General features: G+C 69.5%; 47 protein-coding genes. 34 read left to right on the top strand and 13 right to left on the bottom strand.

Going from position 1 to position 57,671, the window contains the following annotated elements:
- From G6O54_RS25105 to G6O54_RS25140, 8 genes are all read left to right on the top strand, one after another.
- Positions 1–1,028: nuclear transport factor 2 family protein (locus tag G6O54_RS25105; RefSeq protein WP_205679034.1), on the top strand; the 1,028-nt coding region annotated here is incomplete at its 5' end.
- Between the two features lie 290 nt (positions 1,029–1,318).
- A complete protein-coding gene (locus tag G6O54_RS25110) occupies positions 1,319–2,644 on the top strand; it encodes a hypothetical protein (RefSeq protein WP_165229287.1) in 1,326 nt (441 codons plus the stop codon).
- A 1,446-nt stretch (positions 2,645–4,090) separates the two neighbouring features.
- Complete coding sequence (locus G6O54_RS25115) at positions 4,091–4,873, top strand: hypothetical protein (protein ID WP_165229289.1); 783 nt, start codon at positions 4,091–4,093, stop codon at positions 4,871–4,873.
- Between the two features lie 190 nt (positions 4,874–5,063).
- Entirely contained in the window at positions 5,064–6,122 is a 1,059-nt protein-coding gene (locus G6O54_RS25120; protein ID WP_165229291.1) for a diadenylate cyclase, read from the top strand.
- A complete protein-coding gene (locus G6O54_RS25125; protein WP_250847072.1) occupies positions 6,119–6,901 on the top strand; it encodes a serine aminopeptidase domain-containing protein in 783 nt (260 codons plus the stop codon). Before G6O54_RS25120 ends, G6O54_RS25125 begins: the two co-directional genes overlap by 4 nt.
- A 680-nt stretch (positions 6,902–7,581) precedes the next feature.
- Positions 7,582–8,889, top strand: a complete 1,308-nt coding sequence (eno, locus tag G6O54_RS25130; RefSeq protein ID WP_165229293.1) for a phosphopyruvate hydratase — start codon at positions 7,582–7,584, stop codon at positions 8,887–8,889.
- Between the two features lie 190 nt (positions 8,890–9,079).
- Complete coding sequence (locus G6O54_RS25135; RefSeq protein ID WP_165229295.1) at positions 9,080–9,406, top strand: hypothetical protein; 327 nt, start codon at positions 9,080–9,082, stop codon at positions 9,404–9,406.
- The gene (locus G6O54_RS25140) at positions 9,399–9,983 is read left to right on the top strand and encodes a hypothetical protein (protein ID WP_165229297.1); all 585 of its coding nucleotides are present in this window, start codon (positions 9,399–9,401) and stop codon (positions 9,981–9,983) included. Before G6O54_RS25135 ends, G6O54_RS25140 begins: the two co-directional genes overlap by 8 nt.
- Positions 9,984–10,058: 75 nt before the next feature.
- Here G6O54_RS25140 and G6O54_RS25145 read toward each other — a convergent pair whose 3' ends face one another.
- Complete coding sequence (locus G6O54_RS25145) at positions 10,059–11,300, bottom strand: PcfJ domain-containing protein (RefSeq protein WP_165229299.1); 1,242 nt, start codon at positions 11,298–11,300, stop codon at positions 10,059–10,061.
- A 304-nt stretch (positions 11,301–11,604) separates the two neighbouring features.
- Here G6O54_RS25145 and G6O54_RS25150 point away from each other — a divergent pair, with 304 nt between their 5' ends.
- Together G6O54_RS25150 and G6O54_RS37430 are read left to right on the top strand one after the other, a co-directional pair.
- Positions 11,605–12,252, top strand: coding sequence for a DUF4291 domain-containing protein (locus tag G6O54_RS25150; protein WP_165229301.1), 648 nt, complete (start codon positions 11,605–11,607; stop codon positions 12,250–12,252).
- A 144-nt stretch (positions 12,253–12,396) separates the two neighbouring features.
- Positions 12,397–14,856 carry an alpha-amylase family protein gene (locus G6O54_RS37430; protein WP_205679035.1) on the top strand — a complete coding sequence of 820 codons (2,460 nt, stop codon included), beginning with the start codon at positions 12,397–12,399 and terminating at the stop codon, positions 14,854–14,856.
- Between the two features lie 76 nt (positions 14,857–14,932).
- Here the strand turns inward: G6O54_RS37430 and G6O54_RS25160 are convergent, their stop codons facing one another.
- The gene (locus G6O54_RS25160; protein WP_165229303.1) at positions 14,933–16,297 is read right to left on the bottom strand and encodes a carbon-nitrogen hydrolase family protein; all 1,365 of its coding nucleotides are present in this window, start codon (positions 16,295–16,297) and stop codon (positions 14,933–14,935) included.
- A 183-nt stretch (positions 16,298–16,480) separates the two neighbouring features.
- On the opposite strand from G6O54_RS25160, the gene G6O54_RS25165 reads away from it, so the two are divergent.
- From G6O54_RS25165 to G6O54_RS25180, 4 genes are all read left to right on the top strand, one after another.
- Positions 16,481–17,044 (top strand): hypothetical protein, encoded by a 564-nt coding sequence (locus tag G6O54_RS25165; protein ID WP_165229305.1) that lies wholly within the window; start codon positions 16,481–16,483, stop codon positions 17,042–17,044.
- Positions 17,045–17,078: 34 nt separating this feature from the next.
- Positions 17,079–19,910, top strand: coding sequence for a PSD1 and planctomycete cytochrome C domain-containing protein (locus tag G6O54_RS25170; protein ID WP_165229307.1), 2,832 nt, complete (start codon positions 17,079–17,081; stop codon positions 19,908–19,910).
- A gap of 55 nt (positions 19,911–19,965) precedes the next feature.
- A complete protein-coding gene (locus tag G6O54_RS25175) occupies positions 19,966–22,026 on the top strand; it encodes a S9 family peptidase (protein WP_250847073.1) in 2,061 nt (686 codons plus the stop codon).
- 166 nt (positions 22,027–22,192) lie between these two features.
- Entirely contained in the window at positions 22,193–23,845 is a 1,653-nt protein-coding gene (locus G6O54_RS25180; RefSeq protein ID WP_165229310.1) for a SpoIIE family protein phosphatase, read from the top strand.
- Between the two features lie 21 nt (positions 23,846–23,866).
- Here G6O54_RS25180 and G6O54_RS25185 read toward each other — a convergent pair whose 3' ends face one another.
- A complete protein-coding gene (locus G6O54_RS25185) occupies positions 23,867–27,232 on the bottom strand; it encodes a protein kinase domain-containing protein (RefSeq protein WP_165229313.1) in 3,366 nt (1,121 codons plus the stop codon).
- Entirely contained in the window at positions 27,229–27,816 is a 588-nt protein-coding gene (locus G6O54_RS25190) for an RNA polymerase sigma factor (RefSeq protein ID WP_165229316.1), read from the bottom strand. The genes G6O54_RS25185 and G6O54_RS25190 overlap by 4 nt, the downstream gene beginning before the upstream one ends.
- 518 nt (positions 27,817–28,334) lie before the next feature.
- Between G6O54_RS25190 and G6O54_RS25195 the strand changes: the two genes are divergently transcribed.
- Positions 28,335–29,258 carry a sigma-70 family RNA polymerase sigma factor gene (locus G6O54_RS25195; RefSeq protein WP_165229319.1) on the top strand — a complete coding sequence of 308 codons (924 nt, stop codon included), beginning with the start codon at positions 28,335–28,337 and terminating at the stop codon, positions 29,256–29,258.
- A gap of 163 nt (positions 29,259–29,421) precedes the next feature.
- Here the strand turns inward: G6O54_RS25195 and G6O54_RS25200 are convergent, their stop codons facing one another.
- Positions 29,422–30,042: a dCTP deaminase gene (locus G6O54_RS25200; protein ID WP_165229321.1), complete on the bottom strand. Its 621-nt coding sequence runs from the start codon at positions 30,040–30,042 to the stop codon at positions 29,422–29,424.
- Entirely contained in the window at positions 30,039–30,332 is a 294-nt protein-coding gene (locus tag G6O54_RS25205; RefSeq protein WP_165229324.1) for a hypothetical protein, read from the bottom strand. Before G6O54_RS25205 ends, G6O54_RS25200 begins: the two co-directional genes overlap by 4 nt.
- 372 nt (positions 30,333–30,704) lie before the next feature.
- On the opposite strand from G6O54_RS25205, the gene G6O54_RS25210 reads away from it, so the two are divergent.
- The gene (locus G6O54_RS25210) at positions 30,705–32,297 is read left to right on the top strand and encodes an ArnT family glycosyltransferase (RefSeq protein WP_165229327.1); all 1,593 of its coding nucleotides are present in this window, start codon (positions 30,705–30,707) and stop codon (positions 32,295–32,297) included.
- A gap of 50 nt (positions 32,298–32,347) precedes the next feature.
- Here the strand turns inward: G6O54_RS25210 and G6O54_RS25215 are convergent, their stop codons facing one another.
- From G6O54_RS25215 to G6O54_RS25230, 4 genes are read right to left on the bottom strand one after another with little or no spacing between them, the layout of a single operon-like run.
- Positions 32,348–32,605, bottom strand: a complete 258-nt coding sequence (locus tag G6O54_RS25215) for a type II toxin-antitoxin system RelE family toxin (protein WP_165229330.1) — start codon at positions 32,603–32,605, stop codon at positions 32,348–32,350.
- Positions 32,602–32,805 (bottom strand): hypothetical protein, encoded by a 204-nt coding sequence (locus G6O54_RS25220; RefSeq protein WP_165229333.1) that lies wholly within the window; start codon positions 32,803–32,805, stop codon positions 32,602–32,604. The genes G6O54_RS25215 and G6O54_RS25220 overlap by 4 nt, the downstream gene beginning before the upstream one ends.
- 56 nt (positions 32,806–32,861) lie before the next feature.
- Positions 32,862–34,295, bottom strand: a complete 1,434-nt coding sequence (locus tag G6O54_RS25225; protein ID WP_165229336.1) for a sigma-54-dependent transcriptional regulator — start codon at positions 34,293–34,295, stop codon at positions 32,862–32,864.
- Positions 34,296–34,301: 6 nt separating this feature from the next.
- Positions 34,302–35,753, bottom strand: coding sequence for a sensor histidine kinase (locus G6O54_RS25230; RefSeq protein ID WP_165229339.1), 1,452 nt, complete (start codon positions 35,751–35,753; stop codon positions 34,302–34,304).
- A gap of 315 nt (positions 35,754–36,068) precedes the next feature.
- Here G6O54_RS25230 and G6O54_RS25235 point away from each other — a divergent pair, with 315 nt between their 5' ends.
- Positions 36,069–37,121 carry a DUF1559 domain-containing protein gene (locus G6O54_RS25235; protein ID WP_165229342.1) on the top strand — a complete coding sequence of 351 codons (1,053 nt, stop codon included), beginning with the start codon at positions 36,069–36,071 and terminating at the stop codon, positions 37,119–37,121.
- 119 nt (positions 37,122–37,240) lie between these two features.
- On the opposite strand, the gene G6O54_RS25240 is transcribed toward G6O54_RS25235, so the two are convergent.
- Entirely contained in the window at positions 37,241–37,432 is a 192-nt protein-coding gene (locus tag G6O54_RS25240; protein WP_165229345.1) for a YegP family protein, read from the bottom strand.
- Between the two features lie 791 nt (positions 37,433–38,223).
- On the opposite strand from G6O54_RS25240, the gene G6O54_RS25245 reads away from it, so the two are divergent.
- From G6O54_RS25245 to G6O54_RS25260, 4 genes are all read left to right on the top strand, one after another.
- A complete protein-coding gene (locus G6O54_RS25245; protein ID WP_165229348.1) occupies positions 38,224–38,946 on the top strand; it encodes an HAD family hydrolase in 723 nt (240 codons plus the stop codon).
- A 272-nt stretch (positions 38,947–39,218) separates the two neighbouring features.
- Entirely contained in the window at positions 39,219–40,319 is a 1,101-nt protein-coding gene (gene lpxD, locus G6O54_RS25250; RefSeq protein ID WP_165229351.1) for a UDP-3-O-(3-hydroxymyristoyl)glucosamine N-acyltransferase, read from the top strand.
- A 15-nt stretch (positions 40,320–40,334) separates the two neighbouring features.
- Complete coding sequence (locus tag G6O54_RS25255; RefSeq protein ID WP_250847074.1) at positions 40,335–41,297, top strand: LpxI family protein; 963 nt, start codon at positions 40,335–40,337, stop codon at positions 41,295–41,297.
- A 483-nt stretch (positions 41,298–41,780) separates the two neighbouring features.
- Positions 41,781–42,242, top strand: coding sequence for a type II toxin-antitoxin system VapC family toxin (locus G6O54_RS25260; protein WP_165229354.1), 462 nt, complete (start codon positions 41,781–41,783; stop codon positions 42,240–42,242).
- Between the two features lie 111 nt (positions 42,243–42,353).
- Here the strand turns inward: G6O54_RS25260 and G6O54_RS25265 are convergent, their stop codons facing one another.
- The gene (locus G6O54_RS25265; protein ID WP_165229357.1) at positions 42,354–43,718 is read right to left on the bottom strand and encodes a Gfo/Idh/MocA family protein; all 1,365 of its coding nucleotides are present in this window, start codon (positions 43,716–43,718) and stop codon (positions 42,354–42,356) included.
- A 163-nt stretch (positions 43,719–43,881) separates the two neighbouring features.
- Entirely contained in the window at positions 43,882–44,814 is a 933-nt protein-coding gene (locus G6O54_RS25270; RefSeq protein ID WP_165229359.1) for a cytidylate kinase-like family protein, read from the bottom strand.
- A 387-nt stretch (positions 44,815–45,201) separates the two neighbouring features.
- Between G6O54_RS25270 and G6O54_RS25275 the strand changes: the two genes are divergently transcribed.
- The 13 genes from G6O54_RS25275 to G6O54_RS25335 all read left to right on the top strand — a co-directional run bounded on the left by G6O54_RS25275 (position 45,202) and on the right by G6O54_RS25335 (position 57,481).
- On the top strand, positions 45,202–45,450 hold the full coding sequence (locus tag G6O54_RS25275) for a hypothetical protein (protein WP_165229361.1): 249 nt from the start codon (positions 45,202–45,204) through the stop codon (positions 45,448–45,450).
- A gap of 148 nt (positions 45,451–45,598) precedes the next feature.
- Positions 45,599–46,405, top strand: coding sequence for a glucosamine-6-phosphate deaminase (locus G6O54_RS25280; RefSeq protein WP_165229363.1), 807 nt, complete (start codon positions 45,599–45,601; stop codon positions 46,403–46,405).
- Between the two features lie 174 nt (positions 46,406–46,579).
- The gene (locus tag G6O54_RS25285) at positions 46,580–47,821 is read left to right on the top strand and encodes a DUF3466 family protein (protein ID WP_165229365.1); all 1,242 of its coding nucleotides are present in this window, start codon (positions 46,580–46,582) and stop codon (positions 47,819–47,821) included.
- Between the two features lie 184 nt (positions 47,822–48,005).
- Positions 48,006–48,338, top strand: coding sequence for a hypothetical protein (locus G6O54_RS25290; RefSeq protein WP_165229367.1), 333 nt, complete (start codon positions 48,006–48,008; stop codon positions 48,336–48,338).
- Between the two features lie 476 nt (positions 48,339–48,814).
- Positions 48,815–48,961 carry a hypothetical protein gene (locus G6O54_RS25295; RefSeq protein ID WP_165229369.1) on the top strand — a complete coding sequence of 49 codons (147 nt, stop codon included), beginning with the start codon at positions 48,815–48,817 and terminating at the stop codon, positions 48,959–48,961.
- Positions 48,962–49,164: 203 nt separating this feature from the next.
- Positions 49,165–49,665 carry a DinB family protein gene (locus G6O54_RS25300; RefSeq protein WP_165229371.1) on the top strand — a complete coding sequence of 167 codons (501 nt, stop codon included), beginning with the start codon at positions 49,165–49,167 and terminating at the stop codon, positions 49,663–49,665.
- Between the two features lie 143 nt (positions 49,666–49,808).
- Positions 49,809–50,918: a TlpA family protein disulfide reductase gene (locus tag G6O54_RS25305; RefSeq protein WP_165229374.1), complete on the top strand. Its 1,110-nt coding sequence runs from the start codon at positions 49,809–49,811 to the stop codon at positions 50,916–50,918.
- 246 nt (positions 50,919–51,164) lie between these two features.
- On the top strand, positions 51,165–52,004 hold the full coding sequence (locus G6O54_RS25310) for a hypothetical protein (protein WP_165229377.1): 840 nt from the start codon (positions 51,165–51,167) through the stop codon (positions 52,002–52,004).
- 87 nt (positions 52,005–52,091) lie between these two features.
- Complete coding sequence (gene selB / locus G6O54_RS25315) at positions 52,092–54,062, top strand: selenocysteine-specific translation elongation factor (protein WP_165229380.1); 1,971 nt, start codon at positions 52,092–52,094, stop codon at positions 54,060–54,062.
- A gap of 51 nt (positions 54,063–54,113) precedes the next feature.
- Positions 54,114–55,616, top strand: coding sequence for an L-seryl-tRNA(Sec) selenium transferase (gene selA, locus G6O54_RS25320; protein WP_165229383.1), 1,503 nt, complete (start codon positions 54,114–54,116; stop codon positions 55,614–55,616).
- 44 nt (positions 55,617–55,660) lie between these two features.
- Positions 55,661–56,626: a fumarylacetoacetate hydrolase family protein gene (locus G6O54_RS25325; protein WP_165229386.1), complete on the top strand. Its 966-nt coding sequence runs from the start codon at positions 55,661–55,663 to the stop codon at positions 56,624–56,626.
- 168 nt (positions 56,627–56,794) lie between these two features.
- Positions 56,795–57,040 (top strand): type II toxin-antitoxin system Phd/YefM family antitoxin, encoded by a 246-nt coding sequence (locus tag G6O54_RS25330; RefSeq protein ID WP_165229389.1) that lies wholly within the window; start codon positions 56,795–56,797, stop codon positions 57,038–57,040.
- Between the two features lie 12 nt (positions 57,041–57,052).
- On the top strand, positions 57,053–57,481 hold the full coding sequence (locus tag G6O54_RS25335) for a type II toxin-antitoxin system VapC family toxin (RefSeq protein WP_250847075.1): 429 nt from the start codon (positions 57,053–57,055) through the stop codon (positions 57,479–57,481).
- Positions 57,482–57,671 lie beyond the last annotated feature (190 nt).

The following is a 57,671-nucleotide window of genomic DNA, read 5'->3' on the forward strand; positions in this document are numbered from 1 at the left end:
GCCCGATCTACCGTAGGGTCGATGACGCGAGCTTCGCCCTGTCTGTCCATGCGCCAACCAACGATCAAATCAAGGTGCCGACCAGGGGCGATGTGGCATCGATCAAGGTCAGCGGCGATGTAGGAATTCGTATTGAGTACGCCAGCGATGAACCGAAGGAGATCGGCGAGAGTGGCCTGTGCGACGGCATCGTGAGCTGGAAGACCAACAATCCCAATATTTTCGTGACAATTTCCTGGATCACCAACGATCCCGGCGTACCCGATCGGCTGCTGGCGATCGTCCGCGAGGAACTGGGGCGCGAGGGCCTCCGCCTGCTCCCGATGCACAAGCTGGATTGGCCCGCCGCCACGCCCGCCGAGCGGCTCTCTCAGCTCATCCCGCCCGATGCCCGGCCGTCCGAGGCACCCGTGCCTAGGATAGTAGCCGCCCCGCCTCGGAAGTCCGGGGGAGTTTTCGCATCCCCCCAAGATGTCGCGGCCGCATATCTTCAGGCGAGGGCGAAGAAGGACCTGCGGGCGTACTTACTTTGCCTGACGCCGGCTTCGCAAGGCTCGCTGTTCCGAGAATTGCTTTTCGTAATGCATATGAGCGGGACTGTCGAACCCGCAAGGACCATTGAGGAACGCCTGAAATTCAGATTGTTCGATTCTGGAAACCATCTGCTACCCAGCAAGGAACTCGACGAGCTTTTTACTCCTCCGGGAAAGCCGTATGAGGGACTCAATGAAGGCACGGATGCGTGGGTGTGCGCTTACGTGCAAAAGCGCGTCGGCGACGTATCGGCGTTCCTAGCCGTCTGCATGCCAGACGTTCCGGAGCCGCCTCTCGGCGATGGTGTCCCGGTTCGATGTGAGGGGATCCGTGTCGATGGGGACAGGGCCTCGGGGTATGTCATCCGAAGGGGACCTACACCCTCCCTCGAGGAAGTCGAGCAGCATCGGGTAAGCCGTTATCTCCCACGATGTGTCCCCATACGATTTCGACGGATCGACGAAAGGTGGCTCATCGCATCGACGCGGCCATGATGAGTAGCTCAAGCATGATCGGCAACGGGTCCGCGCCCGCCTGCCAGCGGCCCTGCGTCGGGCTACCCTGGGTGGTTCCATCAGAACATGATGCGGACACGTCGACTTTGGCCACGGAGTGAAGCACTCTTACGCGAGACCAAAGCACCAGCGAGGATCTTCGATTGCGGATCTCGCCTGGCGTCGGGTTAGTATCGGAGCCATCGTCGGCCTGGGGCGCAGCTTCGCCAGTCGTGCCAATTACGCCGTTCCGCAGGGGCAATAGTATCCATCCGAGCAGGAGGATTCCGATGGCCTGCCGAAGCATTCACTTTCCGGCAATCGTCTCATGGTTGAGCTTCGTTGCCGGCGTTTGCCATACGGAAAGATCTGCGGCTCAGGGACAGGATGTCCCCGCAATCGGTCACGCCCTGAAACAAGAAAAGCGTGACGTCGAAAACGTCGAAGGAGAGCGGTCGGAGAGCGGTCTTCTGCCGATCGAGCGCGCATTGCATGCCATCCAGCGTCGTGCCGCTGGTGACCACGCGCTCAAACATCTGGCAGACGAGCCGATTGTTCCCATCAACTACGCCTTTCTCGGGGGGAAACCCATAGATTATCGGCGTGCCATCAGCGCGCCTACCGACGATCAGATCGAGATTCCGACGAAGGGCGATGCGGCATCGATAAGGCTCCCAGGGAGCGTTTCGGTTCATATCGAAGTCATCAGACAAGGTGTTGACGGAGAGGTATTGAGCGGCCGCTATAACGGGGCCGTTACTTGGAAGACTGACAATCCGCATGTCTTCGTGAAGTTGTTCTGGTGCAGCAAAGATCCCGACGTACCCGATCGGCTGCTGGCGATCGTCCGCGAGGAACTGGGGCGTGAGGGCCTCCGCCTGCTCCCGATGCAAAAACTGGATTGGCCCGCCGCCACGACCGCGGAACGGCTCTCTCAGCTCCTGCCGCCCGATGGACTGCCCCCAGTTGCACCAGGGCCCGATGTGGAGGTTGCTCCGCCTCAGGCTCCCGCGAGAGACTTCGCCTCCCCCTACGACGTCGTGGCCAGGCACAACCAGGCCGTGGCCAAGGAGGATTGGGAGGCGTACGCCCGTTGTCTGACGCCGGCCTCGCAAGGAGTCGTCATCCGGGAGGTGCTCTTCCTCGCGGCGACGGGCGGGAAGAAGTGCCCAGAATTGATCAAGAGCATCGAGAAACACCTCAAGTTCAAGCTGATCGACGCCAGCGACTTCCCCGGCGCATTCGTACAAAGCAAGGAAGCACAGAAATTCCTCGAATCTCTGGCGATGCAGCCCGACGAGGACTCCGAGGCGGCGGACGCCCGGCTGTGCGAGATCTTCCGGCGACGGGTCGGCGACGTCCCCGCGTTCCTGGCCGACTGTTTCCGGCAGCTCCCCGGTCCGCCCGAGGGCTACGGCAAGCCGATCGAATGCGAGGGGGTCCGGATCGAGGGCGACAAGGCTTCGGGGTACTTAATCGATAGGCCTCCAGCACCCGATACCAAGGAAGCCGAGAAGCGAGGTGTCCTTCGTTACCTACCGCGATACTTCCCTATTCGTTTTCGACGTATCGGTGGGAGTTGGCTTGTCGCGTTTGCATACGAGCAGCGACAGTGAGGAGTTGGGCAAGGGAGTGCCGCGGGAGTAGGGGGATTGTCGCAATACGCAATGGCGAATGTGGACAGGCTTTACTCCGACGCAGACCCTCCGGGTGGCCGTGGTGGAACACCACGGGACAGCCTCGGTCTGGGTGAAGAGCCAGTCCACCCACTCGGCCTGCCCCCCGTGGTGTTCCACCACGGCCACCCCGTGCCATCTGTCAATCTCTTCGCATCCCGAAACCCCGCCGTGTGCGACAATCCCGGAGTAGGCCTTCCGGCAGGTCCGCAAGAAAAACGGGGCCACTCCTCCCCTTCGGGACGGCTTCGCCTGCCTGGCCGGCCGATCGCAAACGGGGACGTTCCCTCCCCCGATCTGCAAGGGTTTCGCAAGTCGCCGGACAACCATCTTCCTCCGCTGCGCTCCGTGCAGATGGCCCGTCGCCCCTTGACTGAGGAGCAGCGCGGGCGAGCCTTCGATGTTGCTCACCGGATGATCAGAGCTTACCTCGACTATCTCGCTTCTCGCTCGTGAACAGACGAGCCGGAGAGCGTTTGTTTTCTGGCCGTCCCGGATTTTGGGGCAGGTGGCTCAGAAAGCCTGAAAAACAGGCGATTTCTGTGGCGAGAGGTCACTTGGTCACATCAGGATAATCAATGATGATCAATGGCCAGGCACCCAAGGGCGGGATCGACCCACCTGCGCTCGGTTGGTCTCTACGACACCGAGGTGACTCCGGAGGCGGCGGAGCGGCTGCGCAAGTCTCTCTTGGATGCGACGATCAGCCCCGGGCGGACGAAGAGGCGATGAGCCTGGCCGCGCCTCCCGGTGTCCTTTCTCGGGTTCGCTATGTCGGCCGAGTCCATTGCGGGACTGTCGCAACGCGATGAGAACCCGAAGCCCAACCGTTGACGGTGAAATCGATTCGGCATGCATGAGTGGCCACGATCGTTAGATCGTCGTTCAGACGGCGAGGCCCCCAACCTCCGGCCTGAGCCGGACTGCCCTGGAATCAGCGATGGCCGCCTCGCGGATCGCACACACGTGCGAGGGTGGTGGCTTCGCCCGTCTGAACCACCCGCTTACTATGATGTTCGTGCGTTCATGATCTCCTCCGTCGAGCGTCAGGTCCTTGAACCAGCGTTTGCGACAATCCCCGGTAATGCATGCCTCGATTCGGCGAGATCGACCTTTCGATCTTTTCCCGACGGTGGGGATGCGGCAAAAGGCGTCGGCGGAAGCGGGCGAACTCTGGCCTTGCGAACCCGCCGATCCCTGGCAACGACCGTGCCCGGGCGGTAAACTCATCCCCATGATCGTCTTCCGGACGCCGTGCGAGGCGTGGACGTCCCCGGGGAGATGGGGGCGGCCAGGCCGGATGGCGAGAGGATGCCGCGCCCGGCAGGCCGCGGGGAAGCGGCCTCGCAAGGTCATTCCAGAACGCATAGCAAAGGAGAATTGCTCGTGGTCCGTCGCCGACTCCCGTTCGCACTGTCCCTGGGCCTGGCCTTCACCATGACGGCCGCCCTGGCGACTCCCGCCGCAAGAGCTCAGGACGCCAAGAAGGAAACCCCGAAGGCCGAGGCCAAGCCCGCCGAGCCCAAGAAGGAAGAACCCAAGGCCGCCGAGCCCGCCAAGCCCGCCGAGCCCAAGAAGGACGAGGCCAAGCCCGCCGAGCCGGCCAAGCCGGCCGAGATCCCGGCTCCGGTCGTCCCCAAGGCCGTCGAGGAGAAGCTCGAGGCCGCCCGCCACGCCGTCGCCGAGGCGATCGTCGCCGCCCAGGACGCCGGGCTCGTGGACTCCTCGATCGACCCGCCGCCGATCCTCGACATCCTGATCAAGGGCTACGCGATCGACGCCAAGATCCTCAAGAACCCGGCCGCCAAGAAGGACAACATCTGGGCCGTCACGCCCGAGGTCTTCTGCGGCTGGTTCACCGGCTACGGCAAGCTCGACGGCTCGACCATCAACCCCCAGGACGAGCTCCGGATCGTCAACCCGAGCGCCGGGCTGAAGGAATGGTACGACCAGCGGGCCAACATCCTCAACCGGCACATCGAGGCCGTCCGCAAGGCCAAGGGCCCGGCCCCCGCGCCGGCCGCCCCCGCCGCCGCCCCCGCCGCCACCAAGCCGGCCGAGCCGGCCAAGCCGGCCGAGCCCAAGAAGGAGGAGGCCAAGCCGGCCGAGCCGAAGAAGGACGCCCCCAAGCCGGCCGAGGTGAAGAAGGAAGAGCCCAAGAAGTCCTGACGAGATCGGCCGGCCTCGAGGCCGGTCGTGACCTTCGCCTTCCGCCGCGGCCCGCCTCCCCCGTCGCACGCCGACGAGGGGGAGGCGGGCGCCGCGGCGACCGTCGACCCGATGCGATCGATCCCCGGCCCCGGTCCGGCCCTTCGTCCTTCACCTCCCGCCATCCTCTCGATCCTCGAGGCCGTATCGAGTGACGCCGAACGCTGCCCCCAAGAACGGAGCCCCGTTGCAGGTCCTCTCGCTGGCCTGCGAGGCGGCCCAGCGGCTGGGCGCGTCGGCCGTCCTGATCCTCCCCGACGGCCCGCTCGATTGGGACCTCGTGCCGTCCTCCTGCGGGGGCGTGCCGGTCCTCGCCGCGTCGGCCTCCGACCGCCAGCTCCAGGCCATCCGCGACCGGGGCATCGAGGCGATCGAGGTCGAGCCGAGCGAGGCCACCATCGCCGAGCGGATCACGCTCGCCCTGATCGAGGCCGTCGCCAACGACCTGCTCAAGGCGGGGGCCCGCGTGGTGGTCGTCTACTCGGGCTTCGAGGCCGAGGCCCTCGACTCGCTCACCGTGATCCGCCTGGGCGAACACCTCGAGCGGCTCACCGCGCGCGACCTGCGGGCGCTCGAGGAGTGGGTTCCGTTCGAGACCCTCAAGGCCGTGGTCGACACGGCCGTGGAGATCGGCCGCGAGGGCCGCGAGGGGAAGGCGGTCGGCTCCCTGATCGTCGTCGGCGACGCCCGCAACGTCATGGCCCGCACCCGGCCGCTGGGGTTCGACCCGTTCAAGGGATATCGCCGCAAGGAGCGGAACGTCCGCGACCCGAGGGTCCGCGAGGCGATCAAGGAGATCGCCCAGATGGACGGGGCCTTCGTGGTGGGCCGCGACGGCACCGTGGAAGCGGCCTGCCGGCTGATCGACGCCCCCATGGCCGGCCTCACCCTGACCAAGGGCCTGGGGACGCGGCACTGGGCCGCCGCCGCCATCACGGCCGTCACCAAGGCCCTGGCCGTGGTCGTCAGCCAGTCCAACGGCACCGTCCGCCTCTTCCAGGACGGAGAGGTCATCCTCCGGATCGCCCCCATGCGGCACGCCCGCGCCATGAAGTGGCAGGATGCCGAGTCCGAGCCGGCCCCCCCCCGGCCGGAGCGCGAGAAGGATCGCGACCGAGATCGGGACCGCGACCGAGATCGGGATCGCGAGAAGGAGAAGCTGGTGAAGCCGACTGAGCCGAATCCCTCGGCGCCGTCGAGGTCGGGTTGACCCGCCGAGGCGAGGAGAGGGCCGGCTCCCTTCGGCGGCTGGCGGGCCTGCTGCGACGCGTCCTCCGCCTCCGGGGCCGGCCGCGGGATGATTCGACCGCCGCGGATCCCGGGCCGCCGCGGGGCCTGGTGATCGGCATCGGCGGCGTGGGGGGGCTGGACTTCTGCGGCCCGGCGCTCCGCCATGTCCTGGCCGAGTCGGGCCTGCCGTACGCCCTCCGGATCTTCCCCTGGGGCCACGGCTTCGGCCGCTGGTATGCCGACCTCTCGCGGGTGGCCGATCGCGACGCCAAGGCGGCCCTCCTGGCCGATACCGTCCGCAAGTTCCGCGCGGATCGGCCCGGCGAGCCGGTCTTCCTCGTGGCCAAGTCGGGGGGCACCGCCGTGGCGGTGAGGGCGATGGAGCTGCTGCCGCGGGATTCGGTCGAGACCGCGATCCTGCTGGCGCCGGCGCTCTCGCCCGGCTACGACCTGACCTCGGCCCTGGACGCCGTGGCGCGGGAGATGGTCGTCTTCTGGTCGCCGCTGGACCTTATCATCCTGGGGGCCGGGACCGCGCTCTTCGGCACGGCCGACCGCGTCCGAGGCGCCAGCGCGGGGCTCGTGGGCTTCCGGTCGCCGTCGGCCGGCCCGTATCCCAGGCTCCGGCAGGTCCGCTGGACCCCCGGCATGGCCTCCACGGGGAACCTCGGCGGTCACGTCGGGCCGGATTCTCCGGTCTTTCTGAGGAAGTACATTGTACCCCTGCTGCGCCCCGCCCCCGCGGCCGACTCTTGTTGAATCGCGGGCCGTCATCAAGCCCGCCGCGCGCCGGGCCGATATCGTAATGGCCCGGGCGTGATGCCCGCGGGCCATCCCCCCGGCGGGGCCTTCCGAAGCCCCCGCCCCCGACCGTCCGGCTTCGAGCCGGAAGCTTGAAGGATTGGAAACGCGTGAACTTGCTTGTTCTCGAACGCTCGCATGCGAACGTCCCGACCGCGGCCTTCGGCCGTCGCCGACCCCGGGTCGCAGGCCCCGGTCCGGGCGTTCGCCCTCGCGAGGGGGCTGCGTCCCCGGGGGATCATCCCCGGGCCTCGTCGCGGCGCCCCTCCGCCCTCGAGAACTGGCTTCCTTGAAGCCGCACCGCGTGGCGGTCTCCGCCTTTTCAACAAGGAGACGCACCCCAACCCCCTGATGCCCACTGCACCGGAGGGGCGGGGCCGCCCGCACTGATCCTCGCTCGACGGGGCAGGGCGGGGCCGAGGGCGAGTCAACTCGCCACCGGCCTCGTCCCCGCCTCGTCGAGCCGCTCCGCCGCGCGGAGCCTAACGTGTTCGGGGAGATGGCCTTGCGGGGCGACGGCGGGCCCGCCTCGCCCCCCGCCGGCCGGCAAGAGGCTTGACCCGGCCCCGCGCGCGCCGGATAAGTGACGATTGGAACATGCGCGTGGTTTTTCGATTTTGTGGAGTCTGATGAACGCCATGAGTAAGTCCGTTGCGACGATCGCCCGGGTTCACGGGCGCGAGATCCTGGATAGTCGCGGTAATCCGACGGTGGAAGTGGACGTGGTGCTGGCCGACGGGACGCTCGGCCGGGCGGCGGTCCCGTCCGGGGCGAGCACGGGGATTCACGAGGCCGTCGAGCTTCGCGACGGCGACAAGAAGCGGTATGGCGGCAAGGGGGTCTCCAAGGCGGTCGCCAACGTCAATGGGGCGCTCGCCAAGGTCGCGATCGGGCGGGATCCGAGCGACCAGGTCGGGCTCGACAAGGCCCTGATCGCGGCCGACGGCACGCCCAACAAGGGGAAGCTGGGCGCCAATGCCATCCTCGGCGTCAGCCTGGCCGCGGCCAAGGCCGCCGCGACGGCCCACGGCCTGCCCCTCTATCGCTACATCGGCGGCGCCAATGCCCGCGTGCTGCCGGTGCCGATGGCCAATATCGTCAACGGCGGCAAGCACGCCGACAACAAGATCGACTTCCAGGAATTCATGGTCATGCCCGTCGGCGCGAAGTCGTTCGCCGAGGGCATCCGGATGGTCGCCGAGATCTTCCATCAGCTCAAGGCCGTGCTCAAGAAGGCCGGCCACAACACCAACGTCGGCGACGAGGGGGGCTTCGCCCCGAACCTCGACAACGAGGAGGCCATCAAGTTCATCCTCGACGCCGTCGACAAGGCCGGATACAAGGCCGGCCGCGACCAGGATATCGCCATCGCGCTCGACTGCGCCAGCTCCGAGCTCTTCGACGAGGGGGACAAGAAGGGATACAAGTTCTGGAAGTCCGCCCCGGACAAGGTCCTCTCCAGCAAGGCGATGATCGAGCTCTTCAGCGAGTGGGTCGACAAGTACCCGATCATCTCGATCGAGGATCCGCTCGACCAGGACGACTGGTCCGGCTACGTCGATTTCACCAAGGCCCTGGGCAAGAAGGTCCAGATCGTCGGCGACGACTTCTTCGTCACCAACACCGAGCGGCTGGCGAAGGGCATCGCCCAGGGGGCGACCAACAGCATCCTCATCAAGGTGAACCAGATCGGCAGCCTGACCGAGACGCTCGAGGCCATCGAGATGGCCCACCGCGCCGGCTACACGTCGGTCATCAGCCATCGCTCCGGCGAGACCGAGGACGCGACCATCGCCGACATCGCCGTCGCCACCAACGCGGGCCAGATCAAGACCGGCTCCGCCAGCCGCTCCGACCGCGTCGCCAAGTACAACCAGCTCCTCCGGATCGAGGAAGAGCTCGGCGCCGACGCCATCTACGGCCCCGGCCCCAAGGTCCGCGGCTGAGGCCGGCTCGCTTTGCCATCACCGTTGATCCTCGCGGCCGTGTCCGACTCCCGCAGTCGGTCACGGCCGCTTGCTTACCCCGGGATCGCCTGCGAGCCCCGGTTTTGCCAGCCCTGGGCTCCTGCGTTATGCTAGCGGATGGGACCACGCAAGGGGCTATCTCCAATCACGGTTGGCAGGTCTTACCAGGATGAACATCGCTCTCGCAGACGACCTGCAGCGGCTCCTCAGGAAGAAGGTCGAGAACGGCCAGTTCCCGAACGAGGAGGCCGTCGTCGAAGAAGCCCTGAGGCACTTCCTCGTCGAGCAGCCGGATCAGCGGCAAACCCCGAGCCCTGGGACCCAGCCCGAGAAGGAAGACGACGGGGACGCTCGACCCTGGCGTGGCGTCTATTCCTTGGAGTTCCCCGAAGAGGTTCTTTTCACGAAGTCCATCGACATCCGCCCCGATCAACTCGACGAGTGGCGCCCCCAGGGGGTCACGAGCGAGAGACGGTCCCGAGACGAAGATGAGTAACCCCTGGTACGGGGTCGTTGGGCCGGACGTGCGTTTGACCCAGGGCGACATCATCCTCGACTGCCCGCTTCTCAAGTGGCAACTGGACGACGCGGCCGAAGGTGAGTCGAGGGCGTCGGACGAGCGTCTGTTCCAGGCGGTCAAGGGGGTTAAGGCCGACGTCGTCGTCATGACCCAGGCGTGCGACCTGGAACAGGGCAAGGTCTCGGATGTGGTCCTGTGCCCGTGCCGTCCGCTCTCCAGGTACAGGCCGGCCTGGGAGGAGGCTGAACGGGCCAGGAAACAGAACCCGACGAACAAGGCTTGGTCCGCGTTCTGCGAGGACATCAAGAACGGTTATGTGTGGAACCTGTTCATGACCGACTCGCTCCAAGACGGCGAGATCACCACCGAGCATCGAATCGTCGATTTTCACGGCGTCCACACTGTGCCACGTGCCTTCCTCGACTCGCTGATCCCCGAGCGAGGGTCGAAGAGATTGAGGCTGCTGCCGCCGTACCGCGAACACCTCTCGCAATCATTTGCCAGATTCTTCATGAGGGTTGGGTTGCCCATCCCCGTGACCAGGGCCTGGTAAGCCCGAGCAGGCCGGTCCCGAGGCATCGCGGTGGCCTCGATGCCGTGTTCGTGGGGGCAAGCGAAGTATGCGGGCTCATGCGACGGGCTCCGCGTCTGCCTCTTCTCGATCCATCTTCAGCCCTTCCTGTGCGGCCCACCGCATCAGGATCGCCATGCAGGCCTCGTCGGGATCTTCATTGAACCGGGCCTTCGCCTGGATGACATCGCGGCCGGTCGGCTCGACCTCCACCGTCGCGTGGCGCTGACGGGCCTCGGGAGTTTCCAGCGCGATGGACCAGATCGTCGTCCGTCGCTGGGCGCAGCGCTCGGTATATTCGGCGACGCAGTGATTCATGGCCTTCCCCTCGGCGGCCATGGTGTCGCTGTCGAGCAGCTCGCGGACGGTCCAGATCCGGCCCTCCTCGTCTTGGCGGAGGAACTCGCCGATGCCCGAGCGCTCCCACGAGATCCGCGTCCGCTTCGGCTCTTGCTTCTCCGTCCGCTCGGCCCGCCATTCGACCGCGCGGCGGACCAGCGATTCGGCCGTCCGCCCCTTGACCGAGAGATCGGGCTGGGGCGGCTCGAAGGCCACCTCGGTGTCCTCGCCGATGATGACCCGCCGGTTCTCGAACTTCTGATCTTGAAGGTACTCGACGAGCGGCTCGACGAGCGCCGGATCGAGGCGCGGGCTGTTGATCAGCACGTGGATCACCGAGGTCCAGAACGCGCCATGATTGAAGTCCCTCCCCAGGCGGGTGGCAGCAACGACCCGGGCCAGCTCGTCGGAGCCTCCGAGGCCGATCACCTGCGCCCACCGGAGCGCGAAGCGGATCGGAAACCGGGCCGGTGCGTGGGCGAATTCGTGTGCCATCCGCCGGCTAAGCCGGATCGGGAACCCGGCGTCGCGGAGGCTCTTGCCTTGACCCGCGTGCCTGAACCAGCCCTGCTGCCGGCGGGCAGGATCGTCATCGCCGAGGAACCATGCCGAGAGGAGGACCGGCGGCACGGGAAAGCACGCCATCAGGTGATGGGCCAGCGAGGAAAAGAGCGGCAGCGGGTTGGCCTCACGCGGCTCCCAGAGCCGCAACGGCCGGAACCAATGCCGGCGATGGGCGTACAGGGCCAGCAGGCCGGTCACGATGGCATCGGGCCAGCCGTCCCGGATCCGCCCCTGCAGGCGGGCGGGCCTCAGCAGGTCCGACCGGCCGCGGACCTCGCCGAGGAACTGGACGATCCCCTCGCTCGGTCCGCCGGGCCACCGGCTTGCGAGGGTTTGCCGAATGGAGCGATCGATGAGCGCCTTGGCGTGCTCCCTGGGCGCAATCTTGACGGGCATGATGAGGCTCACGAGGCCACGGGATTCGACCGGACGGACGGGGGACGCGGCCCACGTCGTCATCGCGGTCGGCCCGGCTTCCCGGCGCCCGATGGGGCCCTTCAGCGGCCGAGGGATGCGACGTGGAGCGATGTGTAGATCTGGCGGAAATGAGCCTTCATGATCGAATCCTCCTCAAGCGCGGATGGGCCGCTCGCCTCTGGGACACCATGGCCCGTCTCGCGGTTCGCGCCGAACCGGCGCCGTCGGGAGAGGGCCGGGAACCCGTCGCGAACCGCCGGGGCCGGTTCCGTGTCCGACGATCATGGACCTGACCACCGAGCCTTACACCACGCAGTCCGCCCGCTGGCCGCAATCCGGCCGTCACATCCTGGCCCAGTTCGACGCCGAATCGGTGATCGTTTATCAGGCCTATCGCCCGGAGATCGGCCGCTTCGCCGCCCGGCACGGGGCTTTCGGCGGCGGCTTCAGCCTGAACCGCATGAGCTGGATCAAGCCGAACTTCCTCTGGATGATGTACCGCTCCGGCTGGGGGACGAAGGAGGGCCAGGAGGTCACGCTCGCCGTCCGGTTGAGGCGATCCGCCTTCGACGAGATCCTCCGCCGGGCCGTGCATTCGACCTTCATTCCCGGCCTCCACGAGGGTGAGGACGCCTGGAGGCGGGCCGTTGCCGGGTCCGACGTGCGGCTCCAGTGGGATCCCGACCACGGCCCGTCGGGCGCCCCGCTCGAGCGCCGGGCCATTCAGCTCGGCCTCCGCGGGGATGCGCTGGCCCGCTACGCCCGGGACTGGCTCCTCGGCATCGAGGACATCTCGGACTTCGTGGCCGAGCAGCGGGCGCACGCGTCGGCGCCTTACGCGAACCTGGCGACGCCCAGGGAAGAGGTCTACGAGGTCGCCGACCGTGACGTCGCCGCAAGGCTCGGGGTGTCGCCGGCTCCCGACGACTGATCTTCGGGCTTCGCCACTTCGACCGGACAGGATCGGTCGAGGTGAGGCCGTGGGAATCGGCTCAGCCGGTTGACCGTGGGAGGGACGTGACCGAGAATCCGCGTTGTCGAGGATCACGGTCAGGGCAGCCCCGCGAGGCCAGCGATGAACGACCAGCAAGAGCGATTCCCGCGGCCGAACCGCGCCGCAGTCGAGATCAACCGTCGCGAGGCCCTGGGGGCGGTCGCCGCCTGCCTGGCGGTCGGCCCCGTCGTCGCCGACCCCGCCGCTTCCGGATTCCGACTGGCGACCTTCGCCGCCGACGTCACGCCGCCGGCCGGGCATCCCCTGATGGGGGGCGGGATCGCGCCCGCCGCGGAGGTCATGGATCGGTTGTCCGCCCGGGGCTTCGTCCTGTCGGGAGCCGGGAAGCCGGTCGTCCTGGCCGCGATCGACTGGTGCGAGATCCGCAACGACGCCTTCGACCGCTGGCGTGAGGCCCTGGCCGAGGCCGCCGACACGGATCCTCGCCGCGTCCTGGTCGCGTGCCTGCATCAGCACGACGCCCCCATCGCCGACCTCGCCGCCCAGCGCCTGCTCGACGCGCGGCAATCGGCCGCGAAGATCTGCGATCCGGGCTTCCACGAGCTCGCCGTGCGCGGCGTCGCACAGGCCGTCCGCGAGGGCTTGAGGTCGGCCCGGCGGGTGACCCACGTCGGTACGGGGCAGGCCAGGGTGGAGGCCGTCGCGTCGAACCGCCGCTACCTCCGCGCCGACGGCCGGCCCGCATTCGACCGGATGAGCGCCACCCGCGATCCGGCAATCCGCGACCAGCCCGAAGGGCTGATCGATCCCTGGCTCAGGACGTTGAGCTTCTGGGACGGCGACAGGCCGGTCCTGGCGCTGAGCGCCTACGCGACCCACCCGATGAGCCACTACGGCCGCGGGGCCGTCTCGGCCGACTTCATCGGCATGGCCCGGCGGATGCGGCAGGACGAGATGCCGGACGTCTTCCAGATCTACGCCACCGGGTGCGGCGGCAACGTGACCGCCGGGAAGTACAACGACGGCTCGCCCGCCAACCGCCCCGCCCTGGCCGGGCGGATCCACCGCGCGATGGTCGCGGCCTGGGCGGCGACCGAGCGTTCCCCGATCGAGCGGGCGGAGTTCCGCAGCGTCCCCCTGCGGCTGGAGCCGAGGGACGGCCCCGGCTTCACGGTCGCGGACCTCCGGAAGCGACTGGAGACCGACCCGAGGCCGTTCGGCCGCTGCCTGGCCGCGCTCGGCCTGGCCTGGCGGGCGCGGGCCGACGCCGGCCACGCGATCGACGTGCCGGCCCTGGACCTCGGTCGTGCCCAGCTCCTGCTCCTGCCCGGCGAGTCGTACGTCGAGTATCAACTCCTGGCCCAGCGGTCGCGCCCCGACTCCTTCGTCGTGACGCTCGGCTACGGCGAGGCCGGGACGGGCTACATCCCGACGGACCGGCATTTCGAGGAGGGGGATGCGAACCTGGCCGATTGGTGCTGGGTCGCCCCCGGCTCCGAGGCGCGGATGGCCCGCGCCATCGCCGCGGCCCTTGGGGGAGACGAGGCCGGCGTCCGGCCCACGGTGGAGATCCGCGGCGTCTACGGGGGCATGCCCGCGGAGATCCTGGACCGCGGCAAGACGCTCGCCGACTACGGCATCAACGCCGTCTGGATCGGCTCCGGCGGGCTCACTCGCGAGGCCATCGAGACGCTCAAACGGCAGGGTGCGAAGGCGTTCGCCGAGTTCAACACGATGCACGACGCGGCCTACCTCGAGGGCCATCCCGACGCCGCGCCGATCGGCGCGGACGGCACGCCGTGCCCGCCGCCCGATGGCTGGCAAGGCGTCTGCCCGACCCATCCCGGCTACCGCGCGGCACGGATGGCGGCGTTCCGCCAGGTCCTCCGCGATTTCGCCATCGACGGCATCTGGCTCGACTACCACCACGCCCACGCGAGCTGGGAGCAGGCCGAGCCGGCCCTGCCGGATACCTGCTTCTGCGCCCGCTGCCTGGCTCGGTTCGCGCGGGAGGCCGACGTCAAGCTGCCCGATCGCCCCGCGCCGGAGGTCGCCCGCATGCTGCTCGGCCCGCACCGGGACCGGTGGGTGGGCTGGCGTTGCGGCGTGTTCACCGACTGGGTGCGCGAGCTCCGCGACATCCGCGACGAGGTCCGCCCCGGCGCCCTGCTCGGGACCTTCCACTGCCCGTGGTCGGAGGATGATCGCGGCGGGGCCTTGCGGGCGAAGCTGGCGATCGACCTGAGGGCCCAGGCGGAGTACCTCGACGTCCTCAGCCCGATGCCGTATCACGCCCGGTTCGGCCACGCGGCCGATCCGGCCTGGATCGGCCGCCAGGTCGCCTGGCTGGGGCGGCACCTCGGGATCCACGGCCGGCCCGGAGAGCGGCTCCGGATCTGGCCCATCGTGCAGCTCTCGGACTGGGGCGAGCCGGTCCCGGCGGCTCAGGTGGCCCAGGCGATCGCCCAGGGTGCCCGCCGCCCCGCCACCGGTCTGACGGCCTTCGCCTGGGGCTCCCTCTCGAAGGACCGGGACAAGGTCGAGGAGCTGGGCCGCGCGTATCGCGCCCTGAAACCGTGATGCCTGGCCATGAATTCACGATCTGGCGTGCAAATCGGATCGTCGTTTCCGGGCCCGCCTTTCGTGTGCTGCCGGGCTATCGGGCCGGGGCCGGCCGATGGCTGGGGAGCTGGGCCTTGAAGTCGCCCAGGCTGGGCCACCGCGCGCGGCGGCCCAGGTCCACCTCGGCGACGGCGACGGTCCCCCAGTCCTTCGCCTGGGCGAGGACGTCGCCGGTCTGGCCGAAGACGGCGGAGATCATCCATTCGCTGGAGACGTCCTCGTACGTGCTGCTGACGAGGTAGACGTGGTTCTCGCAGGCCCGGGCCCGGGCCAGGAGCGGGTTGCAGCCCCAGACCGGCCAGGCGATCACCTCGGCCCCGCGGTTGGTCAGCTCGCGGGCCACCTCGGGGAAGAAGCCGTCGTAGCAGATCATCAGGCCCACCCGGCCGAACCGGGTTTCGAACACGGGGTAGTCGGAGCCGGGCGCGATCCCGCCGTCGACCTCGCCCCGGGGGAGGCAGACCTTGCGATACGTGCCGATGAGCGAGCCGTCCGGGCCCAGGAGCACCGCGACGTTGTAGACGAGCGGGCCGTCGCGCTCGAGCAGGCCGGCCACGATGTACAGGCCGTGTTCCTTCGCCAGCCTCCCGAAGTACTCGGTGGACGGGCCCGGGACCGGCTCGGCCACCTCGTGATACGCCTTGCCCAGTCCCGGATAGGTCAGCGTCTCGCCGAGGACGACGAGGTCGGCCCTCCGGCGGGCGGCCTCGGCGATCAGCGGTTCGTACATCTTGCGGTTGTCCTCGGGGGACCGGCCGCCCGAGGGGCGGAAGTGGACCGTGGCCAGCCGGACCGTCCTGGGAGCGGGAGGCGGCACCTCGGTCAGGGAGACGTCCCGCCACCGCACCTCGCCGTTGCGGGCCCACCGCAGATGCAGCTCGACGACCGCCCGCGCGGCACCCGCCGGCGCCCGGTAGGTCCCGTCGAAGCGGGCCCAGCCGCGGCCGGCCTCCCCCGTCGCGGCGGGGAACTCCGTCTCGGCCATCGGGGTCATCCTCCGGAGGTAGCCCTGGACTCCCGGCTCGTCGAGCGGGACCGGCCGGCCCTGGGCGTCCCGCCAGTGGATCTCGGCGACCACGCCGCGGCGGGGGAGCTCGACGCCCGTCGCGCGATAGTCCGCGAGGAAGTGATAGTGCCTGCCCCCGAGGACCGGAAACGTCTTCCTCCAGCAACCGTCGACGCCTTCACGCCCGCCGGCCCGGATGACCAGGATGTCAGGCCGGCCCGCCTTTGCCCCGGGTTCCCGGATGAAATCCGGGCGGATCTCGTCGCGAGGCGCGCCGGCCGTCCAGCCGTCGGCGGTCGAGACGCCGTCGGCCAGAGCCGGCGTCGCGAAGCTGAGCCGCGCGAGGAACACGCACGATGCGAGGATTGGGACGGTCCATCGGAATCGGGCCATGGTTTGGTTCCTCGTCGGCTTCGGGGGTTCGCGCTCCGGACAGGGCCGCCTTTTTACTGTAGCGGCCCTTGCCATCGGCGGGGTAGGGTTCCCGGGGGGGCGATGTCCGTCCCCATTCTGGTACAATCGGCCGCGGACCGCGGGCGGGCGAGACGCACCGCTCGGGCCGTGGAGGCGCGCGACATGACTCCGACCGATGGGACGGACTACCTCGACGCCATGACCCGAACCTGCCAGGTCATCGTGGCCGGGCTGATCATGGCGGCGTCCACGCTCTTCGCCCTCGCCCTCGCCCTGCTCGTGATCCCCGCATCGGCCATGAAAGCGCAGGGCATGCCGGAGAATCTGCTCACGTATCTCGCCCTGGCCATCGGTGCGGCCAACCTCGCCCTCTCGTTCGTGGTCCCGGGGATCGTGGCCGCAAACGGCCGCAAGCAGATCGCGCGGGAGGTGCCGGCGAAGACGAGCGACGCCGGCAAGCCCGCCCGGCTCGTGGACGGGCAGACCGACACGCCCCGGCTGGCGATCCTCTATCAGACCCAGCTCATCGTCGGCGCCGCACTTCTGGAAGGGGCGGCTTTCTTCGCCTGCATCGCCTACATGTTCGAACGCCAGCCGATCGCCCTGGGCGTCGCGGTCGTCCTGATCGCCGTCATGGCCTCGCGGATCCCGACGCGCGACCGCCTGGCCGCCTGGATCGACGGCCAGGCGATGGCGCTCCAGGAAGATCGCCGGCTCCTGTTTTGACGAACCCTCCGCCCCTGCCCATGAGGATGCGCTCATGAGAAGACCGATCGGCGTGGCGATCGTGCTGGCGAGCTTCCCTCTCGGGACGGCCCGGGCCGGCGAGCCTCCGGCGGACCGGGCGGCGCGGCTCCAGAAGGGGCGAGCCGTCCTGGTGGAGTCGTGCGTCTCCTGCCACAACGCGGACCAGAAGAAGGGGAAGCTCGACCTGACGCGGCCGGCGACGGCCCTCGCCGGGGGCGAGTCCGGGCCGGCGATCGTGCCGGGCAAGGCCGGCGAGAGCCTGGCCGTGGAGAAGGTCGAGGCCGGCGAGATGCCGCCGAAGGGCCGCCTCGAGCCCGCCCAGGTGGAGGCCCTCCGGGCCTGGATCGACGCCGGCGCGAGCTACCCGGCCGAGCCGCTAACCTCTCCTCGCGCCGGGGCCGACTGGTGGTCCTTGCGGCCGATCGCGCGGCCGAGCCCGCCGGCCTTGGCGCCGGCCGACGCGGCCCTCGCCCGCAACCCGATCGACGCCTTCCTCCTGGCGGAGCTCCGCCGCAAGGGGATCGACCCCGCGCCGGAGGCCGATCGCCGCGACCTCATCCGCCGGCTCAGCTTCGACCTGATCGGCCTGCCGCCGGCGCCGGAGGAGGTCGAGCGGTTCGTCGCGGATCGCGACCCGATGGCGTACGAACACCTCGTCGATCGCCTGCTCGCCTCGCCCCAGCACGGCGAGCGCTGGGGGCGGCACTGGCTGGACGTCGTCCGCTTCGGCGAGAGCGAGGGCTACGAGACGAACATGCCGCGGTTCAACGCCTGGCCCTATCGCGACTATGTCATCCGGGCCTTCAATCGCGACACCCCGTTCCCCCGGTTCGTCCTCGAGCACCTCGCCGGCGATGCGCTGGGCGACGGCGACCGGGCCGACTGGCTGACCCGGGCCGCGACCGGCTTCCTGGTCGGCGGCACGCACGACATCGTCGGCAACCAGACGATCGAGGGGATGAAGCAGCAGCGGGTCGACGACCTGGACGACATCATCACGGCCACGGCGACCGGCTTCCTCGGCCTGACGGCCAACTGCGCCCGCTGCCACGACCACAAGTTCGACCCGATCACCCAGCGCGATTACTACGGGCTCCAGGCCGTCCTCGCCGGCGTCCAGCACGGCTCCCGGCAGGTCGACGCTCCGGACGCGCCGGCCCGCCGCGAGGCCGCGGCGCGGATCGGCCGGGAGCTCGCCGCCATCGACCGGCAGCTCGACGAGATCGAGCCGCTTGCGCTGGCCGGCGAGGAGCGCGTCCGGGCGGCCGGTGGGAGCGACGAGGCGTCGCACGAGCGCCGGCCCAGGTCGGCGGTCGGCCCGCTCCGGAACGTCGAGCGGTTCCGGCCGCGACTCGCCCGGATGGTCCGCTTCACGGTCCTGGCGACGAACACCGGGAGCGAGCCGTGCGTGGACGAGGTCGAGGTGATGACCGCGGGCGATGCGCCGCGGAACGTGGCCCTGGCGGCGGCCGGCGGCAAGGCCGCGGCGTCGTCCGAATACCCGGACGCGGCCATCCACAAGGTCCCCCACCTCAACGACGGCCTGACCGGGAACGATCATAGCTGGATCTCCCGCGAGCCCGGCCGCGGATCGTTCACGGTCGAATGGCCGCGGGCGGTCCTCGTCGACCGGATCGTCTGGTCCCGCGACCGCAACGGGGCCTATGCCGATCGGCTGGCGACGAACTATCGCGTCGAGGTCGCCGAGGCGGCCGGCGCCTGGCAGGTCGTCGCCTCGTCGGCCGACCGGGTCCCGGAGGGCGCCGCCGCGGCCGAGGACTCCGACAGGTCCCGCCGGGCCGAGCTGCTGGCCCGCCAGGCGAGCCTGCGGGCGAGGCTGGGCGAGCTCGGCCCGACGATCTCGGTCTACGCCGGCACCTTCGCCCAGCCCGGCCCGACTCACCTGCTGCGGCGGGGCGACCCGATGCAGCCGGGCGCGGAGGTCGTCCCCTCGGGCATCGCCGCGGTCCGGCCCGCGCTCACCATCCCGGCGACCGCCGCGGAGAAGGATCGCCGGCTGGCGCTGGCGCGGTGGATCGGCGACCCGGCGAATCCCCTGCCGGCCCGGGTGATGGTCAACCGCGCCTGGCTGCACCACTTCGGCCAGGGGATCGTCTCCACGCCCAGCGACTTCGGCTTCAACGGCGGGCCGCCCTCGCACCCGGAGCTGCTGGACTGGCTGGCGTCGCGGTACATCGACGAGGGCTGGCGGCTCAAGCCGATCCATCGGCTGATCGTCACCTCGGCGGCCTACCGGCGATCGGGCCGGGCCGACCCGAGGGCCCTGGCCGTGGACGCGGGCAATCGCCTGCTCTGGAGGATGCCGCCGCGACGACTCGAGGCGGAGCCGCTGCGCGACGCGATCCTCGCCTGCTCCGGCCAGCTCGACCCGACGATGGGCGGGCCGGGGTACAACATCTGGGAGAAGAACACGAATTACGTGGCGGTGTACCGGCCGCGGGCCTCGCTCGGCCCCGACGCCTTCCGCCGGATGATCTACCAGTTCAAGCCCAGGAGCCAGGAAGACCCGACCTTCGGGGCCTTCGACTGCCCCGGCGGGGCGCTCGTGACGCCCCGGCGGAACGCATCGACGACGGCCCTCCAGGCCCTCAATCTGCTCAACAGCGAATTCGTCGCGGACCAGGCGGGGCGGTTCGCGGAGCGGCTCCGCCGCGAGGGGGGCGAGGCGGCGGAATCCCAGGCGCGACGGGGCTTCCTGCTGGCCTTCGGCCGGGAGCCTTCAGCCGGCGAGGAGGCGGCGGCGGCGGCCCTCATCCGCGAACGTGGCGCCGCGGCGATCTGCCGGGCCCTGTACAATGCCAACGAGTTCGTGTTCGTGCCCTGAGGCCCGCCCGTTCGGGCCGGCGGGGACGGATGGACGCAGGGAGACCGTCGGGATCATGAGAGGCATCATCCGCAACGGACTGGCGATCGGCATCATCCTCGTGGCGGCGTCCCGGCCCTCGACGAGCGGGCAGGAGCCGCCGGCGTCCTCCCCGTCGACGACCCCGTCTCCGGCCCCGACCCCGACTTCAACTCCGGCGACCGCCCCGGCGGCGGCGGCCGTCGCCGCGATGCCGGTGCCGGACAGCATCCGCGCGGAGGGGGTGCCGCCGGTCCCCGCGAGCCTGTCGGCGGAGCTCCGTCGGTATCAGAACATCCGCACGGCGAGCTTCCAGGGATGGGACGACACGAGGCCCCGCGCGGTCTACATCACGACGCGGTTCGCCGACGTCCCCCAGGTGCATCACGTCGCCTCGCCGGGCGCGGCCCGGCGGCAGCTCACGTTCGGCGACGAGCGGATCCTCTCGGTCCACCCCCAGCCGGGGCACGATCGGTTCCTCTACGCGACCGACGAGGGGGGCGGGGAGAACTACCAGCTCTTCCTCCAGGACCGGACCGGCGGCGAGCCGCGGCGGATCAGCGAGCCGAAGACGCGGAACACCGGGGCGAGCTGGTCCCCCTCCGGCGAGCTCCTCGCCTGGAGCAGCAACGCCCGCAACGGCAAGGACATGGACATCTACGTCGCCTCGCCCGCCGACCCCCACTTCCGCCGCCTCCTCAAGCAGGTCTCCGGCGACTGGTCGGTCACCGGCTGGTCCCCCGACGAGACCAGGCTCGTCGCCGAGGAGACGATCTCGATCAACGAATCCTACATCTACCTCATCGAGATCGACACCGGGAAGACGACCCCGATCACGCCGAGGCGCGGCGACGCGAAGGCGGAGCCCGTCGCCGCCGGGGGCGCCATGTGGTCCAAGGACGGCAAGTCCATCTACTACCTGAGCGACCGCGACTCGGAATTCCGCCGGCTGGTCCGGCGCGACCTGGTGGCGGGGGGCGATTCGGTCGTCACCGGCGCGATCCCCTGGGACATCGAGTCCTACGACCTGAGCGACGACGGGACGCGGATCGCCGTGGTCGCCAACGAGGACGGCTCGGACGTCCTGCACGTGCTGAGCGCCGCCACGTCCGCGGAGGTCCCCGCCCGCCAGCCCGCGCCGGGGCAGATCTCCGGCCTGGCCTTCCGCAAGGGGAGCCACGAGCTGGGCTTCACGCTCAGCTCGGCCCGCGGGGCGCCGGACGTCTACTCGATGGACCTCAACCAGGGGCGGCTCGATCGCTGGACCGACAGCGAGGCGGGCGGCCTGGACACGCTGGCGTGCGTCGAGCCGACCCTGATCCACTACTCGACGTATGATGATCGGAAGATCCCGGCCTTCGTGTACCGCCCGCCGGCCGGCCGTTTCCCCGGGCCGAGGCCGGTGCTGATCGACATCCACGGCGGCCCGGAGTCGCAGTTCCGGCCGGGCTTCCTGGGCCGGTCGAACTACCTGGTCAACGACCTGGGGCTGGTGCTGATCATGCCGAACGTCCGGGGATCCTCCGGCTACGGCAAGACCTACGTGAAGCTGGACAACGGCATGCTCCGCGAGGGGCCCGTGAAGGACATCGGCGAGCTGCTCGACTGGATCGCCGAGCAGCCCGACCTGGACAAATCGCGGGTGGGCGTCGTCGGCGGCTCGTACGGCGGCTTCATGTCGCTGGCGGTGCAGACCAAGTACAACGAGCGGATCAAGGCGGGGATCGACATCGTCGGCATCTCCAACTTCGTCACGTTCCTGAAGAACACCCAGGGCTATCGCCGTGACCTCCGCCGCGCGGAGTATGGCGACGAGCGCGACCCCGCGATGCGGGCGTTCCTGGAGCGGGTGTCGCCGCTCTCCCAGGCGGGGAAGATCCGCACGCCGATCCTGGTCGTCCAGGGCCAGAACGACCCGCGAGTGCCCCTCTCCGAGGCGGAGCAGGTCGTCGCCGCCGTCCGGAAGAACGACGTGCCGGTCTGGTATGTCGTGGGCAAGAACGAGGGGCACGGGTTCGCCCGCAAGCCGAACCAGGATTACCTCCAGGCCGTCGAGGTGCTGTTCCTCCGCAGGTTCCTGCTGGGCGAGAAGGAGTGAGGGTGTAGGGCCTGCCGCAAGCATCGGGAGGGCGAGGCCCCGGCCACGCCCCACGCCGGCTCGGCCGGGGCCTCGCCCTCCCGTGGCAGGATTCTAGGCCGGTTGCGTATGAAGGCACGGGCGGGGGATTGCGCCCCCGGCAAGCCGCAGGACGGGAGCCACGGCGATGAGCCAACCGCAGATGCTGAAGCCCAGCCTCGACCTGGTCACTCCCGAAGGCCGGCGGAGCGTCGAGATCGCCGGGACGGACTTCCACGTGGGCCGGCTCGCCAACATGGACCTCTTCCTGGACAACCCGCACGTCTCCCGCCCCCACGCGCGGATCCAGCGGCGGGACGACGGGTCGTATGAGATCGTCGACCTCAAGAGCCAGAACGGCACGTTCCTCAACGGCAAGAAGATCGTGCCCTACGAGCCGAGGCGGCTGCGCGACGGCGATCACATCCGGATCGTCCCGTTCGACATCTACTACCGCCACCCCGGGCCGGTCATCCACGAGCCGAAGGACGACCACACGACCGTGCTCCGGACGCTCGACGACCTCAGCTCGGAGCGGCTGGTCAAGCGGTCCTCGCACCCGGCGGCGGCCTTCCGGGCGGTGCTCGAGGTGGTCCGGTCCCTGTCCGGCGGCGGGGACCTCGGGGATGTCCTCAGCCGGGCGGTCGACGGCCTGATGCGGGTCTTCCCCCAGGCGGAGCGCGGGTTCATCGTCCTGGCCAAGGACGACGGCTCCGTCCCGCTGGCCGCCTTCCGGAACACCCAGGCGGACCCGTCGGTCCCGACCCTGAGCCGGACGATCCGGGCGCGGGTCCTGCGCGACGGCCAGGCCGTGCTGATCAAGGACATCGCCATCGAGGGGGACGGCGAGGGGAGCCTGCAATCGACGATCCGGTCGGCGATCTGCGTCCCCTTGCAGTCGCACGACGGCCGCCGCATCGGCATGGTGCAGCTCGACCGCCTGGCGGAGCACGACGACTTCCAGGAGAGCGACCTGGACCTCCTGGCCGCGCTCGGGGTGCCGATCGGGGTGGCGGTGGAGAACGATCAGCTCCTCAAGGAGCGGGCCTCGTGGACGGCCGCCCGCGAGATCCAGCGTGCCCTCCTGCCGCAGGCGAGGCCGGCGATCCCCGGCTATACCTTCTGGGAATGCTATCGGCCCGCGGAGGACGTCGGCGGGGACCTCTATGACTACATCCCCGTCAAGGGGGACGTGTCCGCCGCGGGGGGGGACGGCCCGCACTCGGGCCACTGGGCGATCACCCTGGGGGACGTGGCGGGCAAGGGGATGCCGGCCGCCCTGATCATGGCGGGGATCAGCCCGGAGGTCCGCCACCTGGCGCGCGCCGGCGTCCCGGTCGGCGAGGCCCTCTCGCGGGTCAACCGGCACTTCTACGAGCACGGCGTCCAGGGCCGCTTCGTCACCCTCTTGATCGGCATCATCGACCCGGAGCGGCACGAGCTGGTCCTGGCGGTCGGGGGCCACCCGCACGCCCTGCTCCGCCGCTCCGACGGCACGTACGAGGACCTCGCCGCGACCGGCTCCGGCCCCCCCCTGGGCGTCTTCCCGGAGCCCGTCTACAAGGCCCGGACCTTCACGCTGGAGCGAGGCGACGTCGTGGTCTTCTACTCCGACGGCGTGATCGACGCGATGGACCATTCCAACGAGCGTTTCGGCGCCCAGCGGCTGGAGTCGGCGCTGGTCTCCGCCCCCCCCGGGGTCGCCGGGGTGGGGGAGGCGATCCTCTCCTCCGTCCGCGACCACTTCGCCGGGCGATCCCAGTTCGACGACATCACCATCGTCTGCTTCGGCCGGGACTGAGGCGGGTCGAGGGCCGGCGGCCTATTCGGAGACGAGCATCGCCTTGCGGAACTCCGCGAGGATGGGGTCGATCTGCCGGCGGACGGGATCGAAGGCCCGTTCCATGCGATACCACTCCTCGTACCGGGCGTTGCTCTGGAAGGCCTTGAAGAGGTACTGGGCCGATTCCTCGAGGCGGGACGGGTCGGTCCGTCCGGCCACCGCCATGACCCTGGCCAGGGAATATCGCACCCGGCTGATCGGGAGATCGGCGTCGCGGCAGACCCGGTAGACGCGGAGCACCATCGTCATGGCGTCGGCGACGTAGCCCTGGTCGGCGAACCGGTTGGCGGCGAGGAGGAACAGGTTGCGCTCGTCGTCGTGCGCGAGGTAGGCGTCCAGGCCGGGATGTTCGAGGACGCGGGCGAGGTCCTCGCGGGCGTCGTCGGGGTGGCCCCGGAGGAGCTCCAGCATCCGGGAGATCCGGGCATTGAGGTGGCCGGGATCCAGGGTCAGCACCTTGCCGAGCTCGGCCTCGGTGATCGCGAGCATCCCGGCCCAGGGGGCGGCCGTGCTCGTCGCCGCGGCACCCGCCCCGCTCGAGGCCCCGGCAGCCCCCCGCGACTGGGGCGTCGCCTCGCCGCGGCGACGGATCTCGTCGCTGGCGAGCCGGGTGATGTTCGCGGCCAGCCTGGACCGGGCGTCGAGCTCGTCGCGGACCATCGCCTCCGGGATCTCGGCGTCGGCTCCGTGGCCCGCCGCCTGGGCGGTGATGGGCCGGAAAGTGAGCGCGACCAGCGGGTCCTCCGAGGCGTCGACCCGGGGCTCCACGGCGGGTGCGGCGGCGGTTCGCGGGGCCGGGGAACGGCCCCGAGACCTGGCGAGCATCTCGAAGCGCTCGATGTCGGCGGCGACGCCCCCCGCCTCGCCCCGCTCGGTCCGGATGAAGGCCCGCGACCGGTAGAACTCGGCGTGGTTGGGGGCCAGGTCGAGGGCGCGGTCGCATTCCCGCATCGCCTCGTCGAGGCGTCCGAGACGCCAGAGGCAGGAGGCGTACTGGCCGTGGAGGGCGGCATTCCCGGGCCTGCGGGCCAGGCAGTGGTCCAGATGTCCGGCCGCGTCCGACCACCTCCGGAGGTGGAAGCAGACGACCGCCGCCCGGTAGTGGGCCCAGAACGAGTCGGGATGACGGTCGAGCACGTTCTGGTAGTGCCCGAGGGCGGCGAGGGGGGAATCCGGCCCGTCGGCCAGCTCGTCCGTGAGGCCCTGGATGTACTCGCTGGCGTCGGAGCCCTTGGGCCCGGCCTGCCCCGCGGCGACGGCTCGGCCCGCCGGCGCGGTCGGGATCGCCGGCGACAACCGCGAGGCGGCGAGCTGCTGGCGGAGCCGCCGCCGCAGCGGCTCCAGGGCGGGGAGCGAGAGGCTCGGATCGGCTCGATCCAGGGCGTCCGCGGCCTGCATCCATCGGCCCGGAGCATCGGGCTGCAGGCCCAGGTCCCGGGCGTAGCGGAAGGCCTGCTCCATGAGCCAGATCTCGAGGTCGAAGCGGTCGTCGGCGGGGAGGCTGAGGAATTCATCGGCCCGCCGCCAGTCGTCGCCGCCGAGGACGTCGTAGTCCCGCAGCGTGTCGGCCGCCGCCGCGACCTGGTCGCGGCTCTCCCGGGCGGCCAGGAGCAGCCCTTCCGGGCGGCGGAACCGGAAGACGGTCGGATCCAGGGTGTCCCAGTGCTGGGCCAGCCGGTGCAGGGAGCGATCGCGGAGGAACGACTGCGAGGCCCGGTACGCCAGCCCCGTGGTGAGCAGGCAGACGATCAGCGCCAGGCCGGCGACGGCCAGGGTGCGGCGTCGCCGGCGGATCAGGCGGGGGAGGGCGTCCGCCCAGAATGGCTCGCGGGTATAGGCGGGGGGGCGGTCGGTCCGCCATCGGTCCAGGTCCTCGGCCATCTCCAGGCCCCTCCGGTAGCGGTCGGACGGCGCCGTGGCGAGGCACCGCTCCAGGATGTGGCGGAGCCCGCGTGGGATCCGCCGGCCTCCCCGCTCCTCGGCGTCGCGGATGATCGCCGCTGCGCCCTGCTCACGAAGGATCGCGTAATCCGTGGCGACGGCCGTGATCCCTCGTCTCCGGGCCGCCGGTCCGGGGGACGACGCGGCCGAGCCGGTGAGCGCCTCGAGGAGGACCATCCCCAGCGAGAAGAGGTCCGAACGGTGGGGGGCCAGGGCCGCCTCCGTCGTCGCGGGCTTGGTCATCGCCGCCGGCTCGTCGCCGAGGTCTCCGCCGAGATCTCCGGCCTCGACTTCGGTCTCGGGTCCCGCGTCGTCGTCGTCGTCGACGAACCGGGTCGCGAGGGCGCGGAGCCGCTCCGGGGCCATGTAAGCGAGGGTGCCGCCGACCTCGGCCGGCGGGCCGGCGGGCCGGGACGACCAGTCCTGGGAGAGGTTGAAGTCCAGGAGCATGGGGATGCCGTCGGCCGTCAGGAGGATGTTCGAGGGCTTGACGTCGCCGTGCGACACCCCCTTGCCGAAGGCGTGGTCGAGGGCCTCCACCAGCCTCGCGGCGATCCAGGCCAGGGTGTGGTCATCGCCCAGGCGGGCGAGCAGCTCGCGGGAAGGGCTGGCCTGTTCGCCCGCCGAGTACTCGGGGGCGGCCACCGCGTCCAGATCGCGGAGGAGGCCCCCGCGAGAGGGCGACGGGCCCCCCGCCGCGCGGCGGCGGTCGAGCACCGAGGAGAGCGTCGCCCCCCCCAGGAAGGACATGCAGAGGAGCTGGAAGGCGCCGTCGTTGACCTCGGCGTGGAAGAGGATCTCGACGATGTGGGGGTGCCGCACGCGGGCCAGCAGCCAGGGCTCGCGGGTCCGCCTGGTGGAGAGCTTCACCACGACCTGGCGATACTCGAGGTCCGCCTGCTCGGCGACGAAGACGCGGGCGAACGAGCCGCGGCCGATCTCGCGGCGGAGGAGATACGGGCCGATCTCGTCGCCGGCCTCCGGGAGCGGGTCGGGGCCGAGGCCCGGCCCGGCCAGCGAGCCCTCGCCGTCGAACGAGCCCAGGGGGCGGGTCCGGCTGCCGGCCGCCGATCCCTCGAGCCGGCAGGCGTCATGGACCGCCAGGAGCCGCTCCAGGGCGTCGCGCTGGGCGGGGAATCGCTCCAGGAACTCATCCCCGTCGGGCTGGTCTCCCTCATCCTCCCGCAGGCAATACTCGCGATAGGCGAGCTCGACGATCAGGGCGTCCGGCAGCGTGACGGACGCCGCCAGGTAGTCTTCCAGGCATCCCACCTCGCCCTCGCGGCGGCGGCGGGTGAAGTCGTCGAGCACGCGCTGTATCCGGCGGGGGGATACCCCTCCGGCGGCCGAATGCGGCAGCGGGCCGGACGACCCTTCGAAGGCACGCCACGACGTCGATGTCATCGCCGGCCCTCCATCCTGGCCCGGGCCGCCTCGATGATCCGCCGCACGGTGCGATCGCTGAGGCCCGTCCGCTCGGCGATCTCCTCGTAGGTCAGCTCGTCGCGGCGGAGCGCGATGACCTCCACCTCTTCCGGCGTGCAGCCGGCGGTCAACTGCGCCAGCCGGTCCCTGGCCTGGAGGTTCTGGCTGGGCGTCGGATCGGGGGAGAGGACGTCGCGCTCGATCTCCCGGCCCCCCTTGCGGACGTACAGCGGCTTCTCCTTCGCCAGCGCGTATTTCTCCGTCCGGGTCAGCCGTCGGTGCTGCTCGAACACCTTGTTTCGCGCGACGCTCGCCAGGAACTTGCGGAGATGCCGGACGTTCGCGAAGTCCTGCGATCGCTCCTGCAGGTCGGTGAAGAAGCTCTCCCACACCGATTGCACGAAGTCCATGGAATCGAACTGGGTGCGCATCTCCCGCGGCAGCCGACCCCGCACCATGATGCGGACCTCCGGCTCGAACTCCGCCACGAATGCGCGGATCGCCGCCTCATCCCCCAACCTTGCCCGCGCGATGAGCTCGGAGACGTCCGGGACCTCTCGCATTCCCCCGACCTCCTCTCGCCGCCTTTCCTCTCGTCTTGCCGGCCGAAGCCCTCCCTCGGGCCGATCCTCGCCGATCTCATCGCTCCCATGCATGGAGCCAGGCTTCGGAGCCTCTTGATCCGCCGACTCTCAGCGTCAGTCGACAATCACTAATTAGACCAGGGTTTGTTCCGAAATACCAGCGAGTTCCCCCCTGGTCCGCGAAGAATTGCGGACAACTTCGGAACTTGTGGTTAACTTGGCGAGACCGGCCCGGTCGTTACGAAGGTGATATTCCTCCTATCCGACGAGGTGTGCGTGATTGCTAGGCGGATTCCTTTCTTTTTTTGCCGGTTTTCGATGGGTGATTTCAACTCCCAGGATAAGCGCCGGCTTCCATGGCGGGGAGCCCTCGGGGAACTGGGATCGGGAGGGGCATGGCCCCCTACCGGGCCTCCTCGGGTTGGGACGGATCGCGGCGGCGCTCGGTGAGCATCGACCTCCTTCCATGATGGCGACAGCGAGCTGGGAGCAATCCGATGTATCCGATCCAGGCCAGGGAATGCGGCGTCGCGAATCCGTTGCAGACCTATTTCCGCGAGATCAACGAGACCGGGCTGCTGTCCGCGTCCGAGGAGCGGGAGCTGGCACAGGAGATCGACCGAGGCGACCCGGACGCGCGGAAGCGACTGATCCAGGCGAACCTCCGCCTGGTGGTGAAGATCGCCCGCGAGTACCTGAACCGCGGGATGTCGCTGGACGACCTGATCGGCGAGGGGAACCTCGGCCTGATCCGGGCGGCGGAGGACTACGACCCGCGGTTCGGGACCCGCTTCAGCACCTACGCGAGCTACTGGATCAAGCAGTCGATCCGCCATGCCCTGATCAACACGACCTCCACAATCCGGCTGCCGGCCCACCTCTACGGCCTGATGGCGAAGTGGCGGCGCGCCGAGCGGCTCCTCTCTCGCGAGTGGGGCCGGCTGCCTACCTTCGACGAGGTGGCGCTGCATCTGGGCCTCAGCGAGGTCCAGAAGGAGATGGTGGAGAAGGCTCGTCGCGCCGGCCAGCTCAAGCTCGAGAACGCGATGGGCGACGACGGCGACTCGTGGAGCCCCGACGAGGCGGTGGATTGCTCGACGGCCGTGGAGTCGGATCTCGAGCGGAGCGATGAGCGTGCGGAAGTGCTGCGGCGGATGGATCGCCTGGACGACCGCGAGCGGATGGTCCTCTCGCTCCGATTCGGGCTCGACGGCCGGACGCCGCAGACGCTCAAGGAGATCGGCCGCCAGATGGGCGTGACCCGGGAATGGGTCCGCAAGATCGAGGTCCGGGCCGTCAGCAAGCTGGTTGCGGCCAGGTCGAAGCCCGATACGGCGCCCGCGACCGCACCCGTTCGCCGTCGGGGGCCTCGCCGCATGGCCGTGGGCCATCGCGAGCTGGCGATCAGCCATTCGGCCTGAAAGAAGCGAACCACAGAGGCACGGAGGACACCGAGGAGAGAAAACGAAGAAATCTCACGGTCGGAAGGGATGGGATTCAGCAGGAGCCGGCTCCGTCCGGCGACCGGGCGAGCCGTGGCCCGCCCCGTTGAGGTCCGCGTCGTTGAGGAGTTCCAATGCCGGCTCACTCGGGTGAAACGACCGTGAATGACTGCTGTCCGCTGAACCGTCCCTGGTATCCCTTCGTCGGCACTTCTCGGACTTCCTCGAGGATCAACTGGCAGATCGGCATCCCGATATCAAGGACCACGACCTGATTGCCCAGGTTGAAGATCTCGAGTTGGATAGGCAGCCCCGGATGATCCCTGTTTTGAGGGTTGTATCCGAACCCGGCGTGGATCGTTGGGGCCGTCACATGGACGCCGACACCAAGGCGGGCCAGGCTGCTCTTTCCTTCGACCCTGGCGGCGATCCTCGACTGGTTGGGCAGGTAGATCCGTTGCCGAGTGTAGCCAAGGACGAACTGCCTGGGCTCCAGATCGAAGCCCTCATGTGGGTCGATCGCGACCCTGGATGAATAGGCCGAGTCGTCCATCATCGCTCGAAGGTTGAACCCCGGACGATTTGGACAAAGCTTGATCGGCTGGCCTGACGGATGGTTGCCCGGGTCTTTCCAACGCAGGATGACCGCATCGAGCGTGAGATCCAGGGCGGTCGAGGAGTAAAAGCTCGCATCGGGCTCGGGATCAATCAGGATGATCCGATCCCGAATCGCCGCCAGGATCTCATGATCGGAGAGGATCACGCAGGCACTCCCGATTCGATCAGGAAAGCACCGAAGGGCATCCACATGCGGTTCGTTCCCGAGTCCGCCTCGATCGGCAACTCGATGAGGACTCGCCTCTGTACTTGGTCCACCTGAATAATGCCCACGGGGAGATAAGGCTCATCGGAGATCCAGTTGACCATGCTGGGCAAGACATGGATGTACTGGTCCCGGCCGTCGATGTCTCGGATGCAAACCGTCTGATCGGTATCCGTAAGTCCCGCCGAGATTTCACATCGGACCTGCGGAAGATAGGTTGTCTCGGGCATCTGATCTCCCTTAATTTCCATTCGGGGCGGTGATCTACTGTACAATAAGTCTCGGGATGAGGGCTGTCCAGCAAGAAGCCGCTCGATTCCTCGGAGGATGCACCTCGAATTCCGAGTGTTTCGGATGGGGCATTCGAGACCAGCTCGTCACCGAGTCACGGAGGACACCGAGATGGGAGAAAACCAGGAAGACCTCCGGATGGAAGGCATTGGAGCTTCTTGCGGACCAGATCCATCCGGCGACGGCACGACGTGTGAGCGATCGCCAGCCCGGTCGAGGGACGGCTCCCTGCCCCTCGGCGCGGTACACTGAGATCCGCGAGCACCGGACGTCCGGGGCCGCTTCTCCCCGGTTCGCGGTCGAGACCGACGATGACCCTCGCGCCGAGGTCCGCGCTCCTGGGCGGCACGCTGATCGCGGTCGTCGCCGCCCTGGCCATGATCGGCCAGGCGAGCTTCACGACGCCGCCGCGGTTCGACGGGGCCGGCTACGCGGTGCTGGCGAGATCGCTCGGCGAGGGGAGCGGCTATCGCGCGATCGACCATCCGGACCGGCCGCTCCACGCCCATTTCCCGCCGGGGTATCCGGCGTTCCTGGCGGTGGTCTGGGGCGCGACGGGCGTCTCCTGGCCGGCCGCGCACATCGCCTCGTGCGGCTGCACGATCGCCGCAACGGTCCTGGCCTGGCTCTGGTTCCGGCGGCTCTATCCGCGGGACACAGCCTTCCTCCTGGGCCTGGCCCTGGCCGTGAACTGGATCTGGACGCGGACCGGGGCGGGGATCCAGTCCGAGCCGCTCTACCTGCTCCTGGGCCAGGCGGCGATCCTCATCGCCGCGGCGGGCGACGGCCGGCGATGGGGCCCCGGCCGCGCGGTCGGGCTCGGCGCGATGCTTGCCGCTTGCCTGCTCACCCGGACGGTCGCGATCGGGCTGGTCGCGGCGGTGCTCCTCGATCTTGCGTCGCGGCGGCGGTGGCGATCGCTCGGGATCGCGGCGGCCACCACCGCGCTGCTCTTCGCGCCCTGGATCGCCTGGGTGGCGAGCGTCGACGAGCGTTCCCAGGCCGGGCTGCTCCTGGCGGGAGACGGGGCCGCCGGCCTGGCGGGTCGGATCGGGTCTCAGGCGTGGTTCTACCTCCAGCGGATCCCGGACATGGTGACGGGTCCCTTCGTCGAGATCGCCACCGTGATCCGGCCGACTCCGCGGGCCATCGGGCCGGCGAACACCTGGATCGCGCTCGTCTCGGGTGCGGTGCTCCTCGGCTGGATCGCCGCGGTCCGGGGGCGGCGGAGGAAGCGGCTCGCGGGGCTCGTGCCGCTGCTGACGATGCCGCTGCTCGTGATCTGGCCCTACACCGAGGCGGGCCGATTCCTGATCCCCCTGATCCCGTTCATCCTGGTCGGCACCGTGGAGGGCCTGGCGACCGCCCGCCGCGCGGCCGTTCGGCGGTTCTCCGGCGCCGGCCGATTCGTCCCGATGTCACGATCGCGGCGGCTCGCGGCCCTTGGTCTGTTGCTGATCTCGCTCCCGTACACCGGGTATCTGGTGGCCACGGGGCGGTCGCGTGCCCAGGCCGCTCAGCGGAGTGGACTCGAGACGGCGTGTGCCTGGCTGGTGGGAGATCCGAGCGTGGTCTCTCCCGGGTTCCGGCATCGTCCTCTCCCCGACGGTCCCGTGCTGACGCGTCATCCCGGCGAGGTCTTCCTGATGACGGGGCGGCAGGCCATCGAGGTCTCCACGTCCGAGCGTCCGGGCGATGCGGACGCCGCGCCGGAAGAGATCGACCGGATCATCGATCGGTATGGGGTCGCCTACATCCTCGTGGAGAGCGATCCCTACCTGAAGGCGGCCGCCACGCCGCTGGGCCGTTACGTGAACGAGTGGAAGGGGCGTCCCTTGAGGGAGATTGTCACGGTGAGCGGGGACCGGCCCGACACGCACCTCTACGAGGTCCGTCGGCATTGACCGGCGTGGCATATCGCGCGAGAGGGATCAGGCCCGAGGGGCGAGGTTGGTCACTCGGCGATGAGCAGTTCATATCGATCATGAGCGCCGATCCAGAACCAGACCAGCCCATCGGGTCGCTCCCGCGCCAGGGCACGGATTCGCAGGCCGACCCGGACGGACCAGAAGTCTCCGATCCTTTTCAGTCGCAGAGAAGGGTGGCGAGGGTCCATCTGGAGCACGGCGAAGCAACGGTCGGCGCGTTCGCGAATCTCGGCCGGGAGGTGACGATAGTGGAACCAGAACTCCGGCGTGGCGAAGTGGTTCACGAAGAGAGCGGCGTACAGCGGCCGGCCTCGAAATCCTCGTCGGCGCGCCGGCCTGCGGCATCGAGGCGGCCGGCTCGGACATCGGCCTCGATTCGTCGATCCCACTCGTCGGCCAGGAATTCCTCGAACCACTGCGAGAAGCGATCGAGGTCCTCGGACGTGAGCTGGGTGATCGCGGTCTGAAGTTCTTCGATGCTCATGAAGGGAGCCTACCGCGCCGCGTTCTGCACGCTCAAGGGGTTCGCCTGCTTCCCGCTCATTGGATCCCATACTTCCTCAGCTTCTGCCGGAGCGTGGCCCGGTGGATGCCCAGGACCTGGGAGGCGGCGGCGCGGTTGCCCTGGTAGAGGTCGAGCACGGCGCGGAGCAGGGGGGGCTCGGCCAGGTCGAGGAAGCGTTCGTAGAGGGGCGAGGCGCCGGGGCGGGCGACCTCGCGAGCGGCCCAGGCGGAGAGCCTGTCGGCGATGGCCCGGGCGTCGTCGTCGGACGGCGGGGCGTCCCCGCCGCCGGCCGGGGAGGCGGCCGTCACGGGGAAGAGCCCGAGCCCGGCGGGGGGGAGGTGCTCGGGGCGGATCGGCTGGCCGCGGGAGACGACCGCGGCGTGCTCGACGGCGTTGCGCAGCTCGCGGACGTTCCCCTCCCAGGGGCGGCGGCGGAGCTCGGCCAGGGCATCGGCGGTGATCTCCGGGCTGGCGGTCATCGCGAACCGGCTGCTCCGGAGGAAGTGGGCGGCCAGGATCGGGATGTCGTCGCGGCGGGCCCGCAGCGGGGGGGCCTCGATCTGGAAGACGCTGAGGCGGAAGAAGAGGTCCTGGCGGAACTCGCCGGACTTCATCAGCTCGGCGAGCGGCCGGTTGGTCGCGGCGATCAGGCGGATGTCGATCCGCCGGGGGCGGGCGTCGCCGACGGGCGTCGCCTCGCGGTGCTCGACGGCCCGGAGCAGCTTCACCTGGAGGTCCAGGGGGATGTCGCCGACCTCGTCCAGCAGGACCGTGCCGCCGCCGGCGAGCTCGAGCAGCCCCCGGCGGTCGTGGGTCGCGCCCGTGAACGAGCCCCGGACGTGGCCGAACAGCTCGCCCTCGACGAGCCCGGGGTTGAGGGCGGCCAGGCAGACGGGGAGGAACGGCCCGGACCGCCGCCGACCATGCCGGTGGATCGCCCGGGCGATCAGCTCCTTGCCCGTGCCGCTCTCGCCGGTGATCAGGACCGGGACGTCCGTCGGGGCCACCAGGGCGATCTGCTTGAACAGCTCCTGCATCGCGGGGGAGTTGCCGATGAGCGTGTCGGGGCCGGCGTCGTCGGAGTCCGACGGGGATGAGGCGGGGGCCGGCGACGAGGTCAGCGCCCGGGTCACGAGTGCGGTCGCCTGGTCCAGGTCGAAGGGCTTGACCAGGTAGTCGAAGGCTCCCCCTTCCATGGCCCGGACGGCCGTGTCCAGGTCGCCGAAGGCCGTGATGATGATGATGGGGGCGGCGCCGATCCGCTCGCGGAACGGCCCGAGGGCGGCGAGGCCGTCCATGCCCGGCAGGCGGACGTCGAGGACGACGGCGTCGAGTGGGTTGGTCGCGGCGATCTTGAGCCCTTCCTCCGCGGACGAGGCGACCTCGACGTCATGGCCGAGGTCGGAGAACGACTCGCGGAACGACCAGCAGATGCTCTCCTCGTCGTCGACGATCAGGATGCGGCTCATCTCGGCTCAGCTCCTTGCGGCCGCGGCCAGCGCCGGGGCCGTTGGATGGTTCGTCGTTCGGTCGTCGGCCAGGGGCGGGTCGGCGGGGAGCGTCAGGCGGAACGAGGTGACGGCGTCGCGTCTCGACCAGTCGAGGCTGCCGCCGTGGCTCTCCGCGACCTGGCGGGCGAGCGCCAGGCCCATGCCGACGCCCTCGCGCTTGCCGGTGACGAACGGCTCGCAGAGGTTGGCGGCGAGCTCCGGCGGCGGGCCCGGGCCGTCGTCCTCGATCGCGAAGGTCGTGCGTCCGGCGTCCGGGTCGGTGGTCGCGGAGAGGCGGACCTCGCCGCCGGCGGCGGCGGCCTCGATGGCGTTGAGGGCCATGTTGAGGACGGCCGCGCGGACGGCCGCGCGGTCGCCGAAGAACGGGAGCACGCCCCCCGCGGGCCGTCGGTCCAGGTGCAGGGCCACCTTCGCGTGGTGGCAGGCCGGGCCGATCAGGCCGGCGACGTCGTCGAGCAGCGAGCGGGCGTCGCAGGGCTCCGGCGTCCGGCGTTCGGCGCGGCCCAGCGAGAGCAGGCCCTTGACCTGCTCCTCGGTCATCGCGAGCTGGCGGATCGCCACCTTGAGGGTCTCATCCCCGTCCGGCGGCGGGAACCGCCGGGCGTGGAGCTGGACGCTCATCCGCGCGCCGGTGAGCGAGTTCCGGAGCTGGTGCGCCAGCCCCGCCCCGAGCTGGGCCAGCAGGCGGGCGCGCTCGGACTGGCGGATGGTCTCCTGCATCTCGCGGAGCCGGCCGCACATCGTGTTGACCGAGCGGGCGAGGTCGCGAACCTCGTCGGCCCGCGGGCCCGGGTCGAGCTCCTCGAAGTCCCCCCCGGCGATCCGCGCCACCTGCCGTTCGAGCCGCTGGATCCGCCGGCCGATCCGCTGGGCCGTCCACCCCGTCGCGGCGATCATCAGCAGGAGCGCCCCGGAGCCGACGACCAGCGGCGCCATGGCCGCCTCGCGGCGGGCCTGCCGCCAGCTCGTCTCCGGGTAGAGGACCACGAGGGTCGACGCGTGCGCGCCGCCCGACGGGGATGCCGAGGCCCCGGTCCTGGCGGCGAAGTAGGGGGTCCCGTCGACGAGGATCGACGGGTATTCGGCGAGCGGCCCGAGCCGATCCCCGGGCCCGTCCGGGGCCGTGTCCGCCGGCAGCGTCCGCGGGGCGGCGATCGTGGCGTCCACGAGCCGGCCGCCCGCGTCGTAGACCGCGAAGTGCGCCCCGGAGAGGCCGTGCATCTTCCGGAGCGTGCTCGGGGTGTAGGGGATCCCGGCGCGGCCGAGGGTCTCGACCACGCCGTTGAGCCGGTCCTCCACCTGCCGCTCGATCCGCCGGGCCGCCTGGGTCGCCGCGGCCAGGGCCACCGCGGCGACGGCGGCCGCCTGGATGGCCACGATCGGGACCAGGATCTGATTGCGGATCGACCGGAACATCGCGGGGCCCGGGGGGACGGATCAAGCGCTCGAAGCCGGCCCGCGGACATCCGTCGCCGGCCCCTCCATCAGAGCCCGCCGGCGGGCTCGTCCGCAAGAGGAGACGCTCGCAAGGACGGCCCCGCCGCGCGGGCCGGTGGACAATCCCTCGCCGCGCGGGGACAGGTAATCGCCAGAGGCAAGATTATGATAAGGCGTCACATGTCATGGATCTCTTGAACGAGACGACGGATGCGGCATTCCCGCGGCCCGGCGCATCGTTTGCCAAGGCGGAGGCATTCCTCCTCCGGCCCGCATCTCCATGAAGGGATCCCCATGAAGACGGAATCGAGTCGCCGCGGCGGCTTCACGCTGATCGAGCTGCTGGTGGTGATCGCGATCATCGCCGTGCTGATCGCCCTCCTCTTGCCGGCGGTGCAGTCGGCCAGGGAGGCGGCGCGGCGGATCCAGTGCACGAATAACCTCAAGCAGATCGGCCTGGCGGTCCACAATTACGAGGGATCCACGGGGGTCCTGCCGCTGGGCTGTGCGGTCGCGTTCGACAAGGCGGGCAACCCGTATTTCAATGGGTGGGGGATCACGGCGCGACTCCTCCCGTTCCTGGAAGGGGGCAACGCGTTCAACGCGGCGAACTTCAGCCTGGCCAATGAGGCGATCCAGAACGACACGGTGATGCGCCTGACCGTCTCGGCCTACCTGTGCCCCTCCGACGGCCGGAACGCGGAGGTCTTCGTCGACGACGGCCAGCCGCGGAACAACACGAACTACGCCTTCAACCGGGGCGACTGGTACGTCTGGGGCGGGCTGTCCACCACGGTGGATCCGCGGTCGCCGTTCCGGGCCAATCGGTGCGTGCGGCTGGCGGCGGTCACGGACGGGCTGAGCAACACGCTCTTCGCCGCGGAGGTGAAGACGCACACGCCTTACCTGCTGAACTGCTCCGGGCTGTCGTATGTCCCGGTCGGCACCACGCCGATCCCGAGTCCGTATGACAACCCGGCGAGCGTGGCGCAATACACCTCGTGCGGCGGCGGCTCATCGGAGCTGCGGCCGGACTCCGGGCATTCCGAGTGGGAGGACGGCAACACCAGCCAGGCGGGCTTCACGACCGCCTGGACCCCCAACAAGATCACGCCCGGCACCTTCGGCGGCGTCATCGTCCCCGATACCGACCTGATCGCCATCCGCGAGGAGAACGGCGGCCCCACCTTCGCGGCGATCACCGCCCGCAGCTACCACCCCGGCGGCGTGAACGCCCTCCTCGGCGACGGCAGCGTCCGCTTCATCAAGAGCACCATCGACGGCATGGCCTGGCGCGGTCTGGGGAGCGTCAACGGCGGCGAGGTCATCAGCGCCGATAGCTATTGATGCCCGGCCGGACCGGAGCGGAGGCCACCGCCTCGTCCCGCCGCGATCATCCCGCCCGAGCGCGGCAAGGGACCTCGGCCGGCCCGTCGGGATGGATCGGGCCGGCCGAGTCGCCGGGCTCACTTCTTGATGAGGGTCTCGTCTTCGACCTCGGCCGCGGTGGCCTCGGTCTTGAGGATCTCGATCCCGCGCTTGCAGCTCACCTTCGTCTTGTAGCCCTCTCCGGAGTCGGCGACGATCTTGCCGTTTTTCGCGAGTAGCCTCCACCGGAACTCGCCTTTGGCATCCTTGAAGATGGTGAACTTCGCCATGGGCGGCTTCGCCTTTCATCGAAGGGTGTGAACAGGAATGGCCGTTGATCTTAAGTACATTACGACGTGCGGCTGTCCCGTTCAAGTCGCGAGGCGTTCGAGTCCTCGGACGGCTCCGACGAACTCCTCCGCCGTGATGCCGATGACCTGGGCGATCTAGCGGAGGAACAAGGAGGAGAGGTCATGCCCATTGGGGAAGGGGGGGCGTACCTCGGCCATCGGGATGGCGGATCTGAATCGCGACGAACCGAGATTCCAGCACGATCGTGAAAGTGCTCATGGCATGGACTCCGACCGTTTGCGGAATCCACGCCTGTGATCGCGTGGGTCATCCCCCTCATATAGGCGCCGGGCGTAATCGCGAGGGGGACGGACGGGCTCTCCGTCGATCGATCGGAACGATCCCGAATCCTCACCCGGGCGGTCGTCGCCTGACAACCTCTGTTCGCGGGGCGGTATGCGTCCCCTGGAACGCTCGCTGCTGCTGGTCGAGCAGGTGCCGGCGCTCGAGTGCCTGGGCCTGGCTGGGGGGGACGTTGTTTGCGTAAACCTGGGACGTGGTGAGAATTGGGCGGTGTGGAGCGTGGTACATGGGGTTGAGTCCCGGGTGAAGATTGGGCGAGACATCCCGATCGGCGGGAAACAAATCTTCCCTGGCGAGTCTCCGGAGGCCACAATATCTGCGGGGATTACCCATCTTGACGGGCATCGGCGTTGGTTTGCCGGTTGCGTGGCGTTGATGTCCGACTCACCATCGGCTTCTCGGGATCGGATCGAGGCGAGACAGAAGCATGCCCACGAGCAATCCACCGAATTGGGACCTCATCTCCGGGATCGTCTTCGACGCGGTCGGGACTTTAATCAAACCGGTCCCCTCGGTGGCGGACGTGTACACGGAGGCGGCGAGGCGGCAGGGGGTGGAACTGGATCGGGATGAGGTGAAGGGGAGGTTCCACGTCCACTTCGGCAGCGACGAGGTCCGCGGCGACCGGGGGATCCACTCGACCGACGAGGCGACGGAGGTCCATCGCTGGCGGCGGATCGTGCACAAGGTCCTGCCCGAGGTGCCGGATCCGGACCGGGTCTTCGACGAGCTCTGGGACCATTTCCGCCATCCCGCCTCGTGGCGCTGCTTCCCGGACGTGGCGCCGGCCTTGCGGGCCGTGCACGAGGCGGGAATCACGGTCTGCATCGGGTCGAACTTCGACTCCAGGCTCCGGGAGGTGGTGCTCGGCCACCGGGACCTTGGCTGGGCCGTGGACGCGCTCGTGATTTCGTCGGAAATCGGTTACAGGAAACCGCATCCGAAGTTCTTCGAGGCCGTCTGCCGGCGCCTCGATCTGGCCCCGGAGCAGATCCTCTGCGTGGGGGATGATGTGGAAAACGATGTCCGCGGGGCGATGCGGGCGGGGCTCTCCGCGGTCCTGCTGACCCGCGGCGATTCGGGGCCGCACGACCTGCCCCACATCCCGAATCTGACCGACCTGATGGAATCCCGGCTGGCCGAAGCCTGAAGTTCCGGCGGGTTGCGTGTCGATTCACGGGAAGGCGGAGAACATCCGAAGGGGATTGAATCGCCTTGCCCGGCCGGACGACTTGGATTACAGTCCGCCCGCCAGGATGGCCCCCTTCTCTGGATCGCAACCGCAAGGATAACGGAAATCGGCCGGACGGGAGGGCGCCCTTTTCGCCGCGGAAGCCGGTGCCAGCGATGGCGCCGGCCGGGATCGTGGCGGGGCGGTGCGGCGACCTGTCTGCTCCTTTCAGGGAAGAAAGGAAATCGCCCGTGGTTGCTACGGTCGAACAGCTTGCGGCGCTCGTGCGGGGACGCCTGGTGGGCGATGGTACGGTCCCGATCCGTTCGGCCCGGCCGGTCGCCGAGGCGGGCCCCGGGGACATCACGTTCATCGAGAGCGAGCGCTACGCCAGGCTGCTCAAGACCTCCCCCGCGTCTGCCGCGATCGTCGGCCCGCACTTCCGGGTGGCCGTCCCGACGGTCAAGGAGGAGCTCGCGGTCATCGAGGTCGACGACCCGATCGCGGCGTTCGTGACCGTCCGCAGGCATCTCGCCGGCGAGGAGAAGCCGCGCTGGACCGGCATCCATCCCCAGGCCTGCGTGATGCCGACGGCCAAGCTCGGCGAGGGCGTGGCCGTGTACCCGTTCGCCTACGTCGGCGAGGAGGCGGAGATCGGGGCGGGGACCACGCTCAAGCCCGGGGCGGTGATCGGCGATCGCTGCAAGCTGGGCGAGGGGTGCATCATCCATCCCAACGCCGTGCTCTACCCGGACGTGATCCTCGGCGATCGCGTCGAGGTCCACTCCGGCACCGTGCTCGGCGGCGACGGCTTCGGCTACCGCCAGGCGGATGGCCGGCACGTCAAGATCCCGCACACGGGCAAGCTCGAGGTGGGCAGCGACGTGGAGATCGGCTCCAACTGCGCCATCGACCGGGCCACGTTCGAGGCCACGCGGATCGGCGAGGGGACGAAGATCGACAACCTCGTCATGATCGGCCACAACAACCAGATCGGCCGGCACAACCTGCTCTGCGGCCAGGTGGGGATCGCCGGGAGCTGCAAGACGGGCGACTACGTGGTGATGGCCGGCCAGGCCGGGATCAAGGACAAGGTCGAGATCGGCGACGGCGTCGTGGTCGGCGCCCAGGCGGGCGTGCACCGGAGCATCCCGAGCGGCCAGCAGGTCCTCGGCGCCCCGGCGATCCCGGTCCGCGAGCAGCGTCGGCTCTTCCAGATGATCGCCCGGCTGCCGGAGTTCTACAAGCAGTTCCGCGAGCTGGCCGCCCAGGTGGGCGTCCTCTCCGCGGCCGCGGGGATCCCGCAGGCCGCAGCCGCGAGCGAGGACGCCAAGGACTCGACCGAATCCTGACCGAGGAGCCCCGACGTGACGCGTTTGCTGACGAGCCGCGCCGGCGTTCGGAAGATGCCGTCGACCCTGGACGTCCCGCCCCGACCCAGGCAGTACGTCGCCTCCCACTGGCGGCCCGACCCGAGCCAGGCGGAGGGCGGGGTCATCGGCCTGCTCGCCGGCAGCGGCCGGTTCCCGATCCTCTTCGCCGAGGCCGCCAAGCGGCAAGGCCTGAAGGTCGCCTGCGTGGGCATCCGCTACGAGGCCCCCGACGAGCTCCGCACCCTCTGCGACTCGTTCGACATGGTCGGCGTGGCCAGGCTGGGCGGCATGATCCGGGCGTTCCGCCGCCGGGGGGCCCGCCGGGTCGTCATGGCCGGCAAGGTGACCAAGAACGTGATCTATACCCCCTGGCGGGTCGTCCACCTCTGCCCGGACCTGCGGACCCTCCAGTGGTGGTATCGTCGGCCCCGGTCGGACAACCGGGATGACTCCCTTCTGCTCTCCATCATCGACGAGTTCGCGAGGGACGGCATGACCTTTGACTCGGCCCTGGACTACAGCCCGGAGCTCCTGGTGAAGCAGGGCGTCCTCACGCGGCGAGCCCCCACGCCCTCGGAGCGGGACGACATCGCCTTCGGCTGGCGGATGGCCAAGGAGATGGGCCGCCTCGACGTCGGCCAGTCGGTGGCCGTGAAGGAGCTCTCCACCCTGGCGATCGAGGCCATCGAGGGGACCGACCGCTGCATCGACCGCGCCGGGTCCCTCTGCCGCGCCGGCGGCTGGACCCTGGTGAAGGTGGCCAAGCCCCAGCAGGACATGCGGTTCGACGTCCCGACCATCGGCATGACCACCATCGAGAACCTCCACAGGGCCGGCGCGAGGGTCCTCGCCATCGAGGCCGGCCGGACCATCGTCATCGACGAGCCCGATGTCGTCGCCCTGGCCGACCGCCACGGCATGACGATCGTCGCCCTGTCCGACGACACGGTGGCCTGAGCGGGGGGAGGATTAACCACCGAGGCACCGAGGCACCGAGAAGAGAAGACGAGGGAAGGATCCGAACGGACTTGATGGGTACGAGCCGGCTCCGTCCGGCGATCTGAAGTGCCGTGGCCGGAGCAACGTCCGAAATGGACGCCTGATCGGTGAAGCGCGTAGAATGAGGCTGAACGGTCAAGTGACCTCGATCGCGGCCATTCTTCCTCGGCTCCGATGGCGTAAGGGAGTCACCGATGGGCTACCCGATACAAGAATATCCTTCGCCTCGAATCCAGCCCGGCGATGTTGACGCTTCGGGTCGTCTCCTGCCCCTATCCGAAGCTCAGCTCAGGAGTCGCCTGGAAGCGATCCGTGCGGCCCTCGACGAGATCGAGACCATCGGCCCCGATGAGACGGATGCCGACGAGATCTGGGCCGAGGTCTTCAAGGGCATCGACTCGTCCCGTCCCGATCGGCCCTTGTTCGGCGAATGAGATTGAAATGACTCGATTCGTGGTGCTTGATGCCGGTCCCCTTGGCCTGGCCTGTCGGGCGCCAGGAATTCCGATTGCTGATCAATGCCGGCAATGGCTCAAGGATCTTGGTTCGGCTTCGGTCCTGATCGTCGCTCCGGAGATCGCCGACTACGAGGTTCGGCGAGAACTGATCCGTCTCCATGCGACAGCCGGGTTGCGCCGCCTGGATCGCCTGGGGTTGGGATTCGTCTACGATCCCATCACGACGCCCTCAATGCGGCTTGCTGCTGAGTTCTGGGCTCACGTTCGTCGGTTCGGCATGCCGACGGCTGATCCACAGTCTCTGGACCCCGATTGTATTCTGGCGGCTCAGGCGTCTCTGCTCGGAAGCCCGACGGACGACGTCGTCATCGCGACGACGAATGTCGGTCACCTACGCCGATTCCCGCGAGTGACGGCTGAGCCTTGGGACAAGATCTTGCCGTGAGCCGGTCGGCTCATGGCCCGGCCGCGAAGGGCCATCCATCCGGCGATCGGGCTCACCCCGTCGCCGGACGGACCCGCCTCCTGCAACAGGCAAATCCTGTCGCGTGCCCTTCTAGACCGCCACGGTGATCCCCGGCATGGCGACCGGGTAATGGCCCTTCGCGTCGGGTTGCACCGGCGCGGGGGATTCCATGGTCAGGTGGTCCAAACCGGGGGCCAGCTCGAGCTTCGAGTTCAGGGCCTCTTCCCAGGTGACCATCTTGCCCGACTCCGCGGCCATCCGGCCCAGGATGCCGGTGAGTGCGGCGTGGGCGCACCGCTCGGCCTCGTTGTAGGGCGTGTCCTTGCGGATGGCCTCGAAGAGGAGGTCGTGCTCCTTCTGGTAGTGGTCGCACGGGGCGCCGGCGTACTTCCAGATCTGGTTCTTCGGCAGCGGCTGGTGGCCGCGATAGAGCTTGGGATCGAGGATCCCCTCGCCGAGCACGGCGCAGCCCTTGGTGCCGTGGATGACGTCGCCGAAGAAGCCCCAGCACTGGTCCATGTGCCGCCCCTCGGCCATGAGGCGGGTGCCGTCGGGGAAGGTGTACTCGACCAGGTAATGGTCGAAAAGCTGGTCGGCCGCGTCGCGGACCTGACGGCCCCCCTGGCCCTGGCACGAGACCGGCCAGGCACCCTTCACCCAGCAGCAGACGTCCAGGTTGTGGATCAGCCAGTCCAGGATGAAGCTGCCGTTGAGCCAGGTGAAATTGCTGTAGTTCCGGATCTGGTGCGCGATCTCGCTCTCGCCCGGCTGCCTGGGGCCGAAGCCGACCGGCGAGTGCATCCGGTAGGCGTAGCAGGTGATGACGTCGCCGATGGCCCCCCGGTGGATCTGGTCGACGGCCTCCTCGAGCGGCTGATAGTGGCGGCTCATCAGGCCGCCGGCGACCTTCAGGTTCTTCCGCTTCGCCTCCTCGCCGGCCGCGAGGATCCGCCGCACGCCCGGGCCGTCGACGGCGAAGGATTTTTCCATGAACACATGGCAACCCTTCGACACCGCATACTCGACGTGGATCGGCCGGAAGGCCGGCGGGGTGGCCAGCAGGACCACGCCCCCGGGTGCGACGCAGTCGATCGCCTTCTTGTAGGCGTCCGTGCCCAGGAACTGGCGGGCGGGCGGGACCTCGACCTGGTGCGAATGGGATCCGTTGAGGTTGTCGAGGCTGGCCCGGAGCCGATCGGGGAAGACGTCGGCCATGGCGATTAGCTTCGTCGGGCCCTTGGTGCTGAGGGCCTGCCCCGCGGCGCCGGTACCCCGGCCGCCGCAGCCGACCAGGGCAATCGGGATCGTCGTCTCCTCGCGGGATCGCGTCGCGGCGGTCGCCGGGCTCGCCAGCGCGGCGGCGGCCGCCGCCGCCGTCGCGGTCGTCCCCGCGAGGAACTCGCGCCGGGAGGGGCTTGAGAGGGAACCGCTCGGGGTCGTGGTTGCGGGTCGCATCGGGATGTACTCCTTCCTTGCAGGATGCGCGTCATCGCGCGGCGGGTCGCTTCGCTTGCAGCGTGAAGGCCGCGGCCGTGACCCGGCCGGGTCGGGGGGAGGGCGTTGCGGGGCGGGCAGGGCGGGGATCGGTCCGGGGCGGGTCGGATCGACGATGATCCGGTCAGTCGGTGGGGCCGGTCCACGGCTCGTCCGTGGGGCGTGATTCGTTCGCGTCGGCGATGGCGGGTGAGGACGTCGTCGGGGCGGGCCGCGGGGCGTCGGGATCGGGGCGGAGGGCCGAGGCGTGCGGCGCCGACCAGGTCGGCTCGGCGGGCCGGGTCGCGCCGGGGCGGCCGGCCTCGACGGCCCGGACGATGACCTCCGCGGCGATGTCCAGGCCCAGGCTGTGGGAGTCGAGCACGAGGTCGTAGTTGTGCGGATCGCCGGAGACCGCCCGGTACATCGTCCGCTCGAACTGGGCCCGGCGGCGGTCCAGGTCGCGTGCCGCGCGGCGGGCCGTCCAGACCGAGACGCCCATCCGCTCGGCCAGCCGCATGGACCGGTAGCGGATCGGGGCGATGATCCGGACCGAGAGGGTCGTCTCGCGCGGCATCAGGAACCCCGCGCCGCGGCCGACGAGCACGGATTCGCCGGCGCGGCCGATCGCCTCGATCAGCTTGGCGAGGTGGTCGAGGTACGCCTCCTGGGGCGCGTAGTGCTCCTCGCGGAGGGGGAGCAGCCAGTCCTGCACCACGCTCGGGGCCAGCTCGTCGAAGACGCGGACGTCGTCCACGGGGAGCTCCATCCGGTGGGCGATCGCCTCCAGCAATTCCTGGTCGTAGACCTTCCAGCCGAGCCGCTGGCCGACCATCCGGGAGATCGCGTAGCCCCCCGCGCCGGTCTCCCGGCTGACGCAGATGTTCTGGAACCGCGCCACGGTCCGCGGGACGGACTGCTCCTCGCGATCCTCATCGCCCCGGCCGAAGAGCCAGCGGACCACCGATCGCGGCCATTCGCGGACGCCGCCGAAGCCCGCGGCGACGCCGAGGTCCTCGTGCCGGTGGCCCGAGGGGGACTCGGAGGCGAAGCTCGCGGTCGTGTCCAGGCTCGACATGGGCCCATTCCCCCGGCGGCCCGACTCGGGCCGCGTCCCTCAAGTCTAGATCCCCGGCCTGGCCTTGAGAAGGCACCGCCGACCGACCGTCCGGGTCGGCAACATCATCGCGGCCCGTCGTCGCCCCGCGAGACTCCCCGCGCTGTAATCCTTACAACATCACCGGCCGGCAGGAAATCCCTCCGGACTTTCTCGGATTTTCCCTAAAGTTCCGCGGGAACCCGCGGTTAGCACGGCCGTCCCGGGCCGCATGGCGACGTGGCACGGCACTTGCGATTTCTCGCATCCCGTGCAGTCCGGCGACACCTCCGCGGCCCGCCGGACCTTCCTGCTCTATCTTCGGGTTTTCCCGCGGTCCATCTCGAATCCCGTGAAGGATCACCGGCGATGAATAATCGGCGCAACACGTTGCTCTGGATGAAGGACCTCATCGACCACATGACCCGCTGCCACGACCAGCTCCAGTGGGCCAGCGACGGGGAGATGCAACTGTACCTGGCCGATGCCATGCTCGGGGACCTCGTCGAATGCCAGCGGCTCTGCAAGGAACTTCGCGCCGAGCCCGCCGAGCCGGCCCCGCGGGCCCGGAACTCGTCTCGGGGTGCGTCCCACGCCCGCGACCTCGTGATGAGCTGATGCCACGCCGCCGGCGCCTGGCACAATCCCGGCGATTCGGATAACCTCTGCGGGCGACCGGGCGGAGGAGGCCGGGCGCCGATCCGGGGGTGGAGCGGGCCGGCTGAAGCATGCCTCCTCGCGACCCGTGCTCGCGAGGAACCTCTCCATGAGCGGCCCCGGCCAGGATCTCCCGGTCAAGACGCCGGCCCGGTTCACCGTCGACTCGCTCCAGGTGATCGTGCACGAGGACCGCGCCCAGGCCGGCCGGGCCGCGGCAATCGAGGTCGGCCGGGCGATCCGCCGCCGCCAGGACGAGGCGGGGCGGGTGAACATCATCTTCGCCGCCGCCCCCAGCCAGGACGCGTTCCTCGCCGGCCTCGTCGCCGCCAAGGACCTGGACTGGTCCCGCGTCTTCGGCTTCCACATGGATGAATACCTGGGACTCCAGGCCGATCACCGGGCCTCGTTCCGCCGGTATCTCCAGGAGCATCTGTTCCGGCTCGTCGGCCTCGACGAATCCCGGCTCCGCCTGATCGCCGGCGAGCGGACCGATCGCCCCCTGCGGACCTGCCTGGAATACGAACAGGTCCTCCTGGACGAGCCCACGGACATCGTCTGCGCCGGGATCGGCGAGAACGGCCACCTCGCATTCAACGACCCCCCCGTCGCCGATTTCCTCGACCCGGTCCTGGTCAAGGCCGTCCGCCTCGATGCCGCCTGCCGCACGCAGCAGGTCCACGACGGCGGCTTCCGCCAGATCGAGGACGTCCCGACCCACGCCCTCACGCTGACGATCCCCGCCCTGTTGCGGGCCCCGGTCCTGTCCGTCGTCGTGACCGGCCCGCGCAAGGCCGATGCCGTCCTGAACACCCTCCGCGGCCCGATCGCCGAGACCTGCCCCGCCTCGATCCTCCGCCGCCACAAGGGCGCCACGCTCCACCTCGACCGCGAGGCGGCGAAGCTGGTGAGCTGACGAGGCGGGAGATCACGCTCGTTTCCGCGAAGGACGCGATCGGCGGCAATCGTGTCTTTCGATAGGCGGCCGCTCGTCTGACCTGGACTCGGTCCCAGGAACGGTCATAATCCCGCCACCCCGGGGCGAAGGATGCCCCGAGTTGCGTTTCAACTTGAGGAAGGACACTCAGCGATGGGGCATCGCAACCGTCTTGCGCGGTCCGTTGTGGTCTTTTCCGTCCTGGCGGTTGTCGCGACCAGGGCCCACGCCGTCCCCGTCTACACGGCCGTCAACCTGATCCCGGGGGCGGCCAAGGGCCTGGATGACTCCGGCCAGATCATCGCGTCCTGGGGGCAATCCACGGTCACGGTCTATGATGGCTATGGCGTCTGGTCGAACAAGACGAAGCCCTCCATACCGGGGGCGTCGTCAGTTTACCCCGGTCCCAGCGCCCAGGGTTCCATCAGCAACTCGGGCGCTTACGTGGCCGCCAACGGCACGGGCCAGTTCCAGAGGAATGGGGCCATGGTTCTGGAGACGCACGCGATCGTCAACGACGGCAAGACGACGACCGACCTGGGCACGCTTGGCGGCTCCAACAGCTACGGATACGCGGTCAACGATCTCGGCACGGTGGTCGGCAGATCCCAGACGTGGCAGAACGAGACGGATCACGCCTTCGCCGCGGTCGCCGGCTCGATCCGCGACCTGGGGACCTTGCCGGGGGCGCAGGTCAGCGCGGCGATGGCCATCAACAATGCCACCCAGGCCGTCGGTTTCTCTCAGATCCCCGGGACATCGCCCGCAGCGGTCTACGCGCCTTCCGTCGGCTATCCGTCGACCTCCACGACGGACCTGACAACGCACGCGGTCCTCTTCCAGGGGGGGCAAGTCATCGACCTCGGGACGCTCGGCGGCAAGGGGAGTACCGCCACGGCGATCAACAACTCCGGCCAGATCGTCGGGATTTCCCAGGTCGCCTCCGGGGAGGACCGCGCGTTCCTCTACCAGAACGGCCAGATGAAGGACCTCGGCGTCCTCGACTCGGACTTCGCCCACACCTACTGGGGTGTCCGCTACAGCCAGGCCCGGGCCATCAACGACGCGGGCATGATCGTCGGCTCCTCGAACTCGCTCGCCTTCCTCGACGACGGCGGGAAGATGTACAACCTGAACAGCCTGGTCAAGATCCCCGACGTCACGCTCGAGACGGCCTATGCGATCAACAACGTCGGCCAGATCCTGGCCTATGGCTACTACGACGACGACCCGTGGCGTTTCAAGGGGCAGGTCGCCGTCCTGCTCAACCCGGAGGGCGTGCCCATCCCCGAGTACGCCGTTCCGGAGCCGAGTGCCCTGGTCGTGCTGGGCGGACTCGCCCTCGGTCTGTCATGGCGTCACTTCCGCGCCGGTCGGCGGTCGGCCAATCGCTGAGCGGCTGTCTCCGTCTCCCGTGCGTCGTGACTCTCCATGGAATCAACCGTCCCAGCCAGATCGAGCGTGAGACGAGGCGGCGGCGAGCCGGTGAGCTGACCTGGAAGATCGATTTGCTACCATGAAGGGTGTCGCAGTCGCACCCTGATTCGGGGATGATCGACCGTTCTGCTTGGAAAGGAGGTTGATCGTCATGACATCTTCGGCAAGCCTCAAGGGTATCATCCGAGGCAAGACGATTGAACTCGAAAGTGAATCGGGGCTGCCCGATGGGCAGGTCGTCTCCGTCACGTTGAGGTCGGTTGGCGAGTCATCCCTTGCCGCCTGGCTGGCGACGCCTCCGCACGAACTCGACCCTCGACTCGCGGAGGCCCTGGCCAGGATCAGGGACCTTCCTCCGGGCGAAGGACTGCGTCGCAGCTTCGGAGCCTGGGCAGACGAGGCTGCCGAGCTGGATGAGTATCTCGAGGAAAATCGAAGGCGACGCAAGATCGGCCGACCAGAGATCGAGCCTTGAAATTCCTTCTGGACACCGACATCTGTTCGGCCAACCTCAAGGGCTACAACGCGGTGAGCAACCGTCGCGCCCGGTGATAGAGGAAGTGTGTATCCTCGATTTCGACCCCGAGTCGCGTGGAAGTTCGTGGCTTCTCCGCCCCCGGACATGGACCTGGTGAATGCCGCGACTGCCCTCGTCCATGGGCTGTCGATGGTAACTCACAACACCAGGACTACGCGGTGCTGCCTGGACTTGGTCTGGCGGACTGGATGAAATCGTGAGGAGTGGCGGGTCTCCATGCGTATTTGCCAGTGAACGGAACGGGCGGCGTCCTGACCTCGGTGCTCCTCCACGAATGCGGTGACTCCATGGCCTGACCGCACGTCCATTCGGCCTCTGCCCTGCTCCTGGCAGGAGGGCTCGGGATCTGGTCGGCTCTCCTCGTGGCCGTCCCTCAAGGAACCGGCTGGGGCGGCAGTCCTGGCAGGTTCGTCATGGCGCCGCTGGTCTTGATCGGCATCACCGTGGCCTTGCATCGGTTGTTCGCCGGGCACCGGGACGGATGGGCGATCGCCGTGGTACTCGCGGGCGTCATCGTCTGGAGTGTGCTGGCGGCTGCTTCCCGGCTTCTGCGCGAATAGGGAGCAGGAATGACCGGGAGGCATCTCCATCGACAGGAGCCGCAACGTCCTTTGGCTAACCGCTGCGACCCAGCAGTCGCCGAAACGTCCGTCCGAGAACACACTGTACGCGTGTTGACGTTCGACGTGTCCTCGGGTCCAATCATCGGGCGTGGAAGACGCTGATGAGCGGTCATGGTCTGATTTTGGGGAGGGCGAATCACATGTCGTATGCCCAGACGCTGCTGCCGGAGTTCGACCAGGAGATGGCGAATACGCGGAAGGTCCTGGAGAGGCTGCCGGGCGACAAGCTCGACTGGAAGGCGCATCCGAAGTCGCACACGATCGGCTGGAATGCGAATCACGTCGCGGACATCCCCCACTGGATCGTGGAGGTGCTGACGAAGCCCTCCCTGGACATCGCCCCCACCGACGGCCCTCGCTACCAGACCCCGGTGCTGACCGATCGTCGGGAGATCCTGGACCACTTCGATCGCAACGTCGCCGAGGCCCGCGCCGCCATCGCCGCCGCGAAGGACGAGGACGTGAACCGGCCGTGGGCGCTGCTCAACGGCGGCCAGCCGATCTTCACCATGCCCCGCGCGGCCGTGATCCGGAGCATGGTCATGAACCACCTGATCCATCACCGGTCGCACCTCTGCGTCTACTACCGCCTCAACGACATCCCGGTCCCCGGCATGTACGGCCCGTCGGGCGATGAATAGGCCGAGCCGGGACGTCCGTGGCCCGTTGCGGATCGATGGCATGCCCTGATAGAGTGTCCCCACCTCTTCGACAAGTGTCTGCCTGCCCTCACCAGGGAGGGAGCCGGGGCAGCCCCAAACCAGAAACGTGACGGGAGTCAAACATGCGGAAGTCTCTTCTTGCCATCGCGGCCTGCCTTGCCTGCACCGGCGCGAGGGCCGACGACGTCCTCAACCTGGGCGACCCTGCGCCCAAGCTGGCGGTGTCGAAGTTCGTGAAGGGGGACAAGGTCGAGGGCTTCGAGCCCGGCAAGACCTACGTGGTCGAGTTCTGGGCGACCTGGTGCGGGCCCTGCCGCGCCAGCATCCCCCACCTGACGGAGCTCGCGCACAAGTACAAGGACAAGGGGGTCAAGTTCATCGGCGTGGACGTCTGGGAGCGCGACCTCTCCCAGGTCGAGCCGTTCCTCAAGGAGATGGGCGACAAGATGGACTACTCCGTCGCCCTGGACGACGTCGCGGACAAGGACAACCCGAGCGACGGCAAGATGGCCAAGACCTGGTTGGAAGCCGCCGCCGAGAACGGCATCCCGACCGCGTTCGTGATCAAGGACGGCAAGATCGCCTGGATCGGCCACCCGATGAGCATGGACGAGCCTCTCGTCAAGATCACGGCCGGCGACTGGGATCCCAAGGCCAAGGCCGCGGAACGGCTGGCGGCCAAGGCCCAGGAGAAGAAGATGATGGCGGTGCAGGCGAAGGTCATCAAGCCCCTCCGCGCCAAGGACTACAAGGGGACCATCGCCGCCATCAAGGAGTTGTCCGCCAGCGAGCCCGACCTCGCCGCCCGGTTCGAATCGCTCAAGTTCATGTGCCTGAATCAGCTCGGCGAGACCGACCAGGTCCTGGCCATGTCCGGCAAGCTGATCGAGGAGGCCAAGGATGAGCCCATGGCGCTGAACACGGTCGCCTGGTACATCGTCGATCCGGACATGAAGCACGACATCGACCCGAAGCTGTCCCGCGTGGCGCTCGACATCGCCCGCAAGGCGAACGACCTGAGCAAGGGCGAGAACCCGGCCATCCTGGACACCCTCGCCGCCGCCCAGTATCGCTCCGGCGACACGGCCGCCGCCCTCGCCACCGAGGAGAAGGGCATCAAGGCGCTCGAGACCGAGCTCAAGGACAAGGCCAAGTCCCACCCGTTCTACAAGCAGTTCCAGGACCGCATCGAGTTCTACCGCGAGAAGATCGGCAAGAAGGCCGAGAAGTAAGGGATTGACCTCCCCACCCGCGCCGACCGGCGCGGGGCGTCCCGCTCAAGCCCCGCGCCTCCCCCAACCGGGGGGGGGCGGGGCAAGCCCTGCGGGATGCTCGCGAAATGCCGGCGACGCTCTCGCGAAACCTCGGCCCCTCATTTGCCTTCCGCCATCCGCGAGGTAAAGGATTGGAATAAGGATCATCGGGTCGCCCCATGATGGCGGCGCGATCGGCCCCGGCAAGGTCAGGGAGGACGTCCGATGTTGTGGTTCCGTCGGCGGACGGCGGCGCGTCATCGCGTCGCGGCTCGCCCCCAGCGTTCGCCGCTTCGGCCCGGCACCGAGTCGCTCGAAGGCCGCACTCTGCTGAGCGGTGCATCCTCCATCTTCGGGAGCGGCGGGGGCGACGGAATCCAGTCCTGGCTGTTCCCCAAGCCGCCCACGAGATACCCGGCGACGGTCAAGGTCGTCTTCCCGGGCAACGTGGATGGCCGGACCAATGCGCTGATGGAGCTGAGCAAGATCGATGCTCCCCTCCGTCAGCAGATTCGCGGGAGCGTTGTCCTCAAGGCGCCCCGGTTCCCCACCACCTACACGGGGCCGATGCGGCTGGACCTGAACGTGATCGGCTCGTCGGCCTTCTACCGGCCGGAGCAGGGCTTCTTCTTCAAGGGGAGGCTCCTGGGCCCGACGACGACCAGCGACGAGTCCGTGTACTCCTTCCTGGTCAACCGCGGCGGCGCCACGGCCGCCGGGCCCGCGGGCGGGATCAGGTCCATCGTCTATGACGCCATCGTGGAGGTCACCAAGGGGGCGGGCGGGACGACGGCGGAGGTCGACCTGGTCGACGCCGGGGGACAGGTCGTCTCCACCACCGATCTCCCCCCGAGCCTGGTCCGAATCTCGGGGAACTCGGTCGCCGTCACCGTCCCGAAGGACCTCCTCCCGGCCACGAACGCCACCGGAGTGAACCGCTATTCCTACTCGTTCCAGGCCGCCGCGCCGGGGGGGCAGGCCAGCGACATCGCGGGCCTCTCGCCGGAGCACAACGTGACGATCATCGCCGGGGCCGCGCCGAAGGGGATCTCGGCCCGGGCGTGAGCGCCCCCGCGGCCCGTCGCCGCGGCCTTCCGCGCCGGTTAGACTGAGTCCCTTCAGCTCGGAACGCGGCTCGAGGATGGCGCAGCGATGGCAGGCGGCGGGCGCGACCTGGTCCTGGGGACGGCGGGGCACATCGACCACGGCAAGACCGCGCTGGTGCGCGCGCTGACGGGCGTGGACACGGATCGCCTGCCGGCGGAGAAGCAGCGAGGGATCACCATCGACCTCGGGTTCGCCTCGCTGGACCTGGGCGAGGATCGCCTGGCGATCGTGGACGTACCCGGGCACGAGCGGTTCATCCGCAACATGCTGGCCGGCGCGTCCGGCCTGGACCTGGCCATGCTCGTCGTGGCCGCCGATGACTCGGTGATGCCGCAGACCCGCGAGCACCTCGAGATCCTCGAGCTGCTCGGGCTGGCCGGCGGCCTCGTCGTGCTGACCAAGTGCGACCTGGCGGAGGGCTCGTGGATCGGCCTCGTCGAGGACGAGATCCGCGAGCTCGTCCGCGGGACCTTCCTGGAAGGGGCGGCGATCCTCCGCACGGTCGCGACCACGGGCCTGGGCCTCGAGGCCCTGAAGGCGGAGCTGGCGCGGCTCTGCCGATCGGTCGCGGTCCGGCCCGATCCCGGCCTCTTCCGGATGGCCGTGGATCGCTCGTTCACGGTCGCCGGCCACGGGACCGTGGTCACCGGCACGGTGGCCTCCGGCGTGGTCGCCGTCGGGGATGAGCTGGAATGGCAGCCCGCGGGCCGCACCGTGCGCGTCCGGGGGCTCCATCGCCACGATCGGCCGGTGGGGGAGGCCGGCCGGGGCTCGCGCGCGGCGATCAACGTGGCGGGCGTCCATCACGAAGAGATCCGCCGCGGGGACGAGCTGGCGGCGCCCGGGTATCTCAGGGCCTCGAAGGTCCTGAGCGTGGAGCTCGCCGCGGCCGAGGAGGCCGTGCGGCCGCTCCGGCACCGCGGGCGATACCGCGTCCATCTGGGCACCGCCGAGGTCTCCGCGACGCTCGCCCTGCTGGAGGGGAATTCGCTGACGGCGGGCTCCTCGTCGCTCGGCCAGCTCTTCCTGTCGACTCCGGTGGTCGCGGTGCACGGCCAGCCGCTGGTCATCCGCGCGGAGAGCCCGCCGGCGACGCTCGGCGGCGGCCGCGTGATCCAGCCGGAAGCCCGCCGGCTCCGCCGTCGCGACGAGCCGGCGATCGACCGGCTCCGCCGCCTGCGGTCGCCCGATTCGAAGGAGCGGGCCGCCGCGGCGCTCGCGTTCCTCGGCCTGAAGGCGGCCGACGAGCGCGAGCTCTGCGCCCTCGCCGGCATCCCCATCGGCGAGGTCCCCGGCGTGCTCGATGAGCTGACGCGGGCCGGCGCCCTCGTCGAGATCCCGATCGGCGTCCGGCGGACCGCCCGCGTCCTGGCGGAGTTCGTCGCCGACCTGGAGGACCGGGTCCTGCGGGCCCTCGGGCGGCTCCACGCGGCCCGGCCGAGGCTCTCCGCGATCCCCCGGGCGCACCTCGCGGCCGAGCTGCCGGACCTCGCGAGCGACGCCCTGATCTCGGGGATCGTCGACCGGCTCCGGGATCGGGGGAAGGTGGTGGCCGAGGCCCGCACCGTGGCGGCGAAGGGCCACGCCCCGAAGCTCAGCCAGGGGGAGCGGAAGCTCAAGGAAGAGCTCCACGCCGCCATCCGGGCGGGGGGCCTCAGCCCGCCGGAGGCGCCCGACCTCGCCGCGAAGGCCGGCGCGCGCGGGGCCGTCGTGCCCGACCTCCTGTCGCTCCTCCGCGACGAGCAGCGCGTCGTGGAGGTCTCCCAGTCGCTCTTCCTGGACTTCGAGGCCGATGCGGAGCTCCGCCGCCGCGTCCGCGAGCATCTCGCCGACGGCCGGACGATGACCATGGGGGACCTGCGCGACCTCCTGTCCACGACCCGCAAGTACGCCGTCCCCATCGGCGAGTACCTCGACCGCATCGGCCTGACCCGCCGCGAGGGAGACATCCGCCGCCTCGGCGAGGCGGAGGCGTGGTCCGGCGGATCGGGGGCCCCGCCTCTCTCGCCGCGGTAGAATAGGCCCGTACGCCGCGAGAGACCGCGATCAAGCCGGAGGGACGCCACGGTGGAGAGGAAAGCGGACGAAAGCACGGCCGGCTCCGATGCCCCCCCGTTCCGCCGGTTGCCCGCGGTCCATGCCGTGCTCGGGGACGCGCGACTCGCGGAGGTCGCGGCGAGGCTCGGCCATGAGACGGTCGTCGCGGCGGTCCGCTCCGCGATCGACGACGCCCGCGACGGCCTCCGGGCGGGGCGAATCGTGGCGAGCTCTTCGGAGGAACTGGCCGCGCGGGCGATGACGATCCTCGAGGCCGCACGGCCGGCCCTTCGCCCGGCGATCAACGCGACCGGAATCCTGCTGCATACCGGGCTCGGCCGCTCGCCGATGGCCGAGGAGGCGATCGCCGCCGTCGCCGCCCTCGCCCGCGGCTACTGCAACCTCGAGCTTGACCTGCACGACGGCGAGCGCGGCCGGCGTACGACCGGGGTGGCACGGCTCCTCCGCGACCTCACCGGGGCCGCCGCCGCGACCGTCGTGAACAACAACGCGGGGGCGACGATGCTCGCCCTGAGGGCCCTGGGGGCGGCCGCGCCCGCGGCGGACCGGCCCCGGGAGGTGATCGTCTCGCGCGGGCAGCTCGTGGAGATCGGCGGCAGCTTCCGGCTGCCGGAGATCTTCGAGGCGGCCGGGGTGAAGCTCCGCGAGGTTGGGACCACGAACCGGACCCGGCTGGACGACTACGCGCGGGCCATCGGCCCCGCGACGGCCGCGATCCTCCGCGTCCACCCGAGCAACTTCCGGATCGTCGGCTTCACCGAGCAGCCGGCCCTGGCGGACCTCGCGGGGCTGGCGCGAGCCCATGGGCTGCCGCTGATCGACGACATCGGCTCCGGGGCGCTCGGGCCGGGCATGCCCCCCGGGATCGCGGGCGAGCCGACCGCCGCGGAGGGGATCGCGGCCGGGGCGGACCTCGTCCTCTTCTCCGGCGACAAGCTCCTGGGCGGGCCGCAGTGCGGGATCCTCGTCGGCACGGCCGCGGCGATCCGCAAGGTGGAAGGCGAGCCGCTGATGCGTGCCCTCCGGGTCGACAAGATGACGCTGGCCGCGCTCGAGGCGACCCTCGCCCTGATCGCCGATCCCGCGCGCGCCGCGACGCGGATCCCGCTCTGGAGGATGCTCGGTGCGGATCTCGCGGCGATCCGCCGCCGCGCGGAGGATCTCGCCGCGATCCTCCGCGGCGAGCTCGGGCTGGATGCCTCCGTCGTCGACGCGGAGTCGTACCTCGGCGGCGGCAGCGTCCCGATCTCGCCGATCGAGTCGTCCGCGGTGAGGGTCGGCCCCCCGTTCCCGGCCGCGCATCCCTCGGAGTCCTCGTGGGCGAGGGCCCTCCGGCTCGGGGAACCCGCCGTCGTCCCGCGGGTGAGCCGCGGCGCGGTGCTGTTCGACGTGCGGACCGTGGCCGAAGACGAGGAGCCTCGTCTTCTCGACGCGATCCGCCGTTCCTGTCATGATCAGGGGGCGGAACACGACCCGAGCGAGGGGACGGATCCCTCCCCTCGGGCCTCCTGACGATATCAACGCGAACCATCGCCACGCGAGCGAGGAGCCAGAGGATGCGTCTCTGTCGGTTCAGCTTCGACGATATGGTGCTGACGGGCTTCTACGGCGGCAACGCGATCATCCCCATCGACCAGGCCGCGGAAGCCTACAGCCGCGAGACGGGCGTGGAGCTGCTGCTCCCCTCCACCGAGGACCTGCTCGAGCTCCTCCCGCCCGACGGCTGCTCCTTCGAGCAGGCCCGCGACCTGGCCGCGTGGCTGGACGGCCTGGACGTGATCGCCCGCGACGAGCTCACCATCCCCGCGGAGGACGCCCAGCTCCTGGTCCCGATCGCGGAGCCCCCCAAGATGCTCTTCCTCGCCGGCAACTACGCCAAGCACGTCGCCGAGCGGGGCGGCACGACGGCCGAGCGCGAGGAGACGTTCCCTTATGTGTTCATGAAGCCGCCGAGCACGACGCTCACGCACCCCGGCGAGCCGATCCTGATCCCGAGGGTTTCTCCCGACCAGATCGACTGGGAGTGCGAGCTCGGGGTGGTGATCGGCCGCCATTGCCGGGGCGTCTCCGAGGCCGATGCCCTCGGGTACGTCGCCGGCTACACCGTGGTCAACGACATCAGCGACCGCGCCTACAAGCCCAACCCCGGGCGGAAGCCGCGCGAGCGGGACAAGTTCTTCGACTGGCTGCACGGCAAGTGGCACGACACGTTCTGCCCGATGGGCCCGTGCATCCTGTCCGCCGACGCCGTGAAGGACCCCCAGGACCTGCCCATCAAGCTGACGGTCAACGGCCAGTTGAAGCAGGACGCCACGACCGCCGAGATGGTCTTCCCCGTCGCCGCCGTGATCGCGTTCCTCAGCCGCTGGGTCACCCTGGAGCCGGGCGACATCATCGCCACCGGCACCCCCAGCGGCGTCGGCTCCGCGTCCGGCACCTTCCTCAAGCCGGGCGACCTGATCCGCGCCACGATCGCCCCGATCGGGACGCTGGAGACGCCGGTGGAGGCGGAGGATTCGTAAGCGGGGGATGGAGAGCGGCTTCTCGGGAACATGCTGGGAGGCGCATCATTGAGCTGGCAAGACCGGATTGGTGTCGGCCCGGACGTCTGCCACGGCGAGCCGCACATCAAGGGGACGCGCGGTCAGTCGACTGGTTGAAAACACGTCCAGGTCACGGGGAGAGCAATCATGGAGAGCGTCGGTTCCTTCGAGGCCAAGGCCCACCTGCCTCAACTTCTGGAGCGGGTCGCACAGGGCGAGGAGTTCACCATCACCGAGCACGGCAAGCCCGTGGCCCGACTGGTCCCCGTCGCCGCGACCAGGCCCAGGCCCGACGTTCGGGCAGCCGTCGAGGCCATGAAGCAGCTTCGCAAGGGCCAATCTCTCGGCGGCCTGAGTGTCCGCGATATGATCGAGGAAGGTCGCAGGTTCTAGGAGATGGCCGGCATGGACGCGACTCATGTTTTCGTCCTCGACGGGTCGGTGACTCTGGTCTGGGGTTTCTCGGACGAGGACGACGACTACGCCGCCGAGATTCTCGACAAGATGCCGGACCTGCAAGCCTACGTCCCGGGCCTCTGGCCGTTGGAGGTGGCCAACGCCCTCCTGGTCGGCGAGCGACGCGGTCGGACGACCGCCGCCAATACCGCTCACTTCCTCACTCTCCTCGGCACTTTCCCCATCGTGGTCGATGACCAGACGGTCGCCAGGGCCTGGGTAGAGACCACGCACCTGGCCCGGACCCACAACCTTTCCGCCTACGATGCGTCCTACCTGGAATTGGCCATTCGTCTCGGCCTGCCGCTGGCCACGCTCGACAGCAAGCTGAGAGACGCCGCAATGGCTGTTGGTGTGTCGCTTTTCGTCGTCCAATGAGTCGGTGCAGGAGTATCTTCTCCCATATCAGCGAAGGCTCAAGATGGATTCCAGGGGGTGGGCACCATCTCGAATCGCGATGGCAGCGCCGGAGACTCCTTGCAGCCGTGCAGAGCCTTCGGGTGGCCGTGGTGGAACACCACGGGACCGCCGTGGCCCGGGCGCAAAGTCCGTCCGGCGCCACAGCTTG

It is taken from the genome of Aquisphaera insulae (assembly GCF_011064615.1).
Taxonomy (GTDB): domain Bacteria; phylum Planctomycetota; class Planctomycetia; order Isosphaerales; family Isosphaeraceae; genus Aquisphaera; species Aquisphaera insulae.

Coding starts and splice junctions, on each gene's coding strand:
- G6O54_RS25110 (WP_165229287.1), top strand. CDS start 1,319: ATGGCCTGCCGAAGCATTCACTTTCCGGCAATCGTCTCATGGTTGAGC.
- eno (WP_165229293.1), top strand. CDS start 7,582: ATGAGTAAGTCCGTTGCGACGATCGCCCGGGTTCACGGGCGCGAGATC.
- G6O54_RS25135 (WP_165229295.1), top strand. CDS start 9,080: ATGAACATCGCTCTCGCAGACGACCTGCAGCGGCTCCTCAGGAAGAAG.
- G6O54_RS25140 (WP_165229297.1), top strand. CDS start 9,399: ATGAGTAACCCCTGGTACGGGGTCGTTGGGCCGGACGTGCGTTTGACC.
- G6O54_RS25145 (WP_165229299.1), bottom strand. CDS start 11,300: ATGCCCGTCAAGATTGCGCCCAGGGAGCACGCCAAGGCGCTCATCGAT.
- G6O54_RS25150 (WP_165229301.1), top strand. CDS start 11,605: ATGGACCTGACCACCGAGCCTTACACCACGCAGTCCGCCCGCTGGCCG.
- G6O54_RS37430 (WP_205679035.1), top strand. CDS start 12,397: ATGAACGACCAGCAAGAGCGATTCCCGCGGCCGAACCGCGCCGCAGTC.
- G6O54_RS25160 (WP_165229303.1), bottom strand. CDS start 16,297: ATGGCCCGATTCCGATGGACCGTCCCAATCCTCGCATCGTGCGTGTTC.
- G6O54_RS25165 (WP_165229305.1), top strand. CDS start 16,481: ATGACTCCGACCGATGGGACGGACTACCTCGACGCCATGACCCGAACC.
- G6O54_RS25170 (WP_165229307.1), top strand. CDS start 17,079: ATGAGAAGACCGATCGGCGTGGCGATCGTGCTGGCGAGCTTCCCTCTC.
- G6O54_RS25175 (WP_250847073.1), top strand. CDS start 19,966: ATGAGAGGCATCATCCGCAACGGACTGGCGATCGGCATCATCCTCGTG.
- G6O54_RS25180 (WP_165229310.1), top strand. CDS start 22,193: ATGAGCCAACCGCAGATGCTGAAGCCCAGCCTCGACCTGGTCACTCCC.
- G6O54_RS25185 (WP_165229313.1), bottom strand. CDS start 27,232: ATGACATCGACGTCGTGGCGTGCCTTCGAAGGGTCGTCCGGCCCGCTG.
- G6O54_RS25190 (WP_165229316.1), bottom strand. CDS start 27,816: ATGCGAGAGGTCCCGGACGTCTCCGAGCTCATCGCGCGGGCAAGGTTG.
- G6O54_RS25195 (WP_165229319.1), top strand. CDS start 28,335: ATGTATCCGATCCAGGCCAGGGAATGCGGCGTCGCGAATCCGTTGCAG.
- G6O54_RS25205 (WP_165229324.1), bottom strand. CDS start 30,332: ATGCCCGAGACAACCTATCTTCCGCAGGTCCGATGTGAAATCTCGGCG.
- G6O54_RS25210 (WP_165229327.1), top strand. CDS start 30,705: ATGACCCTCGCGCCGAGGTCCGCGCTCCTGGGCGGCACGCTGATCGCG.
- G6O54_RS25220 (WP_165229333.1), bottom strand. CDS start 32,805: ATGAGCATCGAAGAACTTCAGACCGCGATCACCCAGCTCACGTCCGAG.
- G6O54_RS25225 (WP_165229336.1), bottom strand. CDS start 34,295: ATGAGCCGCATCCTGATCGTCGACGACGAGGAGAGCATCTGCTGGTCG.
- G6O54_RS25230 (WP_165229339.1), bottom strand. CDS start 35,753: ATGTTCCGGTCGATCCGCAATCAGATCCTGGTCCCGATCGTGGCCATC.
- G6O54_RS25235 (WP_165229342.1), top strand. CDS start 36,069: ATGAAGACGGAATCGAGTCGCCGCGGCGGCTTCACGCTGATCGAGCTG.
- G6O54_RS25240 (WP_165229345.1), bottom strand. CDS start 37,432: ATGGCGAAGTTCACCATCTTCAAGGATGCCAAAGGCGAGTTCCGGTGG.
- G6O54_RS25245 (WP_165229348.1), top strand. CDS start 38,224: ATGCCCACGAGCAATCCACCGAATTGGGACCTCATCTCCGGGATCGTC.
- G6O54_RS25260 (WP_165229354.1), top strand. CDS start 41,781: ATGACTCGATTCGTGGTGCTTGATGCCGGTCCCCTTGGCCTGGCCTGT.
- G6O54_RS25265 (WP_165229357.1), bottom strand. CDS start 43,718: ATGCGACCCGCAACCACGACCCCGAGCGGTTCCCTCTCAAGCCCCTCC.
- G6O54_RS25270 (WP_165229359.1), bottom strand. CDS start 44,814: ATGTCGAGCCTGGACACGACCGCGAGCTTCGCCTCCGAGTCCCCCTCG.
- G6O54_RS25275 (WP_165229361.1), top strand. CDS start 45,202: ATGAATAATCGGCGCAACACGTTGCTCTGGATGAAGGACCTCATCGAC.
- G6O54_RS25280 (WP_165229363.1), top strand. CDS start 45,599: ATGAGCGGCCCCGGCCAGGATCTCCCGGTCAAGACGCCGGCCCGGTTC.
- G6O54_RS25285 (WP_165229365.1), top strand. CDS start 46,580: ATGGGGCATCGCAACCGTCTTGCGCGGTCCGTTGTGGTCTTTTCCGTC.
- G6O54_RS25295 (WP_165229369.1), top strand. CDS start 48,815: ATGGCGCCGCTGGTCTTGATCGGCATCACCGTGGCCTTGCATCGGTTG.
- G6O54_RS25300 (WP_165229371.1), top strand. CDS start 49,165: ATGTCGTATGCCCAGACGCTGCTGCCGGAGTTCGACCAGGAGATGGCG.
- G6O54_RS25305 (WP_165229374.1), top strand. CDS start 49,809: ATGCGGAAGTCTCTTCTTGCCATCGCGGCCTGCCTTGCCTGCACCGGC.
- G6O54_RS25310 (WP_165229377.1), top strand. CDS start 51,165: ATGTTGTGGTTCCGTCGGCGGACGGCGGCGCGTCATCGCGTCGCGGCT.
- selB (WP_165229380.1), top strand. CDS start 52,092: ATGGCAGGCGGCGGGCGCGACCTGGTCCTGGGGACGGCGGGGCACATC.
- G6O54_RS25325 (WP_165229386.1), top strand. CDS start 55,661: ATGCGTCTCTGTCGGTTCAGCTTCGACGATATGGTGCTGACGGGCTTC.
- G6O54_RS25330 (WP_165229389.1), top strand. CDS start 56,795: ATGGAGAGCGTCGGTTCCTTCGAGGCCAAGGCCCACCTGCCTCAACTT.
- G6O54_RS25335 (WP_250847075.1), top strand. CDS start 57,053: ATGGACGCGACTCATGTTTTCGTCCTCGACGGGTCGGTGACTCTGGTC.